This window comes from Ilumatobacter nonamiensis YM16-303, from assembly GCF_000350145.1.
Lineage (GTDB): Bacteria > Actinomycetota > Acidimicrobiia > Acidimicrobiales > Ilumatobacteraceae > Ilumatobacter_A > Ilumatobacter_A nonamiensis.
The window spans coordinates 1-57671 of record NZ_BAOL01000065.1; the positions used below are offsets into that span (position 1 = coordinate 1).

Genomic DNA, 57671 nt, shown 5'->3' on the forward strand with positions numbered 1-57671 from the left:
TCGGTTGAACCATTCCGTGTCAGACACCCGATGGTCCGCGGAGGGCGGCGAGGCCGGGGAGGTCACCGTTCTCGAGGAGTTCGAGGCTGGCACCGCCTCCGGTGGAGACGTGGTCGACCTCGTCGTCGAGGCGGAACTGAGCGAGCGCTGCGGCAGAGTCTCCACCGCCGACCACGGTGAACGCCTTCGTGTCGGCCATCGCCTGCGCGACGGTGCGGGTACCCGATGCGAACCGTTCGTCCTCGAACATGCCCATCGGGCCGTTCCAGAACACCATCCGCGCGTCCATGATCACGTCGGTGAACGCCGCTGCCGACCCGGGTCCGATGTCGTAGCCGATGCAGCCCTCGCCGAGACGCGACCCGAACTGGGCGAAGTTGCCGGCGGCGTCGGTCCCGGTGATGTCGTCGGGCAGGTGGATCGTCTTGCCCATCGACTCCGCCTTCGCCAACAACTCCGCGCAGGTGTCGACCATGTCGGGCTCGAACAACGAGTTCCCGATCGGCTTGCCCTGAGCGGCGAAGAACGTGAAACACATCGCCCCGCCGATGATGATCGAGTCGACCGTCTCGAGCAGCGCCTCGATCACCCCGAGCTTGTCGGAGATCTTCGCGCCGCCGAGCACCGCGACGAACGGGTGCTTCGGCTTGTTGCGCAACCCCAGCAGGACGTCGACTTCCTTCTCCAGCAGGCGCCCCATCGCGGACGGGACGTGCTGCGGCGGTCCGACGATCGACGCGTGAGCGCGGTGTGACGCGCCGAACGCGTCGTTGACGTAGCCATCGATCCCGTCGACCAACTCGGCCACGAACGCGTCTCTGTTACCGGTCTCGCCCGGATCGAAACGCAGGTTCTCGCGCAGGTCGACACCGGGCGCCAACTCGGCGAGCCGGGCGCGCACCGGATCCATCGAGAACTCCGGATTCGGTTCGCCCTTCGGTCGGCCGAGGTGGCTGGCCGTGACGACGTTCGCGCCGCGTTCGGTCAACCATTCGATCGTCGGGAGCGCGGACTTGATCCGGAAGTCGTCGGTGATCTCACCGTTGTCGAGCGGAACGTTGAAGTCGGTTCGCACGAGGATGCGTTTGCCCGACAGGTCTCCGCCGAGTTCGGCTTCCAGGTCCTCCAGCGTCGGGATTCCGCTCACTTCTTGACTTTGGAACCGGTGAACACGGTCATGTCGACGAGGCGGTTCGAGTAGCCCCACTCGTTGTCGTACCAACCGTTGACCTTGACCATCTTGCCCTGCACGTGGGTCATGCCCGCGTCGTAGGTGCAGCTCGACGGATCGGTGACGATGTCGCTCGAGACGATCGGCGCCTCGGTGTAGCTGAGCACGTCCTTGAGCGGGCCGGTCTTGGCCGCCTTCTTGAACGCAGCATTGATCTCCTCGACCGTGGCCGACTTCTTCAGGTTGGCCGTGAAGTCGGTGAGCGATCCCGTCGGCACCGGCACGCGCAGCGCCCCACCGTCGAGCTTGCCCTTCATCGTCTCCATCACGAGCGACGTGGCACGCGCCGCGCCGGTCGACGTCGGGATGATGTTGATCGCCGCAGCACGCGCTCGGCGCAGGTCCTTGTGCGGGCCGTCGACGAGCGACTGGTCGCCGGTGTAGGCATGCACCGTGGTCATGAGGCCTTCGACCACACCGAAGTTGTCGTCGAGCACCTTGACGAGCGGCACGATGCAGTTCGTGGTGCAGCTCGCGTTCGAGATGACCTTGTGCTTGCTGATCCGGAAGTCCTTGTGGTTCACGCCGTACACGAACGTGGCATCGGCTTCCGAGCACGGTGCCGACACGATGACCAGCGGCGCACCTGCGTCGAGGTGGGCACCAGCGGCGTCACGCGAGTTGAAGAAGCCGGTCGACTCGATGACGACATCGACACCGAGATCGCCCCACGGAAGGTCACCCGGATTGCGCTCGCTGAGCACCTTCAGCGTGTCCGATCCGACCTTGATGCCACCCTTCACGGCCTTGACCGTTTCGGGAAACACGCCGAGCACCGAGTCGTATTGGAGCAGGTGCGCCATCTGGTCGAGGGAGCCCAGGTCGTTGACCGCGACGAAATCGATGTCCGCGCCCTGAGCCTTCGCTGCGCGGAAGAAGTTCCGACCGATCCGACCGAAGCCGTTGATGCCGACGCGAACTGTCATGTTGTGATCCTTTGTGTGGTGCTTGCGGGGGGATGCTCGGCGCGTCTGCGCAGACCGATCGGCTGCCACGTCGAACGAAGCCGACTGTAGTCGTCCCCGGCCCGGCAGGCCGCAGAATCAGCGAGCGACGTCGCGGTGCGAGGCGCGTACGGCGACCCCGCGCGCCCGAAGCCGACCAGCGAGCTCCTCGGCGATGGCGACGGAACGATGGCGGCCACCGGTGCAGCCCACGGCCACCGTCAGATACGCACGACCCTCTTTCTCGTACTGCGGCAGCAACGCGCCGAGCAACTCTTCGAACCGGTCGACGAAGTCGGAACCCGCAGCGGTCTCGAGCACATGGTCCCGGACCTTCGGATCGTGACCGGTGAGCGGTCGGAGCTCGGGTTGCCAGTGCGGGTTCGGAAGGAACCGGACGTCCATCACGATGTCGGCGTCGAGAGGCAGACCGTGCTTGAACCCGAAGCTCTCGACCGACACCTGGAGCCGGGACACCGTCGATTCGGCGAACGCTGCGACGAGACGCTCCTTCAACTGGTGCACGTTGAGGTCCGTCGTGTCGATCACGAGATCCGCAGCGGCACGCGCCGGATCGAGCTGCTCGCGTTCGAGTTCGATCGACTCGACGAGACCCGCGGCCCGATCGGCGAGCGGGTGCCGACGACGAGTGGCGTCGTAGCGCTTGACGATCTCGGCGGTCGACGCGTCGAGGAACAGAACGGTGACCTCGTGACCACTGGCGCGGACCTCGCCGACCGAACTGAGGAGTTCGTCGTGATTGCGGCCGGCCACCAGCGCGAGCCGCGGGATATCACTTCCCGGCTTGGCCGCGAGATCGATGATCGTGTTGATGAGCGTCGTCGGGAGGTTGTCGACCACGTACCAACCGAGGTCTTCGAGTACGTCGGCTGCGCCCGATCGGCCGGCGCCGGACAATCCGGTGATGAGGACGATCTCCGCCATGCCCCCAGCGTAGGTGCTCAAGCGGACTTCGTCAGCCGGAGGTACAACAACCGCGGGAACGCCGCGCTGGCCTCGTAGCCGGGGCCCTGATCGAGGAAGCTGTCCGGAGGTGCCGGCTCGACCATCCGGTCGATCCTCAGTCCGTTCCGGGCCAGTGCATTCACGTATCGCGAGAGCGGCCGATGTACGAATCGGATCCGCACACCCAACTCCACCTCTTCGACCGTCTCGATCTCGTCGAGGTACGGCCCGAGGCGCCAGTACTGCTCGGGTGGGTCGACGAGATGGTCGTCGACCCACACGCTTCCCGGCGCCTGCAGGATCGGATGGTTCAGGAAGAAGCAGAACCGACCACCGGGTTCGAGCACGCGGGCGACCTCGGCGATCGCCTCGTCGACGTCGTCGATGTGTTCGAAGACGAGGCACGCAACAGCGGCGTCGAAGGCCCCGTCGCCGAAGGGCAGACCCGACGCCGATGCCCGTGAGTAGTCGGCGCCCCCACCGCGTTCGCGCGCGACGCGCACACAGTTCCACGTCGGGTCGATCCCGGTCACGCGCGCGCCGGCCGACGCCGCGAGTCGACTGATCTGACCGTCACCACAGCCGATGTCGAGAACCCGAGCGGCACCCGCGAGTTCGTCGGCTGCCATCGGCAAGATCTGGTCCACGTACTCGGGATCTGCTCCATCCGTGAACCCTGCGATCCACCAATCCGCGTGGGTCTCCCACAGATCCGGCGCGTCGAGGTTTCGCGTCATGTGCGCAGGGTACGGTCGGCGCGATGAAGTTCTCCGTGTGGCCAGATCCGAGTCGACCCCCGCAGGAGGTGCTCGACCTCGCCAAGATGGCCGACGACGACGGCTGGTTCGGACTCTGGTACGCCGACCACTACATGCCGAACACCGGCGACGAGTCGTTCACGGCGGGCGACACGCACGAGTGCTGGGCGGTGTTGCCCGCGATCGTCGCGGTGACAAGCAGGATCCGCGTCGGCCCTCTCGTCGCTCCGACCTCGGTGCATCACCCCGCTCTGTTGGCCAACCGTGCCGCGTCGATCGACCGGTTGACGAACGGACGGTTCGTGCTCGGGATGGGTGCGGGTTGGCAGATCAACGAGCACACCGCCTACGGGATCGAACTGGAAGAACCCGGGCCGCGGGTGAGCCGGTTCGAGGAATCGATCCAGATCGTGCGCTCGTTGCTCGACACCGACCGCACGACGTTCGCGGGCCAGTTCTACGAGTTCACCGACGCGCCGTGCGATCCCAAGCCGATCCAGGACCGACTTCCGATCCTGGTCGGAACGAAGAGCCCACGGATGCTCCGGATCACCGCAACCCACGCGCAGGAGTGGAACACGTGGGGTGCGCCAGACCTCGCCGGCGACGTGCGCGAGAAATTCCTCACGGCATGCGAATCGGTCGGCACCGACCCGGCGTCGATGCACACCTCCGCGCAGGCGTTGGTGATGATGACCGACGACCAGGAGAAGATCGACGCTGCGTACGCGGGACCGATGGGCGACCGGTTGATCGCCGGCTCCGACGACAAGATCGTCGCCGAGATGGGTCGGTACGTCGATCAGGGCTTCGACGAGTTCATCGTCTACGACGCCACCCTCGGCGCGTCGCCGGAGCAACGACTCGACGGCTACCGCCGCTTCATGTCCGACATCGCCCCGCACGTCTGAGCGTTACGCAACGGGTCTGACCCGTTACGTAACGCTGGGGTGGAACTTGGCGTGGATCGCTTCGGCCACGGCGTCGGGGAGGAAGCTGTGTGACTTCAACTCGTCGAGGTCGGCCTTCTTCACCGCGCTGACGCCGCCCATCGCCTTGGTCAACTTCTTCTTCCGGACCTCACCGAGGCCGGGAATGCCGTCGAGCGCACTGACGGTCATCCGCTTGCTCCGACGCTCCCGGTGGAACGAGTTCGCGAATCGGTGCGCCTCATCGCGAATGCGCTGCAGCATGAACAAGGCTTCGGACCCGCGGGGGATCTCCACCGGAGCGGAACGACCCGGGACGTAGATCTCCTCGAAGCGCTTGGCCAGTCCGGCGACGGGGATCTCGTCGGCCAGGCCGAGTTCCTCGACCACTCGCTGGGTCGCGCTGACCTGACCCTTCCCCCCATCGACGAGCAGCAGCTGCGGTGGGTACGCGAACTTGCCGGGCTTGCCCTCGGTCGAGTTTCGTTCCTCGACCGGACGCTCGCGCTCGGCGAGGTAGGCGGTGAGCCGACGCCGGACGACCTCGGCCATCGCCGCGTAGTCGTCGCTGCCGCTGCCGACCTCACTTCCCCCGACGTCGTTCACCTTGAATCGGCGATACTCCCGCTTGGCGGGCAACCCGTCCTCGAGCACGACCATCGATCCGACGTAGTCCGTCCCCTGGAGATGCGCCATGTCGTAGCACTCGATCCGGAGCGGTGCTTCCGGGAGATCGAGGTGCTTCTGCAGTTCGGTCAGTGCTCGGCTGCGAGTGTTGTGGTCGCTCGCGCGTTTCATCCGGTGGCGGGTGAACTCCTCCTGTGCGTTGCGGGTGACCGTTTCGAGCAACGCCTTCTTGTCGCCCCGTTGCGGCACGCGGACCTGGACCTTCGAACCGCGGCTCATCTGGAGCCACTCCTCGTAGATGTCGACACCGTCGGCCTCGTACGGGACGAGCACCTGCTTCGGGACGCCGACCACCGGCTGCTCGCCGTACATCGATTCGAGGATGCGGTCGATGAGTCGACCGGGCGTCAACTCCTCCACCTTGTCGAGGATGAACCCCTTGCGACCCATCACCCGGCCCTTGCGCACGTAGAACACCTGAACGGAGGCTTCGAGTTCGTCCTCGGCGATGCCGATCACGTCGAGGTCCTCGTTCTTGTCGGCGACCATCTGCTGCTTGGCGATCGCCTTGCGCACCGCTTCCAACCGGTCCCGCAATCGGGCGGCGCGCTCGAATTCGAGATCGGTCGCGGCGGCCTGCATCTCGCGTTCGAGACGCTGCACGATCTCGTCGGTGTCGCCGTCGAGGAACTCGCACAGTTCGGTGACGAGCTGGCGGTACTCCATCTCCTCGATCTCGCCGACGCACGGCCCCGAGCACTTCTCGATGTGGAACAAGAGGCACGGTCGGCCCAATCGGTGGTGCTCCTGGAACTTGTTCTCGCTGCACGTGCGGATCGGGAAGCTGCGCAACAGGAGATCGAGCGTGTCGCGGATCGCGTAGGCGTGGGCATACGGACCGAAGTAGCGGGTGCCCTTCTTCTTCGTCCCGCGCATCACCATCGCGCGGGGCCACACGTCGGAGTTGGTGACCGCGAGGAACGGATAGCTCTTGTCGTCGCGCAGGCGGACGTTGAAACGCGGATCGTGCTCCTTGATCAAGGAGTACTCCAGCATCAGCGCTTCGACCTCGTTGCGCACGATCGTCCACTCGACCGACTCGGCCGTTTCGACCATCTGCGCGGTGCGCGGATGCATGTTGCGCGGGTTCTGGAAGTAGTTCGACAGCCGCTGACGCAGGCTCGATGCCTTGCCGACGTAGATGACGCGGCCGTGCTTGTCCTTGAACTGGTACGAACCGGGTTCGTCGGGGATCGTGCCCGCTGGTGGACGCTTGATCATGACGTGTTCAGGATAGGGAGGGGCGGGTACCGTGGGCAGCTGATGTCGCAGTACTTCGCCGCCATGTTCCGCCGCCGTCCGAACGACGGTTGGTTCCGCGTCAGCCACTATGACGTCACGACCGTCGACATCATGACGGCGCTCGCCGTTGCGTCGATGTTCGTCAAGGCGTTCAGCGAGGAAACCTTCGCATTGCTGGTCTTCGAAGGCGCCGCCGTGCGTTCCGGCGAGGTCTGGCGACTGGTCACCTGGCCGATCGCCGAGGTGCCGAGCTTCTTCGCGGTCATCAGCATCGCGTTCTTCTGGTCGTTCGGCCAGCAGCTCGAGGCGCTGTTCGGACGCGGCAGATTCCTGATGTGGGTGCTCGCGGTCACGATCATTCCGGCGTTGACCGTCACACTGCTGGGACTCGCCAGCGACACGTTCGACTTCGGCGGCATCGAGTTCGGTCTCGGACCGCTCTTCCTCGCCGGGATCTGGGTGTATGCCGGCACGTACCCGAACGTTCGCTGGTTCGACGTGATCCCGATGTGGGGCATCGCCGCGGGGTTCACCGTGCTCCAACTGCTCGTGCTCTCCGACGCCGGCAACACCGGCGCGATCGTGTTCCTCCTGCTGGTCGTCGCGGCGGCACTCAGCGCTGGGCGATCGCTGGGACTGGCCTCCGCGTGGCCGATTCCCCACATTCCGCTGAACCTGGATCCGAACGGGCGGCGCCGCTCCCGGACACGCTCGGTGGGGCGGTCCAAGCCGCCGAAGGCGAAGCGCCCCAAGCGCGGCACGAGTGGCCAGAGCGTCGTCGAGGGACCGTGGAAGAACGACGTCCCCTCGCGGGTCCCCGCTCCCCCGTCACCGGCCGCGTCGCCGACCGACCAGATCGAACTCGATCACCTGCTCGACAAGATCAGCGATCAGGGGATGGACGCGCTCTCGGGTGACGAGAAGCAGCGTCTGAACGAACTCAGCAAACGCCTCCGCAACCGCTGACCGCCACCCGCCCATCGCTGGCCCGCCGATCCGACCCACCCCGATCCACCCACGCACCCGCGGGCGGTGAGCGAACCGACGCACCCACGTCGGTTGCCTCACGATCGCGGTCCCACGAGTCAAGGCGGTGAGTGAACCGACGCTCCAGCGTCACTTCGCTCACCACTCATGGAGTCGCGACCACCCCGGTAGCGTTGCGCCACCGGCTCTCCCCTGACGCATCTCGATCAGGGAGACCAACATGACGAAGCTGCCCGTTGCGGCCCATCGCACGATGGCCGGCCAGCACGGGGTGGTGTCGAGCCACCAACTGCACGCGCACGGCCTCTCGACGCGCCAGATCCACCACCTCGCCCAGAGCGGCCAGCTCATCCACGTCGAACGCGGAGCGTACGCGACCCCGAGCGTCGAACTCGACGAACTCGGACGCTGTGCTGCGGTCTGTCTCGCACGACCCGCGGTCGCGATCGCCGGACCGACGGCGGGTCGACTCTGGGGATTTCGCCATGTCCAGGGCGACCGTCGCATCCACGTCATCGGTCCTCCGCATTCGCAGCCGGCCTCGCGACCTGGCGTGGCCGTGTACCGAACCGCGGCCATTCACGGCGACGACATCGTCCTGCGACCGGACGGGATCCGGGTGACCTCGCGAGCGCGGACCGCTCTCGATCTCGCGCGCCACCTCTCGCCCGATCTGTTGCTGTCCGTGATGGAGCAGGCGATGCACGACGGCAACCTGAGCGAGTCCGAGATGCGCACGGTCGCCGTCGACTGGATGTCGCCGCAGCGGCCGTGGCTCTTCACGTTCCTCCGCCAACTCGAGCGACGAGTCGCAGGTCCCGCCGCCGAGTCCGGACCAGAAGTGGATCTCGGCCAGGCACTCGAGGCCGCTGGCGTCACCGGACTTGTACGCCAATACGAGGTCGAACTCCCTGGGTACGGTCGAGCCCGCTTCGATCTCGCCGTACCCGCCCTGCGGTGGGCGGTGGAGGTCGACGTGCATCCCGTTCACGAGCAGACCATCGGGCACACGTCGGACCGCCGTCGCGATGCCGGCGCCGTTGCGCTCGGCTGGTTGGTCAACCGGGTCTCACGCGCCGAGTTCCGAGCCTCGCTCGACACCGTCGTCGCCCACCTCGTCGAGGTCTACCGCGCCCGTTCCGCCGCCAGCCGGTGAGCGAACCGACACCACCACGCCAGTTACCTCACCACCCGGCGCGCACCCACCAGGCTGGTGAGTGAACCGACACGGCCACGTCAGTTGGCTCACCGCCCAGCAAGGACCCAGCGGGGCCGTGGGTGAACCCGAGCTTGCGCGAATCCGGACTTGACATTAATTAGTTTGGAAGGTTTACTAACAGATGTGCGACAGGTGTCACCCTCTGCAGCGAGTCCGGCAGCGCGCTGGCCGGGCAACGGAGCGACGGCGCAACGCCTCGGCCCCAGTGAGGCTCGAAGCCACCACCGCCGCCTCGTGCTGCAAGCGCTGTATCGCGGTCGTGGCCTCTCCCGCGCCGACCTGTCTCGCGAGCTCGGTCTCAGTCGCGTCACGATCTCCGATGTCGTCGGCGACCTCATCGAGGAAGGTCTCGTCCTCGAGCTCGGAACCCGCGCCTCCTCACGACCCGGCAAGCCCGCGACCATGCTCGACATCAACCGTGAAGGCCGCAACGTCATCGGTCTGGATCTCTCGTCGTCGCACGCGTTCGTCGGCGTTGTCACCGATCTGGATGGCGCGGTGGTCGAGCGTGCCGAGCTCGGTATCTCCGAGGTCCAGGGCGAAGAAGCGGTCGTCGCGGTCGAGACGTTGTTGACCGAACTGGTCGCCCTCGCTCCGCTTCCCGTGGTGGGTGTGGGCGTGGGCAGTCCGGGAATCGTCGACGATCAGGGCGTGGTGCTGTCGGCGCCCAACCTCGGTTGGCAGGACGTCCCCCTCCAGGCTCGCCTCGCCGAAGTCTGCGGCCTGCCGGTCGCTGTCGCCAACGATGCCAATGCCGCCGCCGTCGGAGAGCTCTCGTTCGGCGAAGGCCAGCTCGACATGATGCTGGTTCGGATCGGTCGCGGCGTCGGCTCGGGCCTGATCATCGACGGTCGCATCGTCAGCGGCGCCCGACACTCGGCCGGCGAGATCGGGCACGTGGTGAGCGGGACCGATGTGAGCGAACCGTGCGTGTGCGGCAACAACGGCTGCCTCGAACGGTGGCTCGCCATTCCGCGGATCGACGCTCATCTCGCCGAGCCGTCCGCCGACCGCGACGCAGTGCTGACCGAGGCCGGACGCCGTCTCGGCATGGTGCTCGCCCCGATCGTCAGCGCCCTCAATCTCACCGAGGTGGTGCTCGCCGGTCCGGCCAGCCACATCTCGGGTCCACTGCTCGCCTCCGCTCAGTCGACATTGCGCGATCGGGTACTCGCCGACGCGCATGGCGACGTGCAGCTGCGAATGACCGAGCTCGGGCACGACCTGATCGTGCTCGGCGCCGTTGTGTTGGTCCTCCGAGGCCAACTGGGGGTCTCCTGACCCCCGTCCGTCCGAAGTCGATTCGGCTGCGGATCCGTACCCACACACAAAGGATGAATCCATGAGAAAGATCACACCGATTGCGGTGACCATGGCCACCGTGGCCCTGGTCGCCTGCGGCTCGGATGATGGCGACAGCGCCACCGAGGCGACCGACGCACCCGCGGAGACGACGGCCGACGAGGGGACCGACGCACCCGCCGGGACGACGTCTGCCGAGGAATCCGACGCGAACGCGTCCGACGGTGAAGACATCACGCTGTGGCTGGCCGGCACGGACACGCCCGACGCCGCGCTGACCTATCTCACGGAGACCTACGCGTCGACCACGGGCGGCGATCTGTCGATCGAGCAGATCGGTTGGGGCGACTTGATCCCGTCGCTGACCGCAGCGCTGCCCGACTCCTCGTCCACGCCGGACGTGTTCGAGACCGGCAACACACAGACCGCCACCTTCAGCGCGGTGGGCGCATACAGCGACCTCACCCCGTACTACGACGAACTCGGCGGCGACGAACTGCTCCAGGGTTTCGTCGAGGCGGGTTCCGTCGGTGACGCCGTCTACTCGGTGCCCTACTACTTCGGTTCGCGCTTCCCCTGGTACCGCAAGGACCTGTACGAGGCCGCCGGGGTCGAGGTGCCCGGCACGCTGCAGGAGTTCACCGAGGTGAACGCCACCCTCAAGGCGGCCGGCTCGGGCGCCTACGTTCCGGGGCAGGACTGGCGCAACGGCATCGCCTGGATCTTCGCCAACGGCGGCGACCTCGCGACCTACGACGGTGGCGAGTGGACCGCAGCCCTCTCCTCCGACGAGTCGATCGCCGGGATGGAGATGTGGCAGGAACTGTTCGCGACGGCGTCCGTCGCCGGCGCGACCGACACCGACGAGACCGCCTACCAGGCGATCAACGACGAGTACCTTCCCGACACCGCCGTCGGCACAACGCTCGCCCCGAACTGGGCGTACTGGAGCCTCGGCGACATCTCGGAGGACGAGGACGGCGAGGCCGTCGCGACGTGGGACCCGGAGACCTTCGGTGCGTACGCCCTTCCCGGCGTCGACGGTGGACTCGCGCCGGTGTTCGCCGGCGGGTCGAACATCGGGATCTCGGCAGCCTCGGAGAATCAGGACGCAGCACTCGAGCTGATGGGAATCATCTTCTCGGACGAGTACCAGACGCTCCTGGCCGAGAACGGACTCGGGCCGGCCAACACCGAGTTCGGCTCGGTGTACGTCGACTCGGCCGCCGATCCCGAGATCGCTCAGATCTCGCTCGACACGGCCGCTGGAGCCAAGCTGACCCCGGCCGCGCCGGGTTGGACGTCGGTCGAGGAGCAGCAGCTTCTCGAGCAGTTCTTCCAGGCGGTTGCCGAGGGTGGCGACGTCGCCTCGCTCGCCGCCGAGTACGACGACAAGATCAACGCCGTCATCAACGGCTGATCTCCGATCGTGCGGGCGGGATCGTGCGGGCGGACGGGACATCTCCCTCTCCCCCTCCGCCCGCACGATCGTGACCACCCAGCGCATATTTCCCAGCCGACACCCCACACTCGCGGAAAGCCCTGACATGTCGATCGTTGTCACAACGAAGCCCGACGCCGACCCCGACTTCGACCCCTCCACGCCGAAGCGCAAGCGGAAGAAGGCGCGTTCGCCCAAGCTGCCGTACTGGCTCACGCTTCCCGCGGTCGCCGCACTCGTCGTCGGACTCGCCTACCCGCTGGGCTGGCAGGTCCTCAACTCGATGCGCGAGTACGGCCTGCGCCAGCAGTTCGGTGAGGACGCCACATGGTTGTGGTTCGCCAACTACACCGATCTGCTCACCGACGGCTTCTTCTGGACGGTCGTCATCCGCTCGCTCGTGTTCATGGCGGCCACCGCGCTGGCGACCATGGGGCTCGGCATCCTGCTCGCCCTGCTGATGAAGGCCACACCGACGTGGGCGCGGGTCATGCTCCAGAGCGCCCTTCTCCTCGCGTGGGCGATGCCGATCGTCGCCCAGATGACGGTCTGGAACTGGCTGATCGACTCGCGCAACGGCGTGCTCAACTACCTGCTCAGCAAGTTGCCCGGTGTCGACATGATCGGTCACAACTGGCTCGAAGAACCGCTCAGCTTCTTCTTCGTCGCGTCGCTCATCATCACCTGGGCGTCCGTGCCGTTCGTGGCGATCTCGGTCTATGCGGCGTTGACACAAGTCAGCGAGGAGGTCCTCGAAGCTGCACAGCTCGACGGCGCCAACGCCCGACAGAAACTGGTGCACATCATCATGCCGATCATTCGCCCCGTGCTGGTCATCCTCCTGCTCCTGCAGTTCATCTGGGACCTCCGCGTGTACGCCCAGATTCAACTGCTGCAGGACCTCGGCCCGAAAGGCGACGACTACGACCTGCTCGGCACCTACATCTTCGGCCTCGGCATCGGCCAGGGCCGCTTCGGTCTGGCCGCCGCGGCGGCGATGATCGTGCTGCTGATCACGCTCTGCGTGAGTGGCTTCTACGTACGTGAACTTCTCAGAGAGGACGCTCGCTGATGCGAAGCAAGTTCAAGCGCTACCTCGCCGCGGCGGTTGCGGTGCTCGTCGCCATCGTCTGGGCCTTCCCGGTGTACTGGATGATCAACTCGTCGTTCCTCACTCCGCTCACCATCAGTGGACTGGACCCGACGTTCCTCCCATTCGGAGGCACCCTGCAGAACTACCGCGACGTCACGACCGAGACGCCGTTCTTCGAGGCGCTCCAGATGTCGGTGATCGTGGTCGCGGTGGCGCTCATCGTGTGCATCGCGTTTGCGACGCTCGCAGCCCTAGCCATCTCGCGTTTTCGCTTCAGAGGGCGGAAGAGCTTCGTGCTCGTCATCATCCTGGTGCAGATGTTGCCGGCTGAAGCGATGTTCATCGCCCAGTACCAGATGATCTCCGGTCTCGGCCTGCTCAACTCCATCGCGGGCGTCTCGATCATCTACGTCGCGATGGTCGTGCCGTTCACGATCTGGATGCTGCGGGGCTTCGTCGCCGGCGTTCCGATCGAACTCGAGGAGGCGGCCATGGTCGATGGCTGTACCCGGTTCGGAGCATTCCGACGGATCACCTTCCCGCTCATCGCCCCTGGCCTCGTCGCGTCGGGCGTCTTCGCGTTCATCCAGGTGTGGAACGAGTTCGCGCTCGCATCGGTTCTGCTCACCGACGACGAAGCCCAGACCCTGCCACTGTGGCTGCGCGACATCGCGCAGCAATCGAACCTCGGGGCACCCGAGTGGGGTCAGATCATGGCCGGCTCCGTGCTCGTCGCCGTGCCCGTCATCATCTTCTTCGTGATCGTGCAGGGCCGGATGGCACAGGGTCTCGTCGGCGGAGCAGTCAAAGGGTGACCGAAGCCCAGCCACCAGAGTTGCGCCGTCAGGCGCTCGGGCTGCTGATGCCCGGCTTCGTCGGCACGGAGCTGCCCGACTGGCTTCGTGCACTGCTCGAGGACGGTCTCGGCAGCATCTGTCTGTTCGGTCACAACGTCGACACGCCGGCGCAGGTCGCCGCGCTGACCGCCTCGATCCACTCGGCGAACCGACACGCGATCATTGCGATCGACGAGGAGGGCGGCGACGTGTCCCGACTGCATCAGCATGACGGTTCGCCGTTTCCGGGCAATGCGATCCTCGGGCGCATCGGCGACATCGAGCTCACGCGATCCGTGGCACGGGAGGTCGGCGCCCAGTTGGCCGCGGTCGGCATCCATCTGACCCTCGCGCCGGATGCCGACGTCAACTCCAACCCCGACAACCCGGTGATCGGCGTCCGGAGCTTCGGGGCCGATCCCGTTGCCGTCGCCGCGCACACGGCTGCGTGGATCGATGGTGTGCAAGCCGCCGGCGTCGCGGCATGCGCCAAACACTTCCCCGGTCACGGCGACACCGCGACCGACTCCCACCTGTCCGAGCCGGTGATCGCCGCCGACGCGGCGACCCTCGCCGACCGCGAACTGGTTCCGTTCTCTGCGGCGATCGCTGCCGGAACGAAGACGATCATGACGTCGCACATCCACGTGCCGGCGATCGACCTCGAGCACGTCGCCACCTTCTCGGAGACCATCCTCGGTGACCTGCTGCGCGGGCGGCTCGGGTTCGACGGGGTCGTCGTGACCGATGCGCTCGACATGGTCGGAGCATCGGGAACCCGCGGCATGCCCGCGGCAGCCGTCTCCGCCGTCGCGGCGGGCTCGGACCTCCTGTGCCTCGGCTCGAACAACTCCGAATCCGAGATCGGCGACATCGTGGAGGCGCTCCTGATCGCCGATTCTGTCGGCGAGCTCCCGGTCGGTCGGCTCGCCGACGCCGCCGGTCGCTGCCTCACACTGGCCCGATGGACGGCGGACCGTCGCCGGCAGGCCGGCGAGCCGTCTCGCGGGGCGGCGAACCCGCCGATCGTCAGCCTCGGCGAGGTCGCCGCATCGTTCACGCTGTCGGACCGCGCGTCGGCGATGCTCGCGATCGCCGGACGACCGGTGCAGTGGGTTCGGATCGACCCCGAGCCGAACATCGCCATCGGCGCCACCCCTCTCGGCCCGTTCTTCGAGGGTGGCGCCGTACCCTCGTTCGTCGTGCCCATCGACGACCGGACGAGCGCGGTCGACTACGTCGCCGAACCAGGCGCGCTGACGATCGTCGTCGGACGGGAACTCCACCGCGATGATGGCGCCGTCGGCGCGGCCTCGACCCTCCGGGCGAGTTCGGACGCGCTGATCGTCGACATGGGTTTCGCGCACTCCGACCACGTGGACATCGCGACGTTCGGCGCGTCACGGCTCGCGGGAGAGGCGCTCATCGAACTCGTGAGGTCATCCGCATGAGGGTCGGGATCGACATCGGCGGCACCAAGATCGAGGCCGTCTCCATCGACGACGAACTCAACGTTCTCGCGACGTTCCGGCAACCGGTGCGAACCGGCCCGACAGGCATCACTGCGGGAACACTCGAGGCCATCGACGCCGTCAGTCGCGACGCTGGGGGCCGGATCGAGTCGATCGGTGTCGGCGTACCCGGAACGATCAGGCGCGGCGTGATCCACCACGCGCGCAATCTCGCCATCGAGTCGTACGACCTCGAAGCCGCCATCACAGCGGAAACCGATGCCCCCGTTCGGGTGTCCAACGACGTCAACGCCGCAGCGCTCGGCGCATGGGCACTCCGCGGCGGAGCGTCGACCTCGCTCGCGTACCTCAACCTCGGCACCGGCATGGCCGCCGGACTCGTGCTCGACGGCCGCGCGTGGGAGGGCGGCCGCGGAATGGCCGGCGAGATCGGCTACATCTCCGCCGACCCGAACGGTCCCACCCACGTCGAAGGACTGGCCGGAACACTCGAGGGCTACGCATCGGGTTCCGGTGTGGTCGGCCAGTGGGGCGTCGAGGGAGCGTCCGCAGTCGACGTGTTCGATGCGGCCGACGCCGGCGACGCTCGCGCGATCGCCATCCGCGACGGTGTGTACTTCGGGGCAGCGAGCGCAGTCCGGGTGCTCGCGCTGACCTTCGGTGCAGACACGATCGTGATCGGAGGCGGCCTGGCCGGGTTGGGCCGATCGCTGTGCGAGGGCATGGCCGAGCACTTCGACGCGTGGTCACGAACGTCGCCGCTCATCGCCTCACTCCAACTCGACGCGATCACGCACCTCCTCGACGACGAGCGACCGACACATGCGATCGGCGCCGCGATCATGGGCGGACACCATGGCTGAGGTCGTCATCGTCGACAGTCCCGCGACCGGTGGTGCCCTCGTCGCGCGCCACATCGCGACGCAGGTCCGACACTCGTCCGACTTCACGCTCGGCGTGGCGACCGGATCGACTCCACTTCCGGTCTACGCCGCGCTCGCACGCGAACGCAGCGACGGCCTCGACCTGTCCGGCGTCTCGGCGTTCGCGCTCGACGAGTACGTCGGTCTGCCACGGGACCACCCGGAGAGCTACCACAGCGTGATCCACCGCGAGGTGACCGAGCCGCTCGGCCTCGACCCATCGCTCGTGCGCGTGCCCGACGGCGACGAAGCGACGATCGCCACGGCCGGCGAACGCTACGAAACCGAGCTCGACGCGCACGGTGGGGTGGGCCTGCAGTTGCTGGGCATCGGCACCGACGGCCACGTCGGCTTCAACGAGCCCGGCTCGTCGTTGGCGTCGCTGACGCGCATCAAGACGCTGACGGCGCGCACCCGCGCCGACAACGCACGCTTCTTCGACACCCCGGAACAGGTCCCCACCCACTGCATCACGCAAGGCATCGGCACCATCCTGCGAGCCCAGCACCTCGTCCTCCTCGCGTTCGGGGCAGGCAAAGCCGACGTGATCGCCAGGGCTGTCGAGGGCCCCGTCACCGCCACGATTCCCGGCTCCTGCATCCAACTCCACCCGCACGCGACCGTGGTGGTCGACGAGGCTGCGGCCACCCGCTTCGAGCGAGCCGACTACTACCGGTGGGTGTACGAGCACAAGCCGGCATGGCAGGGTCTCTAGCGATGGCGTCCACACTCGTGCACTCAGGAACGCTGGTCGACGCGACCGGCGAACGCCCCGGGTGGGTTCTCGTCGACGGTGAGCACATCGTGTCCGTCGGCTCACCCGACGAACCGACCCCTCAGGCCGACCGGTCGCTCGACGCGGCGGGTGGGTACATCACGCCGGGCTTCGTCGACATCCATTGCCACGGTGCAGGCGGCGTTCACTTCCAGGACGGAGTCGATCATGCCCTGGCAGCGCTCACGGCGATGCGCGCCCACGGCACGACCCGGGCCGTCGCGTCGTTCGTCACCAGCTCGATCGACAGCCTCGTGGCCGCCATCGACACCACACGCGCCGCGATGAGTCGCGACCCGGGCCTGGTCGGCGTCCACGTCGAAGGACCGTTCCTGGCGATGGCGCGCAAGGGTGCCCACGACCGCGACTTGCTCCGCAACCCCGAACGCGAGTCGGTCGATCGGTTGCTCGATGCCGGCGCCGACGTCGTTCGCCAGATCACCATCGCCCCGGAGCTCCCCGGCGCACTCGACGCGATCTCTCGTTTCGTCGAGGCAGGGATCCCTGTCGCAGTCGGCCACACCGACTGCGACTACGACACGGCGCACGAGGCGTTTCGCCGCGGCGCATCGCTGGTCACGCATGCATTCAATGCGATGGCTCCGATCCAAGGACGCCTCCCCGGTGTACTGGGCGCGGCCCTGGCCGCCGAGCACGTCACGATCGAGGTCATCGCCGACGGCGTTCACGTTCACCCGGCTTCCATCGCTCTGCTCTTCGCCGCTGCACCCGGCCGAATCGCGCTGGTGACCGACGCGATGGCCGCAGCCGCCGCGCCGCCGGGCCGGTATCGGCTTGGCACTGCCGAGGTCGATGTCGCAGACGGTCGAGCCGTCCTCGCCGGCACCGACACGCTCGCCGGGTCGACGCTCACTCCGGATCGAGCGATTCGTACCGTCGTCGACGAGTGTGACGTTCCCCTGCACGACGCGATTGCAGCGTTCACGACCACCCCGGCCAAGGCGATCGGCGAACAGGACAATGCCATGCTGGCCCCCGGCGAGCGGGCGCTCGTCGCCGTACTCGACGATCAGCTCCACGTGACCGAGGTCCTCTGCAACTGAACGATCGGGCCGAGCGTCCGGGCTCGATCAGGTCGGGTGCACTCGGGGACCCGAGCGAGCGGCCGTGAACCAGGCGAAGGCGAGCAGCGCCGCACCCAGCACCGCCGCTCCGTTCGCCAACAGGTGGAAGCCGAACGAGTCCTTCACGAAGCCGGAACCGAACGCGGCGGCCGCACCGCAGAGGCTCATCGTCAGGTCGGCAGTGCCCTGGACCTCGACCTTGGTCCCGACCGGAACGGAGGTGGTGAGAATCGCCGAGCCCGCGATCAGACCGATGCTCCAACCGAGCCCGAGCAGGAACAGCCCGACGAACATCAACGCGGGAACGTACCCGGCGGCAACGGTCGACACCGTTCCGACGCCGAGCACGACCGCGCCGACCTGAATCGCTCGGTTCTCCCCGACGCGATCGACGTAGCGACCCACCAGCGGGGCGAGCCCGTACATCCCGACGATGTGCACGGCGATCACCACCGCCGACAGATCGGCGTGGTCGTGATCCTTCATGTGCGGCGGGGTCATCGTCATCACGCCGACCATCGCGGCCTGCGACGCGGCCATCGCAGCGAGGCCGAGGAGCGCATTCGGTGATGCGGCGATCACCCCGGCGCTCTGGCGCACCTGTCGCAGTGGACGAACCCGCTCCGCGTCGGGGTCGATCGTGCCGAGGACTTCGAGCGGATCGGGCCGCAGACGGACCGTCAGCACGACGGCGGCAACGGCGAACAGCACCGCCGCGACGATGAACGGTCCGACCAGTTCGTCCAGACCGACCGATTCCGCCATCGACTTCTCGAGCGGCGTCAACAGCGGGCCGAACACCGCGCCGAGCGTTCCCACCCACACGATTGCGGCGATCGCCGCTCCCGCGCGTGACGGCTCCGCGAGGTCGGCCGCCGCATAGCGACTCTGCAACGTGGCCGCCTGCCCCGCGCCGAACGCCACCATCCCGAGCAGGAACAGCGGGAACCACCGGACCTCGCCGCCGACTGCCGCGATCGACGACCCGACGGCACCGATCAGCAGTGCGCCGACCAATCCCCGCCGACGGCCGCGACGCCTCATGAACGCGGCCAATGGAATCGAGGTCAGCGCAGCCCCGACCGTGAACGACGCGCTCCCCAGTCCGGCGAGTCGGTCGGAGCCGAGCAGGTCGGACGCCAGCAGCGTGACGACCGCGACCATTCCGGCGACCGCCGCCTGGCCGGGAACCTGGGCGAACCGCAGCGAGTTCAGCGTCCGCCGCTGGAGCAGCGCGTGCGGGTTGGTCACCGCCCCGGCCTCGATCGTCACGATGCGGAGTCTCGCAGTTGCGGGCTAGGTCGAGGGCAGCAGTTCGCGCAGGTAGTGGCCGGTGAAGCTCGCGCCCACCGTGGCGATGTGCTCGGGCGGCCCCTCCGCCACGACCGTGCCGCCGCCGCTGCCGCCGTTCGGTCCGAGGTCGATGACCCAGTCGGCGGTCTTGATGACGTCGAGGCTGTGCTCGATCACGAGGACCGTGTTGCCCTGGTCGACCAGACGCTGCAGCACGGTCAGCAGGCGACGGACGTCGTCGAAGTGCAGTCCGGTCGTCGGTTCGTCGAGCAGGTAGATCGTGTGGCCCGTGGAACGCTTCGCCAACTCGGTCGCCAGCTTGACACGCTGCGCCTCGCCTCCCGACAGCGTCGGCGCCGATTGACCGAGCCGCACGTATCCGAGCCCGACGTCCATCAGCGTCTGCATGTACCGGGCGATTCCCGGTTGGTTCGCGAAGAAGTCGACCGCCTCGGCGACGGGCATGTCGAGCACCTCGGCGATGTTCTTGCCCTTGAACTCGATGTCGAGCGTGTCCCGGTTGAAGCGCGCTCCCTTGCACACCTCGCAGGGCACGTAGACGTCGGGGAGGAAGTGCATCTCGATCTTGATCGTTCCGTCACCCGAGCACGCCTCACAGCGCCCGCCCTTGACGTTGAAGCTGAATCGACCCGGCAGGTAGCCACGGATCTTCGCCTCGTTCGTCGACGAGTAGAGCTTGCGGATCTTGTCGAAAACACCGGTGTAGGTCGCCGGGTTCGACCGCGGGGTGCGCCCGATCGGCGACTGGTCCATGTCGATCACCTTGTCGAGGTTCTCGATGCCGTTGATCCGCTTGTGCTTTCCCGCAGGCGTCTTCGACTTGTAGATCTTCTGCATCAGAACCGGGAGCAGGATGTCCCGGATCAACGTCGACTTGCCCGAACCGGACACACCGGTGACGCACACGAAATTGCCGAGCGGGATGTCGACCGTGAGGTCCTGCAGGTTGTGCTCACGAGCGCCGACGATCTGCAACTGATCGAAGCTCTGCGACCGGCGTTCGGTCGGGAGCGGGATCGACTTCTTGCCCGACAGGTACTGGCCGGTCACCGACTCCTTGACCTTCGTGATGCCCTTCACCGGTCCGGCGTAGACGACCTCGCCGCCGTGCTCACCGGCACCGGGGCCGATGTCGACGATCCAGTCCGACGTTCGGATCGTGTCCTCGTCGTGCTCGACGACGATCACCGTGTTGCCGAGGTCGCGCAACCGGGTCAGCGTGTCGATGAGGCGCTGGTTGTCTCGCTGGTGCAGGCCGATCGACGGTTCGTCCAGGACGTAGAGCGTGCCCACCAGGCCCGACCCGATCTGCGACGCGAGTCGGATGCGCTGGGCCTCGCCACCGGCGAGCGTGCCGGCGGAGCGGGACATCGTGAGGTAGTCGAGACCGACGTCGAGCAGGAAGCCGAGGCGTGCGTTGATCTCCTTCGTGACCCGTTCCGCGATCAGCCGATCGCGTTCGGACAACTCGAGCGCGGCGAGGAACTTCGCCGACTCGCCGATCGACATGTCGCACACCTCGGAGATGTTGCGACCGTTGATCGTGATCGCGAGCGTCGCCGGCTTGAGCCGCGCTCCGCCACACGCCGAGCACGCGACGAGGCGCATGTACCCCTCGTACTGGTCTCGCGCCCAGTCGCTGTCGCTGCCTTCGTGGCGACGCTTGAGCCACGGGATGACGCCCTCGTACTCCGTCGAGTACGAACGTGTCCGTCCGTACCGGTTCTTGTACTTCACGGTCATCTTGCCCTTGACCCCGTGGAGGACGATCTTGCGCTGCTTCGCGGTGAGATCGTCCCACGGCGTGTCGAGGTCGATGTCGTTGGTGTTCGCCACCGACTCCAGCATCCGCGTGAAGTACTGCGTGTTGGCGCTGCGCCACGGAGCGATCGCGCCGTCGGAGAGGGCGACCTCACCGTCGGGAATCACGAGTTCGGGGTCGACCTCGAACGTCGTTCCGAGACCGTCGCACACCGCACACGCGCCGTACGGCGAGTTGAACGAGAAGTTGCGCGGTGCCGGTTCGTCGTAGCTGTTGTCGCACACCGGGCAGGCGAGGTGCTGACTGAACGTGATCGTCTCGTTGTCGGAATCGCGGTTGACGATCTCGATCTCGGCCACGCCGTCGGCCAGGTTCAACGCACCTTCCAGTGAGTCGGTGAGGCGGCGCTCGATGCCCTCCTTCAGGACGAGTCGGTCGACGATGATCGCGATCTTGTGGTTCTCGTACTTCGCGAGGCGTTCGTCGCGCTTGAGGAACTCGTCGATGTCGACGACCTCTCCGTCGATGACGGCGCGCACGTAGCCCTGGCCCGACAGGTCCTCGAGCAAGGTGTCGTACTCGCCCTTGCGGCCGCGCACGACCGGTGCGAGAACCTGGAAGCGGAGACCCTCCTCCATCTCGAGGATGCGGTCGACGATCTGCTGCGGCGTCTGACGCTCGAGTGGTGTCCCGTCGTTGGGACAGTGCTGAACGCCGATGCGCGCGTACAGCAACCGGAGGTAGTCGTACACCTCGGTGATCGTGCCGACCGTGGACCGCGGGTTGCGTGACGCCGACTTCTGGTCGATCGAGATCGCAGGAGACAATCCGTCGATCACGTCGACGTCGGGCTTGTCCATCTGACCGAGGAACTGCCGCGCGTAGGCGCTCAGCGATTCGACGTAGCGTCGCTGCCCTTCGGCGTAGATCGTGTCGAATGCGAGGCTCGACTTGCCGGATCCCGACAGGCCGGTGAAGACGACGAGTTTGTCTCGCGGGAGTTCGACGTTGACGTTCTTGAGGTTGTGCTCACGAGCCCCGCGGACGGAGATCTGCGGTTCGGTCGTGGCGCTTTTGCGGGGGGCCATGAGCGTTCCAGTTTACCTGGCGAACATGTGTTCCGAAAGTGCTACCCGCAGATCGGGCCGGCATCGGTCGACAGCCGACCTCCCGCCCCGATCGAGCGCGCCACGACGCACAGGGAGGTGGCGGCGGTCTCGATCTCGATGGGATCCCCGTCGGCCGTCGTCGTCGCCCCGTCGTCGATCCCGCTCACGACCTCGATTTCGACCGCTTCGGCATCCTCGGGCATTCGATAGGTCACCCGAAAGCCCCCGTCGACGGCCACGATCCGGACCTGCTCGGGAGCGGCGAGCGCTCCGAAGAACGGGTCCTGCTCGACCGTGCCCGCAGCCTGTGTGGTGACGGTGGTCTCGTCGTCATCGCCCCCCAGGACGTTGATGCCGAACACGATCACGGCAATCAGCAGCCCGACCCCGGCCGCCGCGAACCAACGGCGTCCACGCGACGGACCGGCATCGTCGGATTCGTCGTCGACGTCCTGCGCCGGGGTCGAGGCGGGCCGGGCGCGGGCGATGGTGTCCTCGGGTCGGCGCGGCTCGTCGACCGGGCTCGACGGAGCAATCTGCGGAGCGAGCGGATCCGGGCGGCGGACCACACGCGGGATCGACGGGCTCGCGCCGTCGGTGTCGGTGGGATCCACGTCGATCGTCGATGGATCGGTGGAAGTGGCAGCACTTCCCGGTCTGGCCTGGGCGATCGACGTTCGCATCGACGTTCCGGCGGCCCGTGAGCCGTCGTCGTGCAGTCGCGGAATCGGTGTCGGGGTGGTGCCGTTGCGACGCTGGACCTCGCGGAGTTGCTCGGCGAACTCCTGCATCGAACGCGGGCGGTCACGCGGGGCCTTCGCGAGCGCACCCTGGACCACCTTGTTCAACCCGGTCGGCAGGTTCGGCGTGGCGAGGCGCGGCGGGCTCTCCGTCAGGATCCGGCGAATCGTCGTGGCGAGCTCACCGCTCGAGAACGGTGTGCGTCCGCTGATCAGCTGGTACATCGTGACCGCCAGCGAGTACACGTCGCCGGCGACGGACGGATCGTCGCCCTCCAGTCCCTCCGGTGCGGCGTACGCGATCGACAGTCCACTTCCCCGGCTCTGGCTGCGCTCGTCGTCGATCGTCGAGATCCCGAAGTCGCCGAGCGCCGGCTCGCCGTACGCCGACACGAAGATGTTGTGCGGTTTCAGGTCGCGGTGCAGGACGTCGTGGTCGTGGGCGGTCTGCAGCGCCCCGGCGAGACGGATCCCGATTCCCACGACCTCATCGGGTGCCAGCGGGCCCTGGGCGCTGAGCCGGTCGCGATAGTTCGCCCCGTACAACTCCATGACGATCGCCGGGCGACCGTCATGGGTCATCGCGTCGTTGAACACCGTGACGATGTTCGGATGGTGGGACAGTCGGCCGAGCGCATGACATTCGCGCTCGAACGTGCGCCGTTCCGAGTCGGACGAGAAGCCGCTGGTGAGGACCTTGATCGCCACCTCGCGATTCAGCGCGAGTTGCCGGGCCCGGTAGACCACCGAGAAGCCACCGGCACCGATCTCGTCGATGATCTCGTACCCCTCGAGCCGGACGACGGGTGTCCCGGGCGAACCGTGCTCGGTCACGTTTCGACCGACGCTCGCTCACCCCGACCGGGGAGTCGTCCCCACTGAATCGACCTCATCGCAGCGTTATCCTATGGGCCGACCACGGTTGGTGCGGGTACAACCTTCCCGCACGATCCCCCCGACCACGGAGGCCCAGATTCGAGTGAGCAGGCGCGTACGAGAACTCCTGGCTGTCGTGGTCGTTCTCGCATCCGTGGTCTCCGTCGTGATCGCTGCGGTCAGCGCGGACACCGAGGCTTCCGTGCGCGCGGAGACGAACGATGGCGGCGCGTGGCTGGTCGACCGTTCCGAGGGGGTCGTCGGCCACGTCAACCGCACGGCCGGTGAGGTCACCGGACTGCTCCGCGCCGGTTCACCGGGAGCGGCGATCGACGTCGAGCAGGCCGAGCACGTGGTGCTCGTCCACGACGACGATCGCTCCGAGGTCCATCTCGTCGATCCGCGCACGTACCAGATCATCAACACCGTGAGTGTGCCGCGCGACATCGAGACGGTCGCGATCGACGACGGGGCCGTCTTCTGGCAGCCGTCTCCCCTCCGCCTGTGGACCCTCGACCGCTTGAACCTCGCCGGGATCACGTCACTCGACGAACGACCCCCGAGGATCGAACTCGACGGTCCGGGACTGATCGCTCCCGCGACGACGGGCAACCTCCTCGTCGTCGATCGGGGGAGCAACCGCCTCACGCGCATCGAACCGCTCACCGACGAACCCGCTCCCATCGAGTGGATCGAGATTGGCGCCGTCGCCGAGTCGATGTCCGGCCTGACCGCGGTCGGCGACGACGCGGTGGGTCTGATCGACGGGGCGGTCGTCACCATCGGAGCCGATGCGGACGGACCCGACGACGTGGTCACCCACCGCTTCGGAAGCGCGGCGACCGACACCGGGTCCGACCTCGACGCTTCCGACCCGGTGCTGCTCCAACCCTCTCCGGCCGGCACCGAGTTCATCGTCGTGCGCTCGGACGGGACGGTCTTCTCCGACGCCGTTCCCGCCGCGGCCGACCCAGGATCCGGAGCGATCGACGAAACGGCGCTCGGCGAACGCCCGCCCCTCGACGCCGGCAACCCGATCGCTCCCGTCATGCACGACGGCTGCAGCTTCAACGTCGCCACCGCTCCCCCGACCTTCGTGCGCACGTGTGCCGGGACGGTCGACCAGGTCGAGACGCTCGACGGTGCCGATCCGGAGGCCCTCCGAATTCGTCTCGTCAACGACTGGGTGTGGATCAACGACCTCACGAGCGGAACACTCTGGATCGCGGGCAGCGACAGCGAACTCGAACGGATCGACGACTGGGGCACGTCGCTCGGAACCGACGGTGACGATCCAGACGAGGAATCGAACAGCGACGAGGACGACGGCGACTCGGAGGAGAATCCCGACATCGGCGAGATCCGCGATCCCGAGATCGACGAGGACGGGATCAACGAGCCTCCGATCGCACGTGACGACAACGGGCGCACCCGTGCCGATCTGCCGGTCGTCGTCGACGTCGTGGCCAACGACGAGGATGCCGACGGCGACGCGCTGATGGTCTCGGAGATCTCGGGCGTACCGGACGGAGTGGTCGCGACCACGACCGCCGACCAGGGCAGCATCCAGGTGATCCCACCGCCCGGTTTCACCGGTCCGATCGGCTTCGAGTACACGGTCGGCGACGGCCGCGGAGGAACCGACACCGCCGCGGTCGACGTGCAGGTCGTCGACTCGGCCGCGAGCAACCGCCCTCCCATCGCAGGGACGGACATCGCCGAGGTCCGCCGGGGCAAGTCCGCGTCGTTCAACGTCATCAACAACGACCACGACCCCGACGGCGACACGTTCGTGCTGTCCAGCGTCGAGGGTGACGACGGCCAGATCATCTTCGATCCGTCCGGAGAGGTCACGTTCACGCCCGATCCGGGAGCCCCCGAGGGAACGATCGAGTTGACGTATCAGATCACCGACGCCTTCGGGGCCACCGCGACCGGCGTGGTTCGCGTCGCGATCCGACTCGACACGTCGAACAACGAACCGCGTGCGGTCAACGATTCCGCGACCACGGTGGTCGGCACGCCGGTCGTCCTGAACGCACTCCAGAACGACACCGACCCCGACAACGATCCACTGTCGATCGCCGGCCTCCCCCAGCTGGTCGCCGACGCCGGTCATCCCGAGGCCGCCAGTGAGGCGACCCTCACCAACGACGGCGACTTCTTCTTCCTGCCGAGCGCGGCGGGCGACTACGTGTTCCTCTACGCCGTGATCGACGGGAGCGAACGTGACGCCGCATACATCCGAGTGCGGGTCGAGGAACCAGCGGAGAACCGGCCGCCCACGGCGGTGCGCGACGACGTGACGATCGCCCGCGGCGACTCACGCAACGTGTACGTCCTCGAGAACGACACCGACCCCGACAACGACGTCGTGGGTCTCGCCGGATGGACCGAAGGCGAGGGCATCGAGGTCGAGCAGATTCTCGGCTTCGCGTTCCGGGTGACGGTCCTCCCCGACGCCCCGGCCACCACGAGTTTCGACTACGTGATCTCCGACGGCGCCTCCGACCCCACGACCGGCACCGTCGTCGTCGCGGTCAGCGACACCGACACGCCCGATCAACCGCCCGTCGCCCGACCTGACACGGTCGAGGTCCGACCCGGCCAGACCACCTCGTCACGCGTCCTGGTCAACGACTACGACCCCGAGGGCGGAACCCTGCGCGTCGTGAGCGTGTCCGACATCGAGGGTGCGGACCTGCGGATCGGCCCCGGCGGGCAGGAGGTGTTCGTCTCGGTCAACGCCGACACCACGTCGTCGTTCACGTTCGGCTACGACGTCGCCGACGAGGGCGGCAACCAGGTCGGCTCGGTGGTGCAGGTGCGCCTGGTCCCGCCCGAGGAGAGCAACCGTCCACCGATCGCCCGACCGGACGTGGCGCGCACGACGGCGGGCACCGCGATCGACATTCCGGTGCTGTCGAACGACTCCGATCCCGACGGCGACGCGATCCAGATCGAATCGATCGCAGCCCAGCCCGTGTTCGGATCCGCGGAGCCGCAGCCCGATGGATCGATCCGCTACACCCCGCGACCGGGTCGCAGTGGTTCCGACCGGCTGCGGTACACCGTGGTCGATGCCAACGGTGAGCGTTCCGTCGGTGACGTCGTGATCGGCGTCTTCGCACCGGACGGCGAGAACCGACCGCCCACGGCGTCGAACGACACCTACACCGTGATCGCGGGGTCCGACACCCAGGCGTTCGACGTGCTGCTGAACGACTCCGATCCCGACGGCGACCGGATCGTGGTCACCGAACTCGCCTCTTCCGACCCTGCAGCGCGCCTCGAAAACGACGGGTCGATCCGCTTCACTCCCCCGCTCACGCTCGGAGCCGATGCGGCCGAGGCGACCATGACCTACACCATCGCCGACGGTCGCGGTGGCTCCGACTCTGCGCTGGTGACCGTCGAGATCGTCGAGACGACCGAGCCGATCGCACCGATCGCGATCGACGATCTGGTGGGACCGGTGTCATCCGGCCAGCAGGTCACCGTCGATCTGCTCGCCAACGACTCCGACCCCGACGGCCGAGTGGCCGACCTGGACGTCGAGGTCAGCGCCCCGGAAGCCGGAGCGGAGGCACCCACGGTACGGGTCGACGACGCCGGGAGGATCACACTGACGACCACGGACGAGACGCAGCACTTCGACTACACGATCACCGACGACGACGGAATGGTCGGGACGGCGCAGGTCACCATCATCGTGCTCGACAACGTCGCTCCCGACGTCGAGAAACTCACCGTCGAGACGCCGGCAGACGAGCCGCTGCCGCTCGATCTCGCCGCGCAGGCGACGGACGCCGACGACGATCCGCTCAGCTTCGCGTGCTGCCAGGACGTCCAGGGTGGAACCGCGGTCATCGCCGAGTCGGGAACCGACGCTCTCACGGTCGAGTTCACACCGGACGCCGGATTCTCGGGCGTCGGTGGGTTGGCGTACGTCGTCGACGACCAGAACGGACACTCCGTCTCCGGCGTCGTCGACATCACCGTGCTTCCGCCCGCGAACTCGCCACCGGTCGCCACCGACGGCACCGTCGAGGTCGAGGCGGGCGTGTCCAGCCCGGTCTCGTTGGCTCAGTTCGTGAGCGACCCGGACGAGGAAACCGGTGACGAGCTGACATATTCCATCGATGCAGGCGGTGCTCCGGCGACGCTCGACGGAGCCTCGGTCGTGATCACCCCGTCGATCGAGTCGGCGGGGGCGGTCGAGTCGGTCGACTACACCGTGACCGACTCGGCCGGCGAGACGTCGTCCGCAACGCTGAGCGCCACGGTCACGCCGTCGAACGTGGCGCCGCCGACCGCCGTCGCCGACTCGGCCAACACCGATCAGGACATCGGCGTGTCGATCCCGGTCCTCTCCAACGACATCGACCCCCTGGGCGAGGGGCTGAGCATCGTCGGCGCGAACGTCAACGACGGATCCGGCACCGCGACCGTCAGCGGCAGTGAGATCACCTACCAACCCAACGCCGGATACTTCGGAACGACGTCGTTCACGTACGACATCACCGACGCTCGCGGTGCGGACGAGGCGACGTCGACCGGTTCCGTCTCGGTCACCGTCGTCGGACGACCGGGAACGCCGTCACGACCGCAGGCCACCGCATCGAATGCCACGGCCACGGTCACGTGGGCGCTGCCCCCGGCCAACGGCGCACCACTCGACGCCGTCGAACTTCGACCGGTCGGCGGCTCGGCGCAATCGCTGGGAGTGGCCAGCAGCACGACGCTCGACTCGCTCGTCAACGGTCAGGCCTACCAGTTCCAGGTTCGGGCGCACAACGCTGCCGGCTGGGGTGAGTGGAGCGAAGCATCGACCGCGGTCACGCCCGACGTCATCCCCGAGGCACCCGCCACTCCGTCGGTCACGTACGGCGACGGTCAGCTGACCGTCGACTGGTCCGAACCCAGGAACGAGGGGTCGGCGATCATCGCCTACGAGATCACGATCGGTGGGAGCGGACAACCGCCGCGCGAGCGCGGTCCCGCCACCACGAGCTACGTGTGGGACGGACTCACGAACGGCCGCAACTACCAGTTCTCGATCGTTGCGATCAATGCGAAGGGACGGTCGGCTTCGTCGCCACCATCCGCGGCCGAGCACCCGTTCCGCGAACCCGATGCCCCCGGCGCACCCGTGGCCGAGCGCGGGAACCGCTATGTCGACCTCACGTGGCCCGCTGCCGAGAACAACGGCGATCCGATCACCGACTACCAGGTGGAGATCGCATCGAATCCCGGGGTCTGGGTCCCCACCGGTGCGGACACCAGCTACCGCTGGACCGACCTCCCCAACGGCGTCGAGCAACAGTTCCGAGTCCGCGCCAGCAACCGCGATCCCGATCCGGGCGCACCGAGTGCGCTGTCCAATGCGGTCGTCCCGTGCACAGTCCCCGATCGCCCGAAGGCCCCGTCGGCGGCGCGCGGTGACAAGTCGGCCCAGGTGACCTACACCCCGCCTGGGGACCAGGGTTGTGCGATCCAACAGATCCAGATCCGGGCGTCGGGGGGAAGCGAGCAGACCGCATCCGGAAGCCCGCACCAGTTCACCGGGTTGACGAACGGCACGAGCTACACGTTCCAGTTCCGGGCCCGCAACGAGGAGGGCTGGGGTGACTGGAGCCCGGCATCCGGCGCGGTGACACCGGCCGGTCCGCCGACCGCTCCGGGCAGCACCAGCGCCAGCGCCCGTGGCGTCGGGGGAATCCGGGTCGATCACGGAGCGTCAGGCGCCAACGGCAGCCCGATCCTGCGCTACGAACTGTCGATCGACAACGGGGCACCGCGCAACGTCGGCACCGGCACCGGCCACAACGTCGACAACCTCAGTGACAGCACGACCTATTCCGTGAAGGTGCGTGCGTGCAACGACGTCGGTTGCGGAGCCTGGGGACCCAACGCCAGTGTGCGCACGAACGGCCCGCCGAACCAGCCGAGCGCGCCGAATGCGTCGGCGTCGAACGGCACGGTCAGCGCCAACTGGAACACGCCGAACGGCAACGGGCTCGGCGTCGACTCCTTCGACGTCGAACACGACCGCGGCGGCCGCAAGTCCCTCGGCGGTACCTCGACGTCGTGGAATGTCGCCAACGGCCAGGGGTATCGCGTTCATGTACGCGCCTGCAACGAGGCCGGTTGTTCGCCGTGGAGCGCGTGGAGCCAGACGGTCACGCCGTCGGCACCGCCGCCGCCGGTGAACGTGACGGCGTCGTACAACGGCTCGGCGGTCGGCGTCGATCCCGGGTGCACGACGAGCGGCTGCAGCTGGGTGCGGGTCGTCGCGACCGGGCTCCCGGCCAACACGACCTACACCGTCACCTGCCACGACGCGGTGTTCGGTTCATGGGGCGCATCGCCGGCGACATCCAACGGCAGCGGCCGCCTCGTCGACGACCGAGCCTGCATCTACGGGCAAGGCCGGCCGATGTGGGTGACCGTCGGCTCACACCGGTCACCGAACCTTCCGCCACCGTGACCGCTCACCGCCCGATTCCCTCCCCTTCGAAGTGACCCCGAGCGAAACGAACAGATGAGCAGCATCACCGATCAACACACCGAATGGTTCAGCGAGCGCTTCAACGCCGTGCTCGTCAACGTCGAGCGCGTCATCCGCGGCAAGTCCGACCAGATCGCGACAGCCCTCGTCGCGCTGTTCGCCGAAGGCCACCTGCTGCTCGACGACGTTCCGGGAACGGGGAAGACGACCCTCGCGAAGTCGATCGCCCGTTCGATGCAGGCGTCGTCCGGACGCATCCAGTTCACCCCCGATCTCCTCCCGTCCGACGTCACCGGCGGCATGGTCTACGACCAGTCCAACGGCACGTTCGAGTTCCGTCCCGGGCCGATCTTCGCCAACGTCGTGCTCGCTGACGAGATCAACCGTGCGTCACCGAAGACCCAGGCCGCCCTGCTGGAGGTCATGGAGGAGCGTCACGTCACCATCGACGGCGAGAGCCGTCCGGTTCCGCGACCGTTCATCGTCATCGCCACGCAGAACCCGGTGGAGCAGGAGGGCACGTATCGCCTTCCCGAAGCGCAGCTCGACCGCTTCCTGCTGCGGACCAGCATCGGCTACCCGGACCTCGCGGCGGAGGTCGACGCCGTCAAGCGCGTCACCGCGGGCGCCGCACCGAGCGACCTCGAGCCGGTGGTTTCCGTCGACGACGTCCGCGAGATGATCGCGATCGCCGGCCACGTGCACGTCGACGACTCGATCTACGACTACGTCGTGCGTCTCGTCGCGGCGTCACGCACCGTCGAGTCGTTGCGACTCGGCGCATCGACACGTGGAGCGTTGGCTCTCGTCAAGGCCTCGCGGACGCTCGCTGCCACGCAGGGTCGCCCGTACGTGACCGTGGACGACGTCAAGGTCCTCGCGCCTGCGGCACTCGCTCACCGCTTGCTGTTGTCGCCCGATGCCGAGCTGCGCGGCGTCGACCCGGCCGACCTCGTCGACGACCTGCTCGATCGAATCGACATCCCGACCCCGGTCCGTTCGAGCTGAACCGTGCCGCGCCCTCGGACACGCGGACCGAACCTGCTGGGTGCGGTGACCCCAGCGGGTGCGATCGTGGTCGCGTTGGGTGTCGTGGGGTTCGTGATCGGCTGGTGGCTCGGCTGGATCGAGTTCACCGTCACGGCCGCCGGCTGCCTGATCGCGATGCTCATCGCCACGGCGTTCGTCGTCGGGCGCCTCCGGATCCGCATCGAACGGACCGTCGAGCCTTCCCTGGTGATGGCCGGCGAGCCGATCGGTGCGCTGCTCTCGGCACGGAACCCCGGGAGGCGACCGACGCGACGCATCGTCGTCGAGGAGTTCATCGATGGTGTCCCGCTCCCCGTTGCGGTGCCGGGCCTGGCACCGGGTGCCGAACACACGACGTTCTACGACCTCCCGAGCGACCGGCGGGCACGGGTGAACGTCGGCCCGGCCGAGGTCGTGCGAACGGACCCCCTGCGCCTGCTGCGCCGTGCCGTCGGCCATGCACCCGCGACGACGTTGTGGGTCCATCCGCGGTGGACCATCGTCGATCCGCTCCCGACCGGATTCGCGAAGGACCTCGAGGGACCGACCAGCGACGCGTCCCCGGCCGGCGACGTCGCGTTCCACGCGCTCCGGCCGTACCGCGCGGGTGACGACCGCCGACACATTCACTGGATGTCGACCGCGCGGGCCGGCACGCTGATGGTGCGCCACTACGTCGACAATCGTCGACCGGTTCTCGCGGTGCTGCTCGACGACGATGCCGGGGCCTACCACGACGACCGATTCGAGGTCGCGGTCGAGGTCGCCACCTCGGCGGTGATGTCGGGCATGATGCAACGGTGGCCCGTGTCGATGCGCACGTCGTCGCAGTGGATCGCCGGTCGACTCCACCCCGCCGGGCGTGACGACATCCTGCGCTCGCTGACCGAGGTCGACACCACGACGGACGGCCCGACACTGGTCGAAGCCGGTGCCGCCCTCATGCGCGCCGAACGCTCCACGTCCGCAGTGATGATCGTGACCGGCTCACGGAGTGCGGTCGAGCTGTTGCCGGTCGTGAACCACTTGCGATCCAAGGCCCGCGTACTGGTCGTGTTCGCAGGCGAGCAACGAGACGACGTGGCGCCGGTCGCTGCCGTGCCCGGCGCAACGGTGCTCCGGACGAAAGATCTCGACGACTTCCGCCGAGCCTGGAACGGAGTGAAGGCGTGACCGAGCACGCGGAGTCGGTGGGTCGTGATCCGGTGGACGCCCGCTTCGTCGCGGATGCGCTCGTGATCGCGATCCTGTCCGTCGCTGCGACGGCCGGATTGCACTCGGTGTACGACGATTGGAGCTACCTCGCGACCGCGGCGGCGGGCGCGGCCACGTCGTTCGCGGCGCTCATCGCCGCACGTCGATGGCACCTGCTCACCGGTGAGATGTTGCTCCTCGCCCTCCTCGGATTCGTGGTGATCGGAGTGGTCGCAACCGGAGGTCTGCCCACCCCGTCGGCGATCGGCGACTTCTTCGACGGCCTCACGGCGGGTTGGGCGGATCTCGTGACCACCGTGGTCCCCGCGGAGTTGACGCCGGCTCGACGCGTTCCCCCGTTCGCCATCGCGTGGTTCTCGATGCTGGTCGGCGCGGTACTCATCCGCTGGGACCGGATCCCCGGATCCCCGCTGCTCGGACCTCTCCTCGGGCTCGCGCTGACCGTGCTGTTGAGCGACGACGATCGTGAGATCGCGATCGTGGTCGGAGCGATCTTCATCGTCGGGTCGCTCGTGATGATCGCTCCACGGCTCGACCGACGACGGGCACTCCGCATCGCGGCGGTGCTCGCCGCGATCGGGATTGCGGCGCCGATCATCGGACCGCGCCTGCCGACGGCGGACGCGAACGAGCGCTACGACCTGCGTGACGAGATCGTTCCACCGTGGGATCCGCTCTCGGTCCCGAGCCCGTTGACCGGGCTCAAGGCCGACCTCGCCGCCGAGAACGAGAACAACGTCGTCTTCGATGTCACCTCCGATCAGCCGGTCACCCGGTGGTCTCGTGCGACGATGACGAGTTTCGACGGGGTCGTGTGGTCGGTTGCCGATCCCGATGCTCCGCCCGAGGACTTCGCCCCGGTGGGGCCCCGTCTGCCCGAACCACCGGTCCAACCAACGTCGGATCCCGAGGTGACCGCCACCGTGACCGTGCGCGATCTCGACGGTCCGTGGGTCCCGATGCCGGGTGCCGGACGGGAGCTGTCGATCGAGGTTCCCGGCGCCGACGGCACCGCTTCGTCCGACCAGCCGGTGGTGCGGGAGAACGTCGCGACCGGCACCGTTGCCGTTCCTGGTGGCCTGCCCCCCGGGACCGTGTACACGGTGACCGCGCTCGCTCCGCCGGCCGCGGACGACGATGCACTGCTTCCGGCCGAGATCGATGTCACCGCCGCCGAAGTCGAACTCGACGTGCTTCCACCGCAGATCCGGAACCTCGCTGCCGACATCACCGAGGGAATCGACCACGGATGGGGCCAGATCGCTGCGATCCGCGACAAGTTCCGCTCGGAGGGGTTCTACGACAAGTCCACCCGAACGTCGCCTGGACACAGCTACTTCCGGGTGTCGGACTTCCTCGCCGACCCCGACGAGATCGTGGGATACGAGGAGCAGTACGCGGCCGCCGCCGCGCTGATCGCCCGGATCGCCGAACTCCCGGTGCGGGTCACGACCGGATGGGAGGTGGAGCCGGATCGGTACGAGGGTGGGACCGCATCGGTTCGCTCCGGTGACGCCACCGCATGGATCGACGTGCGCGTCGATGGAGTCGGCTGGGTGCCGGTGAGTGTCACCCCACCTCGCAGTCGCGAACCCCAGAGCGACACCGCGGTCGCTTCGGCCGATCAGGTCGCCACCCCCAACCCCCCGCCGCCACCCCAGGTCCCACCGGACGTCGACATCATCAACGATTCCCAGGACGAGGACGAGGAAGTCGTCGAGGAGGAGGACGAGGAAGAAGAGGAAGAGGACGAGGAGGTGACCACCGACGCCGGGTTCGGCGCTGCACAGTGGGCCGCGGTCGGAGTGTCGGTGGTGCTCCTTCTCGCGCTGCTGGCGGCACTGGTGATCGTGGGATGGAAGCTGCGCCGCCGGACACGGCGACGATCCGGCCCCGCACCTGCGGCACGCATCGCCGGAGCGTGGCTGGAGCTGTCCGACCGCTGCGTCGAGGCCGGGATGTCATCCGATCGCCAGGCGACGCCTGCGGAGGCCGCGCGCAACTATGCAGCCGACCCCCGATTCGACGAAGCCGAGGGGCACGAACTCATGGAACTCGCGAACGGGGTCGACCGTGCGGCGTACCATTCCGAGCCGCCCTCGCCTGCGGCGGCGGACGCTGCGTGGGTTTCGTGCGACGCCGCCGTCGACGGGCTGCGGTCCCATCATTCGCTGCCTCGGCGCGTCCGGATGCGACTCGATCCCCGACCATTGACCCGACGCGATCCTGCGTTCGACGCCGTTCGCGTGCATGATGACGACATCGAGGCACTGCGATGAGCGAACCAGAAACACCATCGGACGACGAACTGACGACCGACGTCGATCCGGCCTGGCTCGACACCGTGCTCGAACAGCACCGGGGTGACAGCGCCGCGCCCGACGAATCGTCGAACGAGGACGCAGAGCAGGACGACGACCGGCGGGAGACGGAGAAGCAGGAGGAGCAGACGGTCGGAGTCGATGACGATCTGATCGCACTGGTCCGAGCTGCGCGCTCGGCCGACGACGAGCACGACGACATTCCGACACCACCTCGCGGTGTGGACCTCGTCCAACCTCCCGCCACCCCGACACCTCCTTCCTTCGTTGCGCCGCCCCGACCCGAACCTGTCGCACCCGTTCCGTCTCGCCCGCCGCACACGGCTCCCGCGACGGACTCGGTCGACTCCGGGCCGACGCGATGGCAACCGACCGAGCGGATCCGTGCACGTTCCGGAGTTGCAGAGACGGACACGATCGAGCCGCACTCCGTGTCGAAGTCGGGACCCGATTGGGCGAAGGTCGCCATCGCGGCGATCATCGCCGTTGCCGTCCTCGGCCTGGCATGGTTGCTGCGCCCCGGCGGCGATTCCGACGATCCTGCCCCCGTTCCGGACACCGTCGACTCGGGCCCGGTGGACTCGGAACCGATCGACTCGGTGACCGCGGTCGACGCTTCCGACGAGGGGTCCGGATCGTGATGGTGGCCGACGAGGCGACGTTGCCGACCGACCTGTTGCGATCGGTCCTCGGTACAGACGCTGAGCCGTCGCGCCGAGTGCGCGTCGGCGGCTGGGACGCGGCCTCCGAGGCCGGACGCCGCGAGCAGAACGAGGATGCCTGGGGCCACCAGTACGGCACGTTCGTCGTGGCCGACGGGATGGGAGGGCGCCCCGGTGGCGCAATTGCGGCCCGCTCGGCCGTCGAGGCGAGCCTCGACGTGTTCACCCGCGACGAGGTCGTCCATCCGCTCGACTGGTCGCATCGGATGGGCCTCGTCAACGATGCGGTGACCGCTGCCGGCTCGCGCGCCGGACACGATCGGGTGGGCGCAGCGATCGGCATCGTCCAATGTCGGGACGACGGGGTGGTCATCTCGCACGTCGGAGACGTCCGGGTGTATCGACTCCGTGCCGGCGTGGTCGAACTGTTGACGCGAGACCACAGTGTCGTCCACGAGATCCGCGCTGCCGGTGTCGACCCCGCCGAGCTCGACGCGACCGCCGGTCGACTCGGCGCGCTGACGTCGTTCCTCGGAGAGGCCGACACCTGGCGGCAACACTCGCTGCGTTTCGTCGACCGGCGAACCGACGACCGTTTCGTGATCTGCACCGACGGCGTCTACCGATCGATGCGCGCCGCCGACTGGATCGCTCTCTCCGAGATCCGCGAGTGCCGAGCACTCGCCGACGCGATGGTCGAGCGGGCCCGAACGAACTCGAGCCGAGACGACCGCACCGCGCTCGTCCTCTCGTTGGCGGGCCCACGATGAGTCGCATCGTGAGCGGACGCGACGCCGACGGCACGAGTGACCCTGGGCCGCTCGACATCGGACCGCTGCGCATCGCCGACGGCACCGGAATCGTCGCCCGATCCGCTTCGGCCGTGCTGTTCGTGGCGACCGCGAGCGCGGCCGGACAGCCCGATCTGGTCGCAGCCTTCTCCGCGGCCGAACCCGGCAGCGAGGCATCCCGGGTCACCGCGGCAGCAGCGGATGCGTCGTTCGACGTCCCTGCGTTCGCAGCCGTCGATCTGCGCGTGCCGCTTCGTGTCATCGCATTCGGAGCCGTCGAGATCCACACCGATCATCCCTCGCTTCCGATGCTCTCCGCGGCTGCGTCGACGTCGTGGGTGGAGCGCCAACTGGATGTCGGCGATTCCACGGTGACCATCTCGATCGGCGCCTCGCCGAATCCGGCGACCGACCTCCGCCTCGGATGCGTCGCGGGCGGCGGGTTCACCCTCGAAGTGGCCGGACGCCACGCTGCCGCGCCGATGCCGACGCAGACGGCGGGCACGCCGACACCCGAATCCGCTCCCGCACCGTCCGTCACGGCTGAGCGGGAACTCGAGCCACGGGTCTCGGCGGTCGATCAGCCATCATCCGTCGACCACACGACGGGCGACGCTGATCCGACCACACCCATCGCGAGAACCGCCGTGGACGGTTTCGCCGCACTGCGCGCGGCGATGGAACAACCGGGCGCAGTACAGGATGACGTGACGCTGGCACCGCCGATCGGCGGTCGCAGTCCCGATCGAGCGGATTCGACCGGCGGGCGGCCGCAAACCCGGTCTCGATCGGACGATCCGGATCGACCTTTCGTCCTCGCCGTTCATTGCACGTCGGGTCACCCGAACCCGCCTCAACGCTCGACGTGTCGTCGCTGCATGGCGCCGATCGACTCCTCCCGGCCTGCGGCGAACGTCCGTCAACCGGTCCTGGCCGTCATCCGACTCCCCGATGGAACGCAGCACTCCGTCGACCGCCAGCTGGTTCTCGGTCGCCGACCCGATCTCGCCGCGGCTCGTGCCGACCGGTCGGCCGCCTCCGTTCGCATGAGCGATGAGTCGTCGGTCTCGCGCACGCACCTGCGCATCGACGTCGAGGACTGGTCGATCAACGTGGTGGACTGCGGGTCGCGCAGCGGTACGGCGCTCGTGTCCGGGAACGACGCAGAGCCAGAACTCCTCGACGCGTGGGTACCTCACGAGGTCGCGGCCGGTGCGCAGTTGTACCTGGGAGGCCCCACGATCGTCACCGTCATGGCCGCACCGCTCGACGAGGAGGTCGACGTCGATGGCTGACGGCGATCGGAACGAGCTGATCGTCGAGTTCGCCGGGAACGAGGGGACGCTCCTCCCCGGCGACGAGTTGACGTTCGGCCGTTCCGGTGACCTGGTGATCGACGCGAACAATCCGTATCTGCACCGCTCACTCGGAGTGTTCGCACACGTCTCCGGCGCCTGGTGGGTGGCCAACACGGGCAGCACGATCGCCATCCGCCTCGACGACGCCAACAGCTCGTCGTACGGCATCGTCGCTCCCGGCGCGCGCTCACCGCTCGCCTACGAGACCACCGCGCTGAGCTTCGAGGCGGGCGAGAGCTCGTACTCGCTGCGCTGCGAAATCCTGCACGATCGTCCGTCGTTCGAACTGACCCGGCCGCAGGACTGGGCGGGGCCCGACGACGAGGCGACGAGAACCGCGACGTCGCTCCCACTGAACGACGACCAACGACTGCTCCTCATCGCCTTGTGCGAGCCGTGGCTCGACGCCGACGGGGTCGGCGAACTCGCCACCAACCGTCAGCTCGCATCCCGGCTCGGTTGGACGATCACCAAGTTCAATCGCAAGCTCGACTGGCTCTGCTCCAAGTTCGCGAAAGCGGGCGTGTCCGGGCTCGTCGGCACGGAGGACCTCCTCGCACGCGATCGCCGACTCCGACTCGTCGAACACACCCTGCACGCCGGTCTCGTGGACCGCGACGATCTCTCGCTCCTCGACCAGCCCACACCGGATCCTTCCACGCCGCGGCCCGATTGATCACCCGCGCTCCGGGATCGCGACCTGGACCACCGACGGGATGCGGTCGATGATCAGGATGCCGCGACCTGGAACCATTCGCTGGCCTGGCCGCAGCGGGGCCTTCACACCGGTGGCCTGAAGGATTTCGGTCGCGTCGTCGGGCTGCAGGACGAGCATCCGCCGCGCCCGGCGGAGCGCGGTGAGCAGCGGGTTCGTCGTGTAGCCGGCGAGGGAACGGGTCTCGAGCGATGCGATGATGCGCAGCGAATCGGACTTCGCCAGTCGCTCCCACACCGGGTTGAGCGACGCGTCGTCGAGGGTGTCGAGATCGTCGAGAAGCAGCACCTGGGGTACGTCGGTGGGTCCCATCTCGAGCAGGTTCGCCAGACGATCCAGGACCGGCAGGATCGCCTCGGCGCGCCCGAAACCCTCCTCGTGAACATCCGCACGGTCGATGGCCGACGACGAGGCTCCGACCGCCCACACGTGATGGTTCGCGCGGAGCCCGGCGGCGCAGGTGGTCAACGTCGTGGACCGGCCCGAGCGTGGCGCTCCGGAGATGAGGAAATTCGACCAGGTCATGTCGATGATCGCGGTCGTGCCGCTCAGGTCGTGCACGCCGAGCGGAAACCGGAGCGGCGGTTCCGATTCCTCGTCGCAGAGGTCGGCGACGCGAACTTCGTCGGGCAGCGCGCGACTCGAGATGGACGACGGTGCCGACGGACCCAGGGAACGACCGAACCGGCTGATCATGTCACCCTGCGCCTTTGCGCTGTGGTCGTGCGACACGGCGGCGATCTGCACGATCGAGTCGGCCTGCCACAGCCCACGGCCGGGCGCGAGGTCGAGCCCCTTGGCTCTCGCGGTGGGAACCCCGTGATCGGTGTAACCACCTTCGTCGGCGTGGCGCAGTACGAGGCGGTTCGAGACCGCTGAATGCAAGCGGGTCGGCACCGCGCTGCGCCGATCGGCCGTGATCACGACGTGCACCCCGACTTGGCGACCGTCGACGACGAGATCGTTGAGCATGTCCGTCCATGCCTCCATCGGCACCGCCATCGAGATGCTGCCGCCGGCGTTCGAACCGGTGAACATCCCTGTGAAACCGCCGAAGCCGTCGACGAGGACGAGCAGTCGCGGCAGCGGCTCGTGCCCCTCGTTGTACGCGGAGAGGTCCTCGGCGTGTGCCGTCGCGAGCAGCGTGCGGCGACGCTGGAGTTCGTCGCCGAGCCGGGCGAGCTGGCGCGTCACCGCTTCGAGGTCGTCACCCGATGCCACTCCGACGACCTGTGGGAGTGGCAGGATCGAGGCGAGCCCCCGAGACGCGAAATCGAAGCCGACGATCTCCAACTGTCCGGCCGGGGCACAGGCTGCGGCCGACACCGCGAGGGTGCGCAGGGCGGTCGTCTTCCCGGAGCCTCCGGAGCCGAAGATCAGCCATCCACCGCCCGCCTCGAGATCGATCAGTGCGGGCGTCTGGTCCTGCTGCTCGGGCGCGTCGACCATCCCCATCGCGATGATCCGGCCGGGGTGCTCCCGAGCACCGACTGCTCGCGGGTCGTCGAGAACGTTGCCGAGCGTCAGGTGATCGGGAAGCACATCACGCCACGGCTTGCGGGGGGTGGGCAGTCGAAGCCGGTTCGACGCCGCCGACACCGCGTCGAGCACCGCGTCGAGATGGGTGCGATCGGACGACGCGCTCCCACCCCCGACGGACTTCGGTGAATCGTCGGTCCGGTCGAAGCGCGCCGTGAGCACCGGGGTCTCGATCTCCTCGGTGGTCAGCGGAGCGCCGCAGAACGCGCTCTGGAAGGCGGCGAGGTGCCGGGGTCCCAGACGGGCATACGCTCGACCCTTGAGCGGGACGGGGATGTCGGCTGCGTCAGGGCTGTCGATCACCGAGTTCGATTCCGACCGGTCGAGCATCCGCAGCGACATCCTCAGGTTCGTGTTGGCGAGGATGTTCTCGTTCACCGATCCGGACGGGCGCTGTGTGGCCAGGATCAGGTGGATCCCCAGGCTTCGTCCCCGCTGCGCGATGTCGACCACTCCGGCGACGAACTCGGGCACTTCCTTGACCAGCGTCGCGAACTCGTCGACCACGATGACCAGCGACGGCGGTGCGTCCTCCGGATACTCCTCGAGCATCTCGGCGAGGTCTTTCGCGCGACCCTCCATCACCGCCATACGACGGTTGAGTTCGGCACGCAGCGACGTGAGCGCACGGATCGACAGCTCGGCCGACAGGTTGGTGACGTAGCCGACCGTGTGCGGGAGGCCGCCGAACACGTTCGACGAGGCCCCACCCTTGTAGTCGACGAACAGGAAGTTCAGGCGCTGGGGAGAATGGTTCACCGCGAGCGACGCGACGATCGACTGCATCAGCTCGCTCTTGCCGGCGCCTGACGTGCCACCGATCAGAGTGTGCGGACCGTCCTCGACGAGGTCGAGCACGAGCGGGCCGGACGCTCCCATGCCGATCGGGAACGACAGGCCGTATCCGCTCGCCGACAACCACTTCTCGGTGACCCACTCGGCCGTCGGTGTCCCCACACCGAGGACGTCGAGCAGCGGGGCGACCCGCGGGATGGAACTCGCGAGGGACGCTGTGGAGGCGTCACGGATCGGCGCCAGCGCACGAGCGACGCGGTCGGCGATGTCGAGGCGGATCTGTTCGACCTCGATCGACCGGTCGTCGACCGCGGGATCGGTGGACCACACCGTGCCGACGAGCGACGCGCTGGGGCCGTGATCGGCCACGAGCACCTCGTGTGCCTGCCGGGGGACCCCTGCTGCGCTGTCGGCGAGCCACACCACACTGATCCCCGCCTCGGGGCACAGGTCGAGCAGGCGCGCGATCTCGGACGGGTCGGGACGAAGGTTGGCATCGATCACCGCCAGGATCCATGGCCAGCGACGATCGACCTGATCGTGATGTCCTGCGGCGGTCCGGTACTCGGCCACCTCGAGCAACCGGCCCACGAGACTGTGCGTCTCGTCCTCGGTGATCGCCATGTGGTCACCGCCCATGGGAGACGTCACGGCGCGCACGTGAGGCAGCCACTTCAACCACGAGGTCATCGGACGGTCCTCGTGCACCGCGGCGACGATCGTGAGGTCCTCGGGGCTGTGCAGACATCCGGCCTGCACGACGAGTGACGAGGCGATCCCGGTCACGAGATCGGCCGGACCGTGGATCCCGTACACGCCGTGTCCGACGAGGTCGTTGGTGACGGGAACATCCCGGATGACGTCGGCTCCGACGAGCGCGTCGCGCGCCGCGACGCGCAACTCGTCCTCTCCTCCCCGGCCGATCTCGGGGGTGACCAGCGGCGTCGTGGAACCGAGACCGACGCGCAACTTCAGGAAGTCGGGAGCATCTCGTCCACGTGCCCAGAGGTCGACGGTGCGCAACTCGGCGCGACGTGCCAAGTCGGCCAGATCCGGTGCGGCCCGCAGACGTTCGACGCGCTCCTCTTCGAGCACCTCGTCGATCTCGGCACGCCACTTGACGAGCCGCTCGGCGAACTCGGCCGACTCGGTACTGAACTTTTTCTTCCCGGATCGGCGGTCCTCGAAGCCGTTCGCGATCATCACCAGCGGCGACATCAGGGTGATGATCAGGAACTGCGGCTGCCGAGAGAACGCGAAGAACGTGAGCCCGGCTGCGAGCGGAGCCAGCGCGGTGAGGATCTGGAATCGACGCCCTTCCCGGCGCTCCGGGATCGGACCGAGGTCAGGTGCGTCACGCTCGTGGACCACCGGCGGTCGATACGGCGTCCGCTGGAACTCGATCTGACCGAGTTGGTCCGTCCGCTCCCCCGCCGCACGCACGAAGGAACGAAACGCGAGGCGGGTTCCGCCGACGCCGACGACGTCGTGGTCCTCCACGATCGTCGCAGCGTCGATCTCGACGTCGTTGACGGTGACCGGGTTGGCCACGTCGGGGAGCGGCGCGACCGTGACCGACCAGTCGTCGGCAACGTGGATCTCGACGTGCGAACGCGAGACCGTCGGGTCCCCGAGCACGATGTCGGCCTGCTCGTTGCGGCCGGCGACGAACGATCCGGGGAGCAGCGTGGTGCTCGAACCGGCATCGGGACCGGCCAACACGTCCGCACTCACCGCCTGCTCCGGAATCGGAGGAACCGCCTGCACATGCTGGGAGAAGCCCACGACGACTTCGTCACCCGACACGATTCCCGAATCCCCCACCGCCGACTGCGGATCCAGCGACCGCCCGGTACGCAGCAGGCTGACCACGGGTGAACGGTCGTGCACTCCGACCTCATCGGCGAGCGCCCGGGCCAGTTCGGCGACGGAATGGGTGAGGTCGACATCGACGATCACGTCCTCGACAACGCCACCGGTCGCGCGTGCCCGCAGGATCAGTTCCACCGCCGTGACGGTAGCCGGACGAGTCGCTGTGCCTCACTGGGGACCAGTCCCCGGTCGGGACAACCGGGACGGGGTGTGGCGGGCTCCGACGCTACGGTCGACCCGGTGAGTGAAACGTCGACGACGTACCGGTACTCCACCGCGCTGCAACGGTTCGCGGTCACGATCTGCTTCGTTCCCCTCGGTTCGATCCTGGTGATCGCCTCGGCCACATCGATGTCGAGTCCCGTCGGCCGGGCGTTGTCGGCTGCCGCGGGCCTGGCGGCGATCACCTTCGCGGCGTGGTTCTGGAGCCGGTCGCGCCGGCATCGACTCGAGGTCGGCTCCGAACACGTCGTCGCCACACCGATCATCGGGAGAACCCGACGGTGCCGAACCGAGTCCGTGGCCTTCGTGACCGATGTTGCCCTGCGGGCCCGGATGGGGACCGCACAACGAGCCTGGGTGCTGTGGACCCCGGATGTCGAAGCACCCAACTTCTACGATCGACGACACGCCGAGGGTTCATTGACCGAGGCGCAACGATCCCGGATCCACGACGGATCGAACGGTCAGCGCCGAGCCGAACCATTCGTCATCCCGCTGAACGGACTCTCGGCCGAAGCGATCGACCACCTCCGATCGGTGCTCGAACAGAGCGGCGGTCGAGGCTGAGCGCAGATCGGGCCTGACTCGGTCAGCCGGGCATCGAGTCGGCCTTCCCCGGCTCGATCCCCAGCCACTGCTGCGTCTCGGCACGGGTCAGGATCGAACCGGTCGGTGAACGCGGGACATCCGACTCCACCATCACCACGTCGGGACCGTAGGCGTCGAGGTCGAACACCTGGATGCCCAGCGCTCCGCAATACGCCTCGAGCATCTCGGACGTGAATCGATCGCGGATCTTCCGAGACGAGTACCGGTCGGTCTCCTCGAACGCCTGGACGGTGCCGTTCGCGTCGAATCGCCAGCGGCTACCGGTATGGGCCACGGAGATCGTCCGGACGTAGTTCAGGAAGTCGGTCGGGACCGGTCCGAACATCTCGAACTGCACCGCTCCGAGCCGCGCAGGACGGTCGCCGTGGGCCGACGTGTGTGGCACACATCGGACGGCCACACCCTGGCAACGAACCGTGCTGCTGAGATGACCGATCGTGCTCACGGCGTCGGTGCCCCGCAAGCCGCAGTCGAAGTACGCCGTCCACGAAGGACCCATCGAGGTCAGCATCTCGCGTGGCCGACAACCACCCATCAGCGGCTCGAGTCGAGCGAAGCCGTTCTCGATGCCGACGAGTCGGGACGTCGTGACCGACGGGTACAGCGACCGACGCCACGTCTCCAACGCGTCGACCGCCTCATCGAGTGGCAACTCCAGAAACCCGATCGACGATGTCGTGGGTGCCCAGCGTTCGGACGCGAGGGTCTGCATTCCGATTGCTTAGTCGACGGTGAACAGTTCGACGGTGCCGTTGGGATCGTTCGCCTCGATCCGCTCCTGGTGACCAGGGCCTCGTCGAGAAGCACCCGTGTCGAACTCTTCGTATCGCCGCACGCCGCCCTGCGTGTACTGGAGGTCCGGCCGGTTGATGCCGACGCGCACGCCGTCGATGTCCACCTGTTGTTGATTCACGCGGATGTCATCGGCGCCCGCCGCTCGGAGCTGCCCGATCCGGTCCTGCAGGTGCTGGTTCTGCGTCGGACTCTGCCCGATGGGTCGGTTCGTCGGCAAGGGCTCCGGGGCGGTGGGATTCACTGCGAGGTCTTGCGGCAGCCGGGAGCTCGCCACGGCACTCGGGGTCTCGGCGACCGTCGGCGTGGGGGTGTGATCGAGGTCGGGCGTTCCACTTCGGGTCAACAGTCGTCCGACACCGAAGTTCAGCGCTCCGGAGCCCGAGCCCGTGACGGCTCCGAGCGCCAGTTGCCCGCCGCTCGGCATGCCGTCTCCTGTCAGGACACTCGTCGTGACCGTCTCGGCCACGCCGGAGGCCGCTCCGAGGACGACCGCTCCGCCCAACGTCGCTCCGCCCGGAAGGGCACCGAAGGCACCGGACACCGCGGCGCCGGTCGGCGAGAACGTCCCCGTCGCATAGCCGACCGCCATCGACGACCCCACCCCGATCAGGATTCCGGCTCCGACGACTGCGCCGGCGCCGGTCGCGATCAGGGCGACTCCCACGGCTGCGACGCCGACCATCGCCACGGTTCCCCACGGGTCGTCCTTGATGGCCTCGACGAACTGACCCATCCGGCCCTGCTCCTCGCGGGTCCGCATCGCGTCGGCTTCTTCGATGCTGATCGGGCGCAGACCCGACGGATCGACCCGGTTGATCGGGTCGTGCCACGCATAGGTGTAGGCACTGGCCGACCCGTTCGAACCGGCCTCGGCCAACAACGGGTCGATGGACAGGAACTGGTGCGTGGCCGGATCGAGCACGCGAGCGCCGAGCAGGAACAGCGGTCCGACCGGGACACCGCCGAACGGACGTGAGCCGTCGGAACGCGACCACTCACCGGTGGAGACGTCGAGGCGTTCCACGCCGATGGTCACGAACCGGTCATCGCCGATGCGGTCCACTCGTCCGGAGACCGGGTCGTGGCCGATCGGCGCACCGTCGACGAAGGCCGGACGCCCGATGGCGTCGTACACGACCTCGATGCGACCCGATGACGGACCGTCACGGTCGATGGCCGCCAGCCGACCTGCCGTGTCCCACACGTACTCGGTCACGGCGCCGTCGGGAGCGACTTCGCGTGACCGTCGGCCGGCAAGGTCGTACGCGATCGTGGTGACCCCGACGCCGTCGAGACGGACCGACACCACCCTGCCCGCTGCGTCGTAACCGAACCGACGTGTGCCCTCCGGTCCCGTCTCGGTCGCCACCAAGCCGTCGTCGGAGTAGGTGAAACTCGTCGAGGCGGCACCGTCGGGAGCGATCTCGACGAGGCGGCCCGCCTCGTCGTAGCGGTAGAGCGCACCGTCGCGGCCGATCGTCAACCGGCCCGCGACATCGGTTTCGTGATCGCCGCTGGTCGGCACCGCGACCGAATCGCCGCCGTCGAACTGCACGTTGACGACCCGGCCGAGCGCGTCGCGTTCGTACTCGAGTCGACGTCCCTCGGGGTTGGTCGATGCGACGACCCAGCCGTCGGCGTCGCGCTCGATCTCGGTTCCGCCGTCGAGCGTCGTGGTCGACACGAGCCGATCGTTGTCGTCCCACAGGAACTCGGTGAACAGGTCGGTGCCGGGCACCGCTGACGAGACCAGCCGATGGGCAGCGTCGTAGGAGTACTCCCCGAGCACCGTTCCGTCGGGCGCCCGCCGCGCGGTCTCGGCTCCGAACCCGTCGAGGTCCCGGTCCCAGCCCGTCCCGTCTCCGTGACGCACCCCGGTGACCATCCCGTTCGCGTTGCGTACGCAGTCGGTCACGACGCCGGCGGGATCGGTGAGACGCTCGAGACGCCCGTCGTCGCCGTACTCGAGCGAGGTGGCACGTCCGCCCGGCATGGACTGGGCGGAGAGCCGACCCCGTTCGTCGTAGGCGTATCTGCTGAGGAGTCCCGCCGGGTCGGTCGCCTCGCTCAGCAGGCCGCGCTCGTCGTAGCCGAACCTCGTGGTCGCGCCGGTCGGATCGACCGCCTCGACCACCCGCCCGCCGGCGTCACGTCGCAGCGAGGTCGTTCCATCTTCCGTGGACACTCCCACGAGGCGATAGTCGTCGTCCCACTCGAATCCGCGACGGCGACGACCGTCGGAGACCTCGCTCACATAGCCGCGCTGATCGCGGTCGAAGAACCGTCGGACCCCGTCGATGCCGACGATCACCGCCAGCCGGCCCGCCTCGTCGTAGTCGAACTCCTCGACCCGACCCGCTGGGCTCACGCGACGCGCGACGCGGCCCCCGGGCGTGTACTCGAGCGTCGCCCGCCCGCCGGCCGGGTCCACCACGGCCACAGGACGCCCGAGCTGGTCGATCTCGGTCGTCCAGGTCCGACCGTCAGGAATCGTGACCGTGGCGACCTCACCGTTGGGGTGGTGGGTCCACCTGGTCACACCGCCGTCGGGCGACGTCGACGCGACCGTGCGCCCCAGCACGTCGAAGTCGCGATGCCAGGTGTTGCCTTCGGGGTCCGTGAAATCGGTCAACCGGCCACGGACGTCGTAGCCCTTCACCGACGTGGCACCGGTCGGGTCGGACGAGCTCACGTGCAAGCCGACGGGGCTGTAGGTGTTCGAGTACGTCGCTCCGTCCGGCGCGGTCACCGCGGTGACGTTGCCGAGTTCGTCGTAACCGAACTCGACGCTCGAGCCGGCCTCGTCGGTGACGGTGGACATGGCCCCGTGGGCCCCGAACGTCGCCGACCATGCGATGTCGCCGGGCTCGGACCCGGCTCGCATCCGGCCGGCCGCCGTGTACTCGTGTGTGGTCACGGCATCGCCGGCGACCTTGCGCGCGACCCGGCCCGCCGCATCACGCTCGAGGATCATCTCGACGCCGGCCGGCTTGGTCAACTTGACCAGCAGGCTGTGCGCGTCGTAGTCGAAGGTCGTCGTGTGTCCGAGAGCGTCGGTCGTCGCGGCGAGCTGTCCGTCTGTGTCCCATTCGAAGCGGGTGACGACACCGTCGGCATCGGTGACCTCGAGCGGAAGCCCTCGATCATCGAGGATCTGGGACACCTGGGCACCGTCGGCGGTGACCACGCGGTTCGGTGAGCGCAAGGCCGTGTCGAACTCCATGCGCGTCACGGCACCGGCTCGATCGGTTTCGGCCACGACGCGGTGGAGGTCGTCCCACTCCCATTCGAGGACCACGCCATCAGGATCGACTCGGCGCACCAGGTCGTCACGTTCATCGAACTCGTACGCCCAGGTCGCACCGTCGCGTTCGACGACCTTGGTCATCCGGTCCCGGCTGTCATAGGTGAAGCGCATCGCCGAGCCGTCGACGTCGATCACCGCCGTCAGGTTGCCACGACGATCGTGAATCATCGCCTGCCGGACCCCGTCGTCGTCACCGGTGATGATCGTGGAGCCGGACGCGTCATAGCGATAGCTCGTGACCCTCCCGAACTGGCTGACCTGACGCTCGACGCGCCGCTGCTCGTCGTAGTCGTTGACGAACATCGCGACGCCGTCGGGGTCGACGACCGACCGAAGCAGGTCGCCGTCCCACTCGTAGCGCATCCAGCCCGAACGTGATTCGGCACGCACGATGCGGGATTCGTCGTCGCGCGTGTAGTCGACACGGCGACCGTCGTCGGCGATGATCGAGGAGACCATGCCGTCCGCCCAGGCGACCGTGACGGTGCGGCCGGTCACCGTCTCGCGCATGGCGGTGATGACCCCGGACCTCGTGCGTTCCACCTGCACGCGGGCCACCCCGACATCCCACCCCGTCAGGGCGCCGGCGGCGTCGAAGTGAAATCTGCGCACATGGTCGGTGACCAGCATCCAGCTGGAGTCGCCGTTCGGGTCGTCGTGCTGCACGAGTTCGAGACCGCGGCGACCGGTCGACGACCATCCGCCGTGTTCGCGCACGAACGGGATCGCTGCCCCGTCCCCCAGCGTCACGTCGGCCCGTGCGCCGTCGGCGTCAACCCGCATGTCGAGGAGCGACGACCAGCCCGGTCCGAACGCACCGCGACGATCCGACGTCAACGAGTTGTAGGTACGCACGATGTTCAGAGCGCCGGCGATCGCCGGGAAGACCAGATCGGTCTCCTGATGGATCATGTTGCCGTTCGCCGCGCAGATCGGATCGTCCACGTACCCGGACGTGGGCGGGATCCCCACCAACGTGACCGGGTCGACCTCGATGACGGGCGGCGGAGTGCCCACTCCCTCGGCCTCCAACCCCAGAGCGATGACGTCGTCGGAGACCGGTGTGTTGCCGTTGACGTCGGCCGCGATCAACGCATCGTGGATGGCCGCGACGAACTTCTCGTTCGCAGCCATCGCCTCGACCAGCGTGGCGAGCTTCGCGATGCCGTCGACCGACACCGGGTTGTCGCACCCTGCGACGACCGCTGCGTGATCGGTGGCGAGCGACGGCTGATCGGAGGCGGCCGCAGCGCGAGTGGGCCCGACCGCGGGACCGAAAGCGGCCAGGCGGTCGGTGTCGGCCGATGTGGAGGACATCAGTAGCTCACCAGAGAACCGGTCGGTGCGAAGCCCGGAGCGGTCGGGAGTCCGACTTCGGCGGGAGCCGGCGGAAGGTCGTCGTTGCCACCGAACAACGGGTTGATGTTGCGTTCCATCCAGTTTCGGTCATTCTTCACTCGCTGCTCCTCGGCGGCGTGGAGGCGCCGGTTCTGTTCGTCCATGGCCGACTTCCACTGGAACGCCCACGCATTCGCGCCTTCGCGCAGGCTCGTCACGACCTCGCCCGCTCCCACCGACTCGTCCTCGATGCGCGTCACGAACTCGGTCCCGAACGTTCCCGTCCAGTCGACGAGGGCTTCTCCGGCCGCGGTGACCCTGCTGGTCATCATCGCCTCGACGGCGTCAGCGGTCGTCCACAGGCGCCGCGCGATGCGCAGCGCTCCGTCGAAATCGAACCGCAGCGCTCCTGCACCGCCCCATGACATCGTCGATCAGCCCTTCGTCCGTCGTCGGCGATTCGTCTACTTGTCGGCCGCGGTGACAGCTTCGACCTGGTCATTGATGTAGGTCGTCAACTGCTCGCGCGCCTCGGCACAACGCCCCTTGGCCGTCGTGGTGAAGTTCGACACCGACGACACGGCTTGCTGCTTCGCGTTCCCTTCCCAGTCGGTCGACGTGAGCCGTGACAGATGCTCGTCCAACTGCCCCTCCAGCATCGTGAACTTGGTGCCCACGGCCGGACCGAGAGCCTCCAACGCGCCGGTGTCGACGTCCACGTAGTCGACCGACGCAACGGCCGGCGCCTCGACCGCCTTGCCGTCGACCTGGATCGCAACGGTCGCCCCACCGAGCGAACCCTGGATGTTCGACACCGAGACCCGCACCGCCTCGGCCATCGCCGCCATGTCCTTGTGGAGATTCTGCGCGAAGTTCTGGGCGAGTTGGCCGCACTTGGTCTTGAAATCGACCGCGTTCGGACCGAAGTACTGCACCTCGACCGCCATCGACACCAAGTTCTCCAGCTCACTGTGCATCTGGCCGAAGATCTCGGTGGCCTGCTGGCCGTACGCCGTCATCGACGCCGGGTTCACTCGAATATGAGTCATGAAGTCTCCTCCTGGAGCAGTGTGGATGGGTGAAAGCGACCGGCGTTCCGGACGAGTGTCAACGTACGTGACGAACGCGTCGAGTGCACCGGGGAGCAGTCCCCGGTCACCCGGCCCGAAACGGGCGGTGAGAGCGCAGGAAGTCCATCACCTCGTCAGCCGAGTCGCCGGATCCGATCAGCGACGCGTACGGCCGCTCGCCGGCCAGCGTCCGCAAGAGCGGCTCCGCCGGCAGCACCTCCGTCCAGAACTCGGTGTTCAGGAACACCATCGGGCTGATCGTGCCGAACACGTCGTAGTGGTTCTGCGTGGCGTCTTGGAAGACCTCCTGGAGGGTGCCGGCGGCGCCGGGGGCGAACACCACGCCCCGGGTCGCGAGCGCGAGCAGCCCGTCCTCGCGGATCGAGTTCGCGAAGTACTTCGCCACCGACGTCGCGAACTGGTTGGTCGGCTCGTGGCCGTAGAACCAGGTCGGCACCGCCAGGCTCTCTGCACCGTCCGGGAAGCGCTCCAGAACGGCGGCGCCGGCGCGCAGGTACCGATCCGAGTGGCGGTAGTCGTCCGCCGCCGCGAGGATGACGATCGCTTCGTCGAGCGCATCGTCGGGCCGAGTGGCGAGCCACGCTCCGAGGTTGGCGGCCTCCATCGCCCCCGGCCCGCCCCCTGTCGCGACGTACCAGCCTTCTCGCGTCATCGCACGGCCCAGTTCGGCCACCGTCACGTACGTGTCGTCGGTCCGCCGCATCGAGTGGCCGCCCATCACGGCGGCGACGTCACGATGTCCATCGAGGTGCTCGCCCAGCGCATCGTCGATCGCGTGATCGTGGAGGCGTTGTGCCAGAGCATCGATGACCGGGATCGGTTGTCCGCGCGGATGGCGGGACGCCCAGGCGTAGATGCGCGAGTCGAGCGCGTCCCGGTCGAACGATCCCGCCGCCGACGGATCCCAGCCACCGAGCAACTCGCCGTGTCCGTAGAGGCGCGCCCGGTACGGATCGAACGGAATCGCCGGCAGCCGCGGGAACACCACCGCTCCCCCGGCGACGACGTGCTCGAGCACGTCGCCGTGCAGGCGACACCCGAGAAACGTGGCCCCGACACACGACACCGATTGGATCACCTGCTCGCGCGCGGACAGATCCACACCCTGCACGACCACCCCGTCGAGGCGCTGCACCCGCGCGACGTATGCGTCGAACTCGGCCAGGTCGTGAATTTCGAGCATCGCTCACGAGCGTAGGTGGTGATCCGCGACGGGAATGATCGACCATGGCGCCCGGGCAGGAGCTCCGGGTGCGCCGACATTCCGCCTTACTCGGACTCCACGCGTCGCCAGCGACACACCGCTCGGCCGAGTCCGAGCAAGGCGGAATGAACGCACGCCCGGAGGTCTCGCTTCCCCTCGCTCGATCTCGTCACCCACGTGAGTCGCATGGACGAGATTCACCGGGCGGCGCCGGCCGCAGACCACGAACGACCAACCGTCAGGAACCTCACACTGCGACGGGCGGTGATGCGGGTGCTCCTGCGTGCTGACGGCCCGGTGAGGGTGGCCGACATCGTGCGGGCCCTGGAGGACGACGAGCACTTCGGGATCGCCGATCATCACGTCGCGAGCGCCTCACAGCGGGTGTCGAACCTGCTCGGTTGGCAACTCCGCCGAGGTCGTGTGCGTCGGGTCGCGCGTGGCATCTACGTCGCGGTGCCCGACGCGATCCCACGGACGACACGCTGGCGGATCGAACACTGGGACGAACTGGTGTGACGATCTGGTGCGAGTTCAGCCGGCGTCGACGACCTGGCGGCGGAGGTCGTTGATCTCGTCACGCAGTTTGGCGGCGTACTCGAACTTGAGGTCGGCCGATGCGGCGTGCATCTCCTCCTCGAGCGTCTGGATCAACCGGGTCAGCTCCTGCTGCGGCAGGTTCTTGAGTTCGGTCTTCACCTTGTCCCGCTCGCGCTGACGGCGACGATCCTTGCCCGGTACCGCGGCCCGGTCTTCCGGACCGCGCAGCATCGACAGGATGTCGCCGACGGCCTTGCGGATCGTCTGCGGGTCGATGCCGTGCTCGGCGTTGTAGTCCAGTTGGACCTGGCGGCGCTGCTGAGTGGTGTCGATCGCCGTCTGCATCGAATCGGTGATCTTGTCGGCGTACATGACGACCTGGCCATCGACGTTGCGGGCGGCGCGACCGATCATCTGGATCAGTGAGGTCTCCGAGCGCAGGAACCCCTCCTTGTCGGCGTCGAGAATGCACACGAGCGACACCTCGGGGAGGTCGAGCCCCTCACGCAGCAGGTTGATGCCGACCAGCACGTCGAACTCGCCGAGGCGGAGTGCACGCAGGATCTCGATGCGCTGGATCGTGTCGATGTTCGAGTGGAGGTACCGCACCCGCAGACCCTGTTCGAGCAGATAGTCGGTGAGGTCCTCGGCCATCTTCTTGGTGAGCGTGGTGACCAGCGCACGGTCGCCCATCGCGATCCGTCCGTTGACCAGTTCCATCAGGTCGTCGATCTGCCCCTTCGTGGGCTTGACGATCACCTCGGGGTCGACGAGACCGGTCGGGCGGATCACCTGCTCGACCAAGTTCGTCGAGACGCGGGTCTCGTACTCCGACGGAGTGGCCGACACGAAGATCGCCTGGTTCACCCGTTCGAGCACCTCCTCGAACGTGAGCGGCCGGTTGTCGCGGGCGGACGGCAGCCGGAATCCGTGGTCGACGAGCATGTCCTTGCGGCTGCGGTCACCGGCGAACTGACCGTGCAGCTGCGGGACCGCGACGTGGCTCTCGTCGACCACCAGCAGATAGTCGTCGGGGAAGTAGTCGAGCAGGGTGAACGGCGGCTCGCCGTAGTCCCGGCCGTCCATGTGCATCGAGTAGTTCTCGATGCCGTTGCAGTAGCCGACCTCGCTCATCATCTCGAGGTCGTACGACGTGCGCATCCGCAGACGCTGTGCTTCGAGCAGCTTGTCCTGCTCCTCGAACTCCTTCAAACGGACCTGGAGCTCCTCCTCGATCTTGCCCATCGCGGTCTGCAACCGCTCGGCCGACGTGGCGTAGTGCGTGGCCGGAAACACGTAGGCCCGATCCAGGTCGCGCAGGTTCTCGCCCGTGACCGGATCGATCGTGGTGATCCTCTCGATCGTGTCGCCGAACATCTCGACGCGCAGCACGTTCTCCTCGTAGGCGGGGTGGATCTCGATCGTGTCGCCGCGCACGCGAAAGTTGCCGCGCCCGAGCGTCATGTCGTTGCGGTCGTACTGCATGTCGACGAGACGCCGGAGGATCGAGCGCATGTCGTAGTCGACGCCGACATTCATGTCGAGCAGATGGCCCTTGTACTCCTCCGGGTTGCCCATGCCGTAGATGCAGGACACGGACGCGACCACGATCGTGTCGCGACGCGTGAGCAGGGCCGCGGTCGCCGAGTGGCGGAGGCGGTCGATCTCGTCGTTGATCGACGAGTCCTTCTCGATGAAGGTGTCGCTCGACGGGATGTACGCCTCGGGCTGGTAGTAGTCGTAGTACGAGACGAAGTACTCGACCCGGTTGTTCGGGAAGAACTCGCGCATCTCCTGTGCGAGCTGGGCGGCCAACGATTTGTTGGGGGCGAGGATCAGCGTCGGGCGCTGCGTCTTCTCGATCGTCCAGGCGATCGTCGCCGACTTGCCCGAACCGGTGATGCCGAGCAGCGTCTGGAACCGCTGGCCCTCGTCGACTCCCGCCGCGAGGGCAGCGATCGCGTCGGGCTGCGCGCCCGCCGGCTGGAACTCGGATTCGACGGTGAACGGTCGATCGTCGCCGACGCCGTAGTTCTCGGCCTGGATGTCGCCGCCCAACAGCGCCAGATCCTGTTCGACCCCGGCGCGTGGCGGTTTGGCTGTCGATTCAGCAACGGCGGTCATGAACCCGAGACTACCGAATGAGAACAGGTGTTCGCCAGGGGTGTCTACGCGTTCGCCACATGGCGGTACCGGAGCGCGTCGATCGCATACGCGTCCATCGACACCACCTCGAACCACCCGATCTCGGTCTCCACCCGGTCGCCGACCGCCGGGATCTCGTCGAGCGCAGCGATCACGAACCCGGCGACGGTCTGCCAGTCGCCATCGGGCAACGCGACGCCCGTGTACTCCTCGAATTCGTCGTGGCGCAGCGTGCCGTTGATCCGGAACGAGCCATCGGCGAGCCGCTCACATGCCCCGTGGCGCGAATCGGATTCGTCGTCGAAATCGCCGATCAGCTCCTCGATCACGTCCTCGAGCGTCACCACGCCGACGACCGTGCCGTGCTCGTCGATCACGAGCGCGATGTGCTGACGCTCGGTCTGCATCTCGAGCAACAGATCTTCGAGGCGATGCTGCTCGGGCGTCACCATCACGTTGCGCGTGATGGTCCCGACCACCGTCGATGCCCACGTGCCGTTGGGGAGCCGCAGCAGGTCCTTTGCGTGGATGAAGCCCTGAACGTGGTCGAGGTCTCCCTCGAACACGATGATCCGGCTCCGGCCGGTCCGGTGTGCCTCGTCGGCCGCAGCCTGGGCTGACGCGTCAGCGGACACGGCGATGATGTCACGGCGGACGGTCATCGCATCGGACGCGGTCAGTCCTGACAGTTCGAGCGACCGCGTGAGCAACTCGTGTTCCGTCGCCGCGAGACCGCCGGGGCCGGCTGACTCGTCGAGCAGGAGCCGCAGGTCGCTCGGCGAGTGCGCCATGGCCCGCTCGTCCTGCGGTTCGACGCCGACCGCTCTCACCACGAGATTCGCGAGTCCGTTCATGAACCAGATCACCGGCTTGAACACCGTGACGAACGCGCGGAACGGCATCGCGAGCCGCATCGCCGAATCCTCCGGGTGCGAGATCGCCCAGGACTTGGGGGCCATCTCACCCACGACCATGTGCAGGAACACCACGATCGACAGCGCGATCGTGAACGCGACCACGTGCGAAGCGGTGTCGGACAGGAACGACACCCCGCCGAACCATCCTTCGAAGATCTGCGCCACCGCCGGTTCGGCCACGAGACCGAGACCGAGCGAGCACATCGTGATCCCCAACTGCGCTCCCGCGAGCATGAGCGTCAGTTCGCGGATGCCGGCGAGGGCCGATTTGGCGCGCCGGTTTCCTTCGGCCGCGAGCTGTTCGATGCGCGAGCGGCGCGATGCGAGCAGCGCGAACTCGGCCGCGACGAAGAAGCCATTGAGCGCGAGCAGGACGATCGCGAGTGAGAGCGCGCCCCATGCGACGCCTCCCGTGTCCTCCGCGGCGATGATCGGACCGGTCATGAGCCGCCACCCTTCGACCCGGGCTGTTCGTCACCGTCGTCGTCGTCGGACTCCTCGGCCGCGTCCGGATCCACCCGCACCCGGACTTCTTCGATCGCGTATCCGTCGATCGCCGTCACCTCGATCAGCACACCATCGACGAGAACGGTGTCGCCCTCCTCGGCGAGCCGTTCGAGGCGATCGAGCACCAGTCCAGCGACCGTGTCGTACTCACCGTCGGGGAGTTCCAGTCCCGTCGCCCGTTCGATCTCGTCGGGCCGCGACGTGGCCGACATCGTCCAGACGCCCGGTTCGGTCTCCCACCGGTCCGCGGTCTCATCGGGGTCGTACTCGTCCTCGATCTCGCCGACCAACTCCTCGACGATGTCCTCCAGGGTGATGATCCCGGCGGGACCGCCGTACTCGTCGATGACGAGTGCCATCTCGGTCGAGTGCGTCCTCAGTTGGGTGAGGACGACGGTCAAGCTCGCGGACTCGGGCACGGCGATCACATCGTGCATCAGCGTGTACACGGAGACGCGGTCGTATTCCGTCCGGTCGACGCCGAGCAGATCCTTCGCGTGCACGATGCCGAGCACCTTGCCGTCCGTGTCGACGACCGGAAAGCGAGATCGGCGCGACGCCATCGCATCACGGAGGTCCGCCGCCGTTGCGTCGCTCCCGATCGTGACGACCTTGTTCCAGGCCACCATCGCGTCGGATGCCTCGAGTTCGGCGAAGTCGATCGCTCGCTCCAGCAGCCCCGCTTGCGACGACGTCAGGTGGCCGGATTCGGCGGAGGAATCGACGATCAAGTCGAGTTCCTCGGCGGAGACGCCACCATGAAGCTCTTCGACCGGTTCGATCCCGACCAGCCGCAGCAACCTGTTCGCCGCTCCGTCGAACAACCGGATCAGCGGGCCGGCGACCTTCATGAAGATGAGCGTCGAACCCGCAACCGCTCGCGCCACGGGTTCGGGTTTCGCGATCGCCAGATTCTTCGGAGCCAGCTCACCGAACACCATCTGGGCGACGGTGGCCAGGACGAACGCCACCGCGATCGACACACCGAACACCGCGCTGTCGCTGACGCCGACCGCCGTGAAGATCGGCTCGATCGCACCTGCGATCGCCGGGCGCGCGATGAAACCGAGCACGAGCGACGTGACCGTGATTCCGAGCTGGGCGCCGGACAGCATGAAGCTGATCCGTCGGTGGACCGCGAGCGCCCGGATCGACTTGCGGTCACCGTTCTCGGCGCCCTCGCTGAACTTCTGCCGTCGAGCCGCGACGAACGCGAATTCCGCCGCGACGAAGTAGCCGTTCGCAGCGATCAGGACGACGACGGCGATGAGTCCGAGCGCGGTCAGTAGGCCGTCCGACATGCGTCAGTGACTGGGAGGATGATGAACTGCGCGCAGCGATCGGTTCATCGAAAGTCTGGAGAAGTCGGGCATGTGAACTCGTCATGATATCCACGCGCGAGCTTGCACCGTGCCACGGATCTCAGACATCGGCGCTACGGTCGACCATCATGAAGTTCCACGACATCACCATGACCTCGATCACGGGTGACCAGGTCAGCTTCGCCGACTACGAGGGCAAGCTCGCTCTCGTCGTCAACGTCGCGAGCGCTTGAGGTCTCACCCCTCAGTACGCAGGTCTGCGTACGCTCCACCACGACAATGACGACCTCGTCGTTCTCGGCATCCCGTGCAACCAGTTCGGCAATCAAGAACCGGGGACCGACGACGAGATCCTCGAGTTCGTCACGTCGAAGTTCGATGTCGATTTTCCGATGTTCTCCAAGGTCGACGTGAACGGCGCGGACGAAGCTCCGCTGTACACGTTGCTGAAGGAAGCGCAACCCGGCGGAGGCGACACCCCGGACATCACCTGGAACTTCGAGAAGTTCCTGGTCGACGGGTCGGGCACGGTCGTGAAGCGGTATCCGCCGCCCACGACTCCCGAGGAGGTCTCCGCCGACCTCGACCAGTTCCGCTGACGCTTCCTCGTTCATGAGCCGTCCGCAACCGTGACCTGGATCTTCGGGTACGGGTCATTGGTGTCACCCGTCTCGCTCGAGTCCACGATTCGACGTCCTGTCTCGCTCGGTTCGGGCATGTTCATCGCCGAGCTGACCGGGTACCAGCGCGCCTGGAACTACGGGTCCGCCGTCCAGCGCGGCGACTGGACCCGCGATGACGGGTCATCGATCAGCGGCGGACTCGTCGTGTCGCTCGGGCTCGTGGCCGATGCCGACGAGTCCATCAACGGCGTCGTCTTCTCGGTGAACGACGACGAACTCGCCGAGCTCGACTGGCGCGAGCGCGCCTACGACCGTGTCGACGTGACCGATCGCGTCACGCTGATCCCGCCGACCGCCGACGGCGAACTCGACGACACGGTCGCCGTGTACGTGCCGCGCCGAGTCGCGATCGAACGGTACGAAGAGCACCGGGACGCGGGCACGGCCGGCGTCCGGAAGTCGTACTGGGACCTCGTCGACGACGCGTTCGGCGAGCTCGGTCCGGACCATCTCGACTGGTATCGCCGCACCCCTCCACCGGACGTACCGGTG

40 protein-coding genes (1 of these 40 running past the window's edge) are annotated in these 57671 nt (G+C 67.6%); 23 read left to right on the forward strand and 17 right to left on the reverse strand.

Annotated elements, in window-relative coordinates; genetic code table 11:
* Positions 1-19: 19 nt before the first annotated feature.
* The 4 genes from ON45_RS07600 to ON45_RS07615 form a co-directional block, all read right to left on the reverse strand.
* The gene (locus tag ON45_RS07600) at positions 20-1147 is read right to left on the reverse strand and encodes a phosphoglycerate kinase (RefSeq protein WP_040493049.1); all 1128 of its coding nucleotides are present in this window, start codon (positions 1145-1147) and stop codon (positions 20-22) included.
* Positions 1144-2157 carry a type I glyceraldehyde-3-phosphate dehydrogenase gene (gene gap / locus ON45_RS07605; RefSeq protein WP_040493050.1) on the reverse strand — a complete coding sequence of 338 codons (1014 nt, stop codon included), beginning with the start codon at positions 2155-2157 and terminating at the stop codon, positions 1144-1146. The genes ON45_RS07600 and gap overlap by 4 nt, the downstream gene beginning before the upstream one ends.
* Before the next feature lie 117 nt (positions 2158-2274).
* A complete protein-coding gene (gene rapZ, locus ON45_RS07610; protein WP_040493051.1) occupies positions 2275-3120 on the reverse strand; it encodes an RNase adapter RapZ in 846 nt (281 codons plus the stop codon).
* Between the two features lie 17 nt (positions 3121-3137).
* The gene (locus ON45_RS07615; protein WP_040493052.1) at positions 3138-3878 is read right to left on the reverse strand and encodes a class I SAM-dependent methyltransferase; all 741 of its coding nucleotides are present in this window, start codon (positions 3876-3878) and stop codon (positions 3138-3140) included.
* Between the two features lie 23 nt (positions 3879-3901).
* Between ON45_RS07615 and ON45_RS07620 the strand changes: the two genes are divergently transcribed.
* The gene (locus tag ON45_RS07620) at positions 3902-4810 is read left to right on the forward strand and encodes an LLM class flavin-dependent oxidoreductase (RefSeq protein ID WP_040493053.1); all 909 of its coding nucleotides are present in this window, start codon (positions 3902-3904) and stop codon (positions 4808-4810) included.
* A gap of 24 nt (positions 4811-4834) precedes the next feature.
* On the opposite strand, the gene uvrC is transcribed toward ON45_RS07620, so the two are convergent.
* Positions 4835-6736 carry an excinuclease ABC subunit UvrC gene (gene uvrC, locus ON45_RS07625; protein ID WP_040493054.1) on the reverse strand — a complete coding sequence of 634 codons (1902 nt, stop codon included), beginning with the start codon at positions 6734-6736 and terminating at the stop codon, positions 4835-4837.
* A 42-nt stretch (positions 6737-6778) separates the two neighbouring features.
* Between uvrC and ON45_RS07630 the strand changes: the two genes are divergently transcribed.
* From ON45_RS07630 to nagA, 10 genes are all read left to right on the forward strand, one after another.
* A complete protein-coding gene (locus ON45_RS07630) occupies positions 6779-7723 on the forward strand; it encodes a DUF6576 domain-containing protein (RefSeq protein WP_040493055.1) in 945 nt (314 codons plus the stop codon).
* A gap of 241 nt (positions 7724-7964) precedes the next feature.
* Positions 7965-8900 carry a type IV toxin-antitoxin system AbiEi family antitoxin domain-containing protein gene (locus ON45_RS07635; RefSeq protein WP_040493056.1) on the forward strand — a complete coding sequence of 312 codons (936 nt, stop codon included), beginning with the start codon at positions 7965-7967 and terminating at the stop codon, positions 8898-8900.
* Positions 8901-9095: 195 nt separating this feature from the next.
* Positions 9096-10244 carry an ROK family transcriptional regulator gene (locus ON45_RS07640; RefSeq protein ID WP_051062710.1) on the forward strand — a complete coding sequence of 383 codons (1149 nt, stop codon included), beginning with the start codon at positions 9096-9098 and terminating at the stop codon, positions 10242-10244.
* A 61-nt stretch (positions 10245-10305) separates the two neighbouring features.
* Complete coding sequence (locus ON45_RS07645; protein ID WP_040493058.1) at positions 10306-11685, forward strand: extracellular solute-binding protein; 1380 nt, start codon at positions 10306-10308, stop codon at positions 11683-11685.
* A 127-nt stretch (positions 11686-11812) separates the two neighbouring features.
* Entirely contained in the window at positions 11813-12778 is a 966-nt protein-coding gene (locus ON45_RS07650; RefSeq protein WP_040493059.1) for a carbohydrate ABC transporter permease, read from the forward strand.
* Entirely contained in the window at positions 12778-13614 is an 837-nt protein-coding gene (locus tag ON45_RS07655) for a carbohydrate ABC transporter permease (protein WP_051062701.1), read from the forward strand. The genes ON45_RS07650 and ON45_RS07655 overlap by 1 nt, the downstream gene beginning before the upstream one ends.
* Entirely contained in the window at positions 13611-15086 is a 1476-nt protein-coding gene (locus ON45_RS07660; RefSeq protein ID WP_040493060.1) for a glycoside hydrolase family 3 protein, read from the forward strand. The genes ON45_RS07655 and ON45_RS07660 overlap by 4 nt, the downstream gene beginning before the upstream one ends.
* The gene (locus ON45_RS07665) at positions 15083-15970 is read left to right on the forward strand and encodes an ROK family protein (RefSeq protein WP_040493061.1); all 888 of its coding nucleotides are present in this window, start codon (positions 15083-15085) and stop codon (positions 15968-15970) included. The genes ON45_RS07660 and ON45_RS07665 overlap by 4 nt, the downstream gene beginning before the upstream one ends.
* The gene (locus ON45_RS07670; RefSeq protein ID WP_040493062.1) at positions 15963-16745 is read left to right on the forward strand and encodes a glucosamine-6-phosphate deaminase; all 783 of its coding nucleotides are present in this window, start codon (positions 15963-15965) and stop codon (positions 16743-16745) included. Before ON45_RS07665 ends, ON45_RS07670 begins: the two co-directional genes overlap by 8 nt.
* Before the next feature lie 2 nt (positions 16746-16747).
* Complete coding sequence (nagA, locus tag ON45_RS07675) at positions 16748-17869, forward strand: N-acetylglucosamine-6-phosphate deacetylase (RefSeq protein ID WP_040493063.1); 1122 nt, start codon at positions 16748-16750, stop codon at positions 17867-17869.
* Positions 17870-17896: 27 nt separating this feature from the next.
* Here the strand turns inward: nagA and ON45_RS07680 are convergent, their stop codons facing one another.
* The 3 genes from ON45_RS07680 to ON45_RS07690 are packed head-to-tail and all read right to left on the reverse strand — an operon-like array spanning position 17897 to position 23649.
* Complete coding sequence (locus tag ON45_RS07680; RefSeq protein ID WP_051062702.1) at positions 17897-19162, reverse strand: MFS transporter; 1266 nt, start codon at positions 19160-19162, stop codon at positions 17897-17899.
* A 24-nt stretch (positions 19163-19186) separates the two neighbouring features.
* The gene (uvrA, locus tag ON45_RS07685) at positions 19187-22054 is read right to left on the reverse strand and encodes an excinuclease ABC subunit UvrA (protein WP_040493064.1); all 2868 of its coding nucleotides are present in this window, start codon (positions 22052-22054) and stop codon (positions 19187-19189) included.
* A 41-nt stretch (positions 22055-22095) separates the two neighbouring features.
* On the reverse strand, positions 22096-23649 hold the full coding sequence (locus tag ON45_RS07690) for a serine/threonine-protein kinase (RefSeq protein ID WP_040493065.1): 1554 nt from the start codon (positions 23647-23649) through the stop codon (positions 22096-22098).
* Positions 23650-23857: 208 nt separating this feature from the next.
* Between ON45_RS07690 and ON45_RS07695 the strand changes: the two genes are divergently transcribed.
* The 8 genes from ON45_RS07695 to ON45_RS07730 are packed head-to-tail and all read left to right on the forward strand — an operon-like array spanning position 23858 to position 38254.
* Positions 23858-30181: an Ig-like domain-containing protein gene (locus ON45_RS07695; protein ID WP_158412279.1), complete on the forward strand. Its 6324-nt coding sequence runs from the start codon at positions 23858-23860 to the stop codon at positions 30179-30181.
* Between the two features lie 54 nt (positions 30182-30235).
* Entirely contained in the window at positions 30236-31210 is a 975-nt protein-coding gene (locus ON45_RS07700; RefSeq protein ID WP_040493067.1) for an AAA family ATPase, read from the forward strand.
* Positions 31211-31255: 45 nt separating this feature from the next.
* On the forward strand, positions 31256-32404 hold the full coding sequence (locus tag ON45_RS07705) for a DUF58 domain-containing protein (RefSeq protein ID WP_148288571.1): 1149 nt from the start codon (positions 31256-31258) through the stop codon (positions 32402-32404).
* On the forward strand, positions 32401-34725 hold the full coding sequence (locus ON45_RS07710; RefSeq protein ID WP_040493068.1) for a transglutaminase domain-containing protein: 2325 nt from the start codon (positions 32401-32403) through the stop codon (positions 34723-34725). Before ON45_RS07705 ends, ON45_RS07710 begins: the two co-directional genes overlap by 4 nt.
* Positions 34722-35408, forward strand: a complete 687-nt coding sequence (locus ON45_RS23020; RefSeq protein WP_040493069.1) for a hypothetical protein — start codon at positions 34722-34724, stop codon at positions 35406-35408. The genes ON45_RS07710 and ON45_RS23020 overlap by 4 nt, the downstream gene beginning before the upstream one ends.
* Positions 35408-36199 carry a PP2C family protein-serine/threonine phosphatase gene (locus ON45_RS07720; RefSeq protein ID WP_040493070.1) on the forward strand — a complete coding sequence of 264 codons (792 nt, stop codon included), beginning with the start codon at positions 35408-35410 and terminating at the stop codon, positions 36197-36199. Before ON45_RS23020 ends, ON45_RS07720 begins: the two co-directional genes overlap by 1 nt.
* An 8-nt stretch (positions 36200-36207) precedes the next feature.
* Positions 36208-37515: an FHA domain-containing protein gene (locus ON45_RS07725; protein WP_158412283.1), complete on the forward strand. Its 1308-nt coding sequence runs from the start codon at positions 36208-36210 to the stop codon at positions 37513-37515.
* Positions 37508-38254, forward strand: coding sequence for an FHA domain-containing protein (locus ON45_RS07730; RefSeq protein WP_040493072.1), 747 nt, complete (start codon positions 37508-37510; stop codon positions 38252-38254). The genes ON45_RS07725 and ON45_RS07730 overlap by 8 nt, the downstream gene beginning before the upstream one ends.
* Here ON45_RS07730 and ON45_RS07735 read toward each other — a convergent pair whose 3' ends face one another.
* Entirely contained in the window at positions 38255-42634 is a 4380-nt protein-coding gene (locus ON45_RS07735) for a type VII secretion EssC family protein (RefSeq protein ID WP_040493073.1), read from the reverse strand.
* A gap of 105 nt (positions 42635-42739) precedes the next feature.
* On the opposite strand from ON45_RS07735, the gene ON45_RS07740 reads away from it, so the two are divergent.
* Complete coding sequence (locus ON45_RS07740) at positions 42740-43288, forward strand: hypothetical protein (protein WP_040493074.1); 549 nt, start codon at positions 42740-42742, stop codon at positions 43286-43288.
* Between the two features lie 22 nt (positions 43289-43310).
* Here the strand turns inward: ON45_RS07740 and ON45_RS07745 are convergent, their stop codons facing one another.
* From ON45_RS07745 to ON45_RS07765, 5 genes are all read right to left on the reverse strand, one after another.
* Positions 43311-44042 (reverse strand): hypothetical protein, encoded by a 732-nt coding sequence (locus ON45_RS07745; RefSeq protein ID WP_040493075.1) that lies wholly within the window; start codon positions 44040-44042, stop codon positions 43311-43313.
* A 9-nt stretch (positions 44043-44051) separates the two neighbouring features.
* Complete coding sequence (locus ON45_RS07750; protein ID WP_040493076.1) at positions 44052-48749, reverse strand: DUF6531 domain-containing protein; 4698 nt, start codon at positions 48747-48749, stop codon at positions 44052-44054.
* Positions 48749-49198: a hypothetical protein gene (locus tag ON45_RS07755; RefSeq protein WP_040493077.1), complete on the reverse strand. Its 450-nt coding sequence runs from the start codon at positions 49196-49198 to the stop codon at positions 48749-48751. Before ON45_RS07755 ends, ON45_RS07750 begins: the two co-directional genes overlap by 1 nt.
* A 36-nt stretch (positions 49199-49234) precedes the next feature.
* Positions 49235-49819 (reverse strand): hypothetical protein, encoded by a 585-nt coding sequence (locus tag ON45_RS07760; RefSeq protein ID WP_148288572.1) that lies wholly within the window; start codon positions 49817-49819, stop codon positions 49235-49237.
* Positions 49820-49925: 106 nt separating this feature from the next.
* Positions 49926-51044 (reverse strand): LOG family protein, encoded by a 1119-nt coding sequence (locus ON45_RS07765; protein WP_040493079.1) that lies wholly within the window; start codon positions 51042-51044, stop codon positions 49926-49928.
* A gap of 207 nt (positions 51045-51251) precedes the next feature.
* Between ON45_RS07765 and ON45_RS07770 the strand changes: the two genes are divergently transcribed.
* Complete coding sequence (locus tag ON45_RS07770; protein ID WP_040493080.1) at positions 51252-51584, forward strand: hypothetical protein; 333 nt, start codon at positions 51252-51254, stop codon at positions 51582-51584.
* A 15-nt stretch (positions 51585-51599) separates the two neighbouring features.
* Here the strand turns inward: ON45_RS07770 and uvrB are convergent, their stop codons facing one another.
* Genes uvrB through ON45_RS07785 form a run of 3 tightly spaced genes read right to left on the reverse strand, consistent with a single transcriptional unit; the run spans position 51600 to position 56475 of the window.
* Complete coding sequence (gene uvrB / locus ON45_RS07775; RefSeq protein WP_083914590.1) at positions 51600-53729, reverse strand: excinuclease ABC subunit UvrB; 2130 nt, start codon at positions 53727-53729, stop codon at positions 51600-51602.
* A gap of 44 nt (positions 53730-53773) precedes the next feature.
* Complete coding sequence (locus tag ON45_RS07780; protein WP_051062704.1) at positions 53774-55111, reverse strand: hemolysin family protein; 1338 nt, start codon at positions 55109-55111, stop codon at positions 53774-53776.
* Positions 55108-56475, reverse strand: a complete 1368-nt coding sequence (locus ON45_RS07785; protein ID WP_040493081.1) for a hemolysin family protein — start codon at positions 56473-56475, stop codon at positions 55108-55110. The genes ON45_RS07780 and ON45_RS07785 overlap by 4 nt, the downstream gene beginning before the upstream one ends.
* A 149-nt stretch (positions 56476-56624) precedes the next feature.
* Here ON45_RS07785 and ON45_RS23885 point away from each other — a divergent pair, with 149 nt between their 5' ends.
* A complete protein-coding gene (locus tag ON45_RS23885) occupies positions 56625-57095 on the forward strand; it encodes a glutathione peroxidase (protein WP_083914592.1) in 471 nt (156 codons plus the stop codon).
* Between the two features lie 30 nt (positions 57096-57125).
* On the forward strand, positions 57126-57671 hold the 5' portion of the coding sequence (locus ON45_RS07795) for a gamma-glutamylcyclotransferase family protein (RefSeq protein ID WP_040493082.1). It continues 51 nt past the right edge of the window; the window shows 546 of its 597 coding nt (coding positions 1-546); its start codon is at positions 57126-57128; the stop codon falls past the right edge of the window.

Excerpts from the sequence above, each read along its gene's own strand:
- gap (WP_040493050.1), bottom strand. The coding sequence starts at position 2,157 with ATGACAGTTCGCGTCGGCATCAACGGCTTCGGTCGGATCGGTCGGAAC.
- rapZ (WP_040493051.1), bottom strand. The coding sequence starts at position 3,120 with ATGGCGGAGATCGTCCTCATCACCGGATTGTCCGGCGCCGGCCGATCG.
- ON45_RS07615 (WP_040493052.1), bottom strand. The coding sequence starts at position 3,878 with ATGACGCGAAACCTCGACGCGCCGGATCTGTGGGAGACCCACGCGGAT.
- ON45_RS07620 (WP_040493053.1), top strand. The coding sequence starts at position 3,902 with ATGAAGTTCTCCGTGTGGCCAGATCCGAGTCGACCCCCGCAGGAGGTG.
- uvrC (WP_040493054.1), bottom strand. The coding sequence starts at position 6,736 with ATGATCAAGCGTCCACCAGCGGGCACGATCCCCGACGAACCCGGTTCG.
- ON45_RS07630 (WP_040493055.1), top strand. The coding sequence starts at position 6,779 with ATGTCGCAGTACTTCGCCGCCATGTTCCGCCGCCGTCCGAACGACGGT.
- ON45_RS07635 (WP_040493056.1), top strand. The coding sequence starts at position 7,965 with ATGACGAAGCTGCCCGTTGCGGCCCATCGCACGATGGCCGGCCAGCAC.
- ON45_RS07645 (WP_040493058.1), top strand. The coding sequence starts at position 10,306 with ATGAGAAAGATCACACCGATTGCGGTGACCATGGCCACCGTGGCCCTG.
- ON45_RS07650 (WP_040493059.1), top strand. The coding sequence starts at position 11,813 with ATGTCGATCGTTGTCACAACGAAGCCCGACGCCGACCCCGACTTCGAC.
- ON45_RS07655 (WP_051062701.1), top strand. The coding sequence starts at position 12,778 with ATGCGAAGCAAGTTCAAGCGCTACCTCGCCGCGGCGGTTGCGGTGCTC.
- ON45_RS07665 (WP_040493061.1), top strand. The coding sequence starts at position 15,083 with ATGAGGGTCGGGATCGACATCGGCGGCACCAAGATCGAGGCCGTCTCC.
- ON45_RS07670 (WP_040493062.1), top strand. The coding sequence starts at position 15,963 with ATGGCTGAGGTCGTCATCGTCGACAGTCCCGCGACCGGTGGTGCCCTC.
- nagA (WP_040493063.1), top strand. The coding sequence starts at position 16,748 with ATGGCGTCCACACTCGTGCACTCAGGAACGCTGGTCGACGCGACCGGC.
- uvrA (WP_040493064.1), bottom strand. The coding sequence starts at position 22,054 with ATGGCCCCCCGCAAAAGCGCCACGACCGAACCGCAGATCTCCGTCCGC.
- ON45_RS07700 (WP_040493067.1), top strand. The coding sequence starts at position 30,236 with ATGAGCAGCATCACCGATCAACACACCGAATGGTTCAGCGAGCGCTTC.
- ON45_RS23020 (WP_040493069.1), top strand. The coding sequence starts at position 34,722 with ATGAGCGAACCAGAAACACCATCGGACGACGAACTGACGACCGACGTC.
- ON45_RS07720 (WP_040493070.1), top strand. The coding sequence starts at position 35,408 with ATGGTGGCCGACGAGGCGACGTTGCCGACCGACCTGTTGCGATCGGTC.
- ON45_RS07730 (WP_040493072.1), top strand. The coding sequence starts at position 37,508 with ATGGCTGACGGCGATCGGAACGAGCTGATCGTCGAGTTCGCCGGGAAC.
- ON45_RS07745 (WP_040493075.1), bottom strand. The coding sequence starts at position 44,042 with ATGCAGACCCTCGCGTCCGAACGCTGGGCACCCACGACATCGTCGATC.
- ON45_RS07750 (WP_040493076.1), bottom strand. The coding sequence starts at position 48,749 with ATGTCCTCCACATCGGCCGACACCGACCGCCTGGCCGCTTTCGGTCCC.
- ON45_RS07755 (WP_040493077.1), bottom strand. The coding sequence starts at position 49,198 with ATGTCATGGGGCGGTGCAGGAGCGCTGCGGTTCGATTTCGACGGAGCG.
- ON45_RS07760 (WP_148288572.1), bottom strand. The coding sequence starts at position 49,819 with ATGACTCATATTCGAGTGAACCCGGCGTCGATGACGGCGTACGGCCAG.
- ON45_RS07765 (WP_040493079.1), bottom strand. The coding sequence starts at position 51,044 with ATGCTCGAAATTCACGACCTGGCCGAGTTCGACGCATACGTCGCGCGG.
- ON45_RS07770 (WP_040493080.1), top strand. The coding sequence starts at position 51,252 with ATGGACGAGATTCACCGGGCGGCGCCGGCCGCAGACCACGAACGACCA.
- uvrB (WP_083914590.1), bottom strand. The coding sequence starts at position 53,729 with ATGACCGCCGTTGCTGAATCGACAGCCAAACCGCCACGCGCCGGGGTC.
- ON45_RS07780 (WP_051062704.1), bottom strand. The coding sequence starts at position 55,111 with ATGACCGGTCCGATCATCGCCGCGGAGGACACGGGAGGCGTCGCATGG.
- ON45_RS07785 (WP_040493081.1), bottom strand. The coding sequence starts at position 56,475 with ATGTCGGACGGCCTACTGACCGCGCTCGGACTCATCGCCGTCGTCGTC.